Here is a 57333-nt window from a genome sequence, read left to right as displayed (position 1 = left end):
GCTCCCGCTCCGACGATGACGACCGGCTCGGTGGGGCCGGTCGAGTTGGTTGATTCAGACGCTTCAGTCGGTTCGATGGACATGGCTCAGAGCGTCTTCCACGTGATGGCCCGCTTGTTGGCCCGCGGGGTCGTGCCCGGGCGGGTACCGGCGCCGGGCTTGAGCAGGTCCGCAGGGGACGCACCGCTCCTGAGCCGTTCGAGCAGGTAGCCGGGGTCGATGTCGGTGCCGATGGAATTGTCGGCGAAGGCGGTGCTGCCGAAGTGGTCCGCGGTCTCCTGGGCCGTGGGGAAGTTCTCGGTCTGGAACTCCAGGCGGATGCCGTCGGGGTCCTCGTAGTAGAGGGAGGTCGTGGGGCCGTGGTTGATCGCCCACACCGGCAGCACTCCGGCCTTCCTGAGGCGGTCGTAGTTCGACAGCAGCCGCTCCAACGACCGGAAGGTGAAGGCGAGGTGGTCGATTCCGTAGAGCTTCCGGCGGAACCGGGCCAAGGGGAAGGCGTATCGAAGGAGGCGCGGGACCTTGACGAGGGCCAGGCGGTGGCTCTCCTCGTCCCAGGTGAGGAAGGCGATCTGCTTGTCCTCGTGGACGATGTGCGCTCCGAAGACGGTCCCGTACCAGGCGATCATCTCCTTGCTGCGGGCGGTCTTGACGACCCAGTGGGCCAGGAAGTCGGGAGCGAGGGCGTCCGCGGACGGTGATCCCTGGCCGGCCGCGGTGTCGGGGTTCGTGTGCTGCATGTGCTGTCCTTCCACGGGGCCTCTCAGGGCGTGGTGATGGTGGTGCGCTGGGTGCCCAGGTCGATGGACCGGTCGGCGTTGTGGATGGCCGCGGTGATGACGTCACCCGGCGCGAGGTAGGGCTTCTTCAGGTTCAGTCGGATGAACAGGGCCCACAGCTTGTCCTCGGGCAGCAGGGCGGTGGCGAGCCGGCGCAGCAGGGCGGGAGGTGTCGTCGCCGTGCAGCCGTGGGGGGTGCCGGTGAGGAGGAGGTCACCGGGGCTGAGGTCGCAGAAGGTGGTCAGTTCCGTGAGGGTCTCGGCGGGGCGGTGGAGCAGGTTGGCGGTGCTGTCCTGCTGGCGGAGCTGTCCGTTGACTTCGAGGCGCAGGCCGAGTTCGTCGAGGAGGGGGAACTCGTGGGGTTCCGGTACGGCGAGAAGGGGACCCACGGGGCAGAACCCGCGGTAGCTCTTGCCCTTGAAGTACTGGCCCTGGGGCAGTTGGACGTCGCGGGCGGAGAGATCGTTGGCGATCGTCACGCCGAACACGTACTCGTGGAGGTTCTTGTCCGTGACCTCCTCCGGCTCGGTGACCTCCTTGCGCATGACCAGGGCGAGTTCGATCTCGTGGTCGAGGAGGCGTACGTGACTCGGCCGTACGACAGACGCGTGCGGGCCGGTGAGGGAGGCGTCGGTCTTGTCGAAGAAGAGGTTGAACACGCGGGCGTCGGGGTCCATCCCGGAGTCGATCGCGTGCTGACGGTAGTTGGTCCCCTGGCAGATCACCCGGCAGGGCCTCGTCACCGGGGACAGCAGTTCCACGTCGTCCAGGGGGAGGGCTGCGGGTCGGCGGCTCGCGGCTCGCCAGTCGTCGGTGCCGTGCCGGATGAGGTCCGCGGTGGTGCGGTAGGTGTCGCTCAGAGGCGAGAGCCCACCGTCGACGACGACCCCCCACCTGTTGTCGCCGCCGTCGGAGCGGTAGTGGGCCAGATGGGTGACCATGGACGAGCCTCCGGGGTGGTGGTGGAATTGCCTTGCGGAAATGGGGGGTTGGGGCCGGGCCGGTTCGGTCGGCTTCAGTCGACGAGGTCCAGGGCGGCGCACACGATCGCCGGCTCGTCGATGCCGTGGTGGCGGTACACGCTCGCCAGGTCGCCCGACTGCCCGAACCGGCTGACACCGAGGTGCGCAGCGGGAACGCCCTGCACTCCGGCGAGGAAGGCCAGGGTGTGCGGATGCCCGTCGAGCACCGTCACCATGGGCTTGGCCGTCGAGGCGGGCAGCAGGGTGTCGAGGATCCAGGCCGGTGCGTCACCCATGCCACGGCGTGCCTGTACGGCCTCGAAGAGGAGACCGGGGCTGGTGACGCACAGGACGTCCGCCGGCTGACCCAGGGCGGTGAGGCGGTCCGCGGCCGCGACGGCCTCCGGCATGAGCGCCCCCATCGCGGCGATGGTCACGACGGCGCCCTCGGCCCGGCGCAGCACGTACCCGCCCGCGACGGTGTGCCTGCGGCGCCGTTCGCGTGCCACGGGGTCGGCCGGCACGTCGGCGAGCGTCTGGTCGACCGGCCTGGTCGACAGGCGCAGATAGGCCGAGCAACCGTCCTTCTTGCCCAGACGGGCCAGGGCGGCGAGGAGGACCCATTCGGTGTCCTGGGCGAATGCAGGTTCGTAGGTGGTGCAGCCGGGCTGCTCCAGGCCGATGGAGGGCGTCTTGACCGACTGGTGTGCGCCGCCCTCGGCGGCGAGGGTCACGCCGGAGGGGGTTCCGACGAGGATCGACTGTCCGCCGGAGTAGACGCCGAAGGACCACGGTTCCAGGGCCCGCTCCACGAACGGGTCGTACAGGACACCGATGGGCAGTAGCGGCTGGCCCCAGCGACTCCAGGTGGAGCCGAGCTCGCCCAGAGCGCACACGAGGTTGGTCTCGGCGATGCCCAGCTCGATGTGCTGGCCCTGGGGGCTTTCCCGCCAGTGCAGGAGAGTGTCGGGGTCGTCGGCGAACCAGTTGTGGCGTTCGGCGGCGGACCAGGCACCGACCTTGTTGACCCAGCCGCCGAGGTTCGTGGTGGAGCTGACGTCGGGGCTCAGCGTGACCACGCGCGCCCCGGTCTCGGGCGCCGACCTGAGGAGGTCGAGCAGGGTTCGGCCCAGGGCCGCCTGACTCGACTGAGTGCCGGAGACGGTCCGGCCGAAGTCGGTCGGTACGGGCGGAGGTTCGGCCTCGGAGACCGGGGTGCGGGCAAGGCGTGCTGAGACCTCGGCGCAGGTGACGGCCTCGGGGCTGCCTGCGGGAAACCGGGCCCACTTGTCCGCGAGGTCCACGCCGAGCCGGGCCGCGAGATCGGCGACCTGGGGCGCGGTCAGCAGCGAGGAGTGGTTCTGGGGGTGGCCCTCCATAGGCAGGCCGTATCCCTTGACGGTGTAGGCGAAGATCACCGTGGGGCGGCTGTCATCGATGGTGTCGAAGGCGTCCGCGAGGGCCTCGTGGTCGTGGCCGCCCAGGTTGCGCAGAGCACGCAGCAGATCCTCGTCGGGGAGTTCGGCGAGGAGGGAGCGGATCCGGTCGGTGTCGGTGCCGGTGCCGGGAAGGCGCTCGCGCAGGTCGGAGGCCGGGAGCCGGAGCAGCCGCTGGTACTCGGGGTTGCTCATCGTGTCGAGTCGCTCGCGCAGGGCGCCGCCACCGGGGCGGGTGAACAGGTCCTGCAGGAGCCTGCCGTACTTGACGGTGACGACCTGCCAGCCGATGGCGGCGAACATCTTCTCCAAGCGGTGGGCGGCGATGTCCGGCACCACCCGGTCCAGGGACTGGCGGTTCACGTCCACGATCCAGACGACCTCACCCAGATCCGCGACCATCGGGTCGAGGACGGCCTCCCAGCATGCGCCTTCGTCCAGTTCGGCGTCGCCCATGAGGGAGTACTGACGACCTCGGCCGGCTCCCCCGAAGCGGGCGTCGACATAGCGCCGTGCCAGCGCGCCCCAGACCGGTGCCGTCGCACCGATACCGACCGAGCCGGTCGAGTAGTCGGCCGGATCGGGGTCCTTGGTACGGCTGGGGTAGCTCTGCAGGCCGCCGAACTCACGCAGCGACGTGAGGTACCTGGCGTCGAGACCGCCGAGAAGGTAGTTGATCGCGTGCAGCACCGGTGACGCGTGGGGCTTGACCGAGACGCGGTCCTGCGGCCGGAGGTGCTGGAACCACAGCGCGGTCATGACCGAGACCATCGACGCGCTCGATGCCTGGTGGCCTCCTACCTTCAGCCCCGAGGAGTTCTCGCGCACGTTGTTGGCATGGTCGACCATGGCGGCCGAGAGCCACAGGACACGCCGTTCGACGGATGCGAGTACCCCGGCCGGAAGGCGGGTCGGGTCGTTCGTGGCAGCCGGCATCACGGGCTCCTGGGCTCATGGCAAGGCCGACGTACCCCGTCAGCGGTGTCGGGGGGTCGGAACGGACCCCACCATGAAGCCCCGCGACACCGTGCCGTCGCTTGGACTGCGATGCAAACGCACGCGCCCGGCTTGTACTCCAGTCACCTTGCGGGCCGGGAAGTCCGGTCCTGACTGTCCGGGGAAGGCGTCGATTCCGGGGAAAGGACCGCCTCGCCGAGCTCCTCGACCAATGTCAACGCCGCCTGGAGCTGCATGCGCCGCACGCCGATCTCTCTTCCGCGCAGCTGTTCCGCCCGCTGTACCCGGTAGGCGACCGTGTTGCGTGCGACGTGCAGGCGCTCGGCCGCGCCGTTGAGGCTGCGCTCCTCGTCCAGGTAGCACTTGAGCGTGGTCCGCACCGTGGCGGTGGACTCTCCGGGACCCGCCAGCGCGCCGAGCTCGCGCCGCACGAACTCGCGGGCCATGTCGACGCGGTAGCTGAGCATGGCCACCAGGTCGAGTTCGCCGTAGTCGAAAAGCCAACGGGCACCGGACGGCCGACCGTGGGACATCATCCCGACCCGGGCGGCTTCCAGCGCCTGAAAATGGCTGTCCCGGAAACCGTCCAGCGACGGGGCCGGTAGCCCCGCGGCGATCCGGACTCCTGGGCGGGGCTGGGGCGTGTCGTGCGTGGGAAGGCCAGGTGGCCTACGGACACCGGAGCCCCAGGCCCAGACTCTCCGGTCGCCGACCGGTACCACCAGGGTCGACGTGCAGCCGGCCGCGCGCAGCAGGTCGAGCGCGGCCTCCTCCAGCCGGCCCGACCACACGGGGGCCGGATCGTCGGCCCAGGCGACGACAGCCAGATGCTGTCTGGTGAGGTCGTACCCGAGAACACGCGCGGCACGGTCCGGCGGCACCCGGTCGCCGTGCAGGATGCTCTGTACGACCTCCATCCGGGCGGCGGCGGCACTGGCCTGCCACGCCTGCTGCACTTGACCGAACTCACGGGCCATGTCGGCTGTCAGCTCGTCGACGACTTTGAGCATCAGCTCACAGACGCGCCGCATCGCCGTGAACCGCTCGTCGCCCGACAGTAGCTGTTCACAGGAGTCCAGCACCTCGTGGACGGCGAAGGAGTGGCCCACGTTGATCGCGCGCAGCATGTGCTCGATCCCGACGCCACGGCTCACCACCTCGGCCGTGCCCAGGAAGACCTCGGGCACGTCGGCAACAGTGAAGTCCCGCTGGTCGGAGAGAGCGGCGACCAGACCGAGGGCGACCGCTTCACACCCCCTCCGAAGCTCCTGCACGATCCCGTCGAGAGCCAGTTCCGGGATCTCCTCGGTGATGTGTACCGCCATGGCCCGGCCCAGTTCGACCGCCCAGCCGGAGGGGCCTGCTCCGACTCGGGTCACGAACTCCGCCAGCCTGGGTGGCGGCAGAACCGAGCGGGTCACCGCGTCTTCGTCACGTGGGCCGAGCTCGCGGAGCCATGTACCGATCACGTTCAGTGCCTCCTCGTCGTGTCGTACTGTGTCCAGCCCAGGATGAGGGCAAGGACGGTTCCGCCTGGGCATTGTCGAGCCGCGCAGTGAGCCGCCGAGAGTAGATGACGGCCCACCGAACCCCGATCCACCAAACTCCGTCAGGGCAGCCCAAGGGCCCTTCATGTCCCCGGCACGATGCTCAGCGACCGCGGCGCCGAGGGGAAGGGCATCGGCCCGCCGTCTGTGCCGACGACGGGCCGATGCACGATCAGGTGCGTTCGCGGTGGTGGGTCAGGTCAGTCCTTGCCCAAGAGCCTCCAGATCTGGTTCTTCTTGGTGGTCAGGGCGCTTGCCGCGTCGCATGTCCATTGGTGGACGAGGGCGCCGGGTGCGGTGGAGATGTTGCTGACGTCGACGCACTTGTTGCTGTGCACGGCGACGAGTTGGTAGTCGTGGCTGTTGCCGAGCGCGGTTACCGCACTCAGCTTGAACCGCTGGTTGGTGCCGCCGGTGCACGTCCACTGCTGGACGGCGGCGCCGTTGGCCGTGGAGAAGGCGGAGATGTCCAGGCACTTGCCGCTGGAGTGGTTGACGACGGTGTACGTGTCGGTGGTGCCGGTGACGGGGTGGAAGTCGAAGGTCTGCTCCTGGCCGTTTCCGCAGGTGTTCTGCTGGTACTGGGTGCCGTCGGCGGTGGACTTGGCGGGGTCTTCGAGGCAGAGCCCGCTGTGCTGGGCGACGGCTGTGGAGGAGAAGCCGGACGGCGCGCCGATGTGCAGGCTCGCGGGGGCGAAGGAGACCTGGTCGAGGTGGGGCGCGGAGCTGGAGCGCATGGGCTGTCCGATGTCGGTGCCGCCGCCGGAGTAGACCAGTCCGATGGTGGTGCCGTCGTAGTTGTAGAGCTGGGAGGCGGTGAACTTGACGGTGTTGGTGCCCTTGGTGAGGGTGACGGGGACGGTGTAGTTCTGGAACTGGTTCCAGTGCAGGGTGCTGGCGAAGTTGACGCGGGTGGAGGTGCCGCCGTTGACGCTGACGTCGGCGTGCTCGGCGTACAGGTCGGGGTTGTAGTGGTTGGAGGGCAGTTCCTCGGCGTTGGCGTAGCGCATGGTCATGGCGTAGGTGCCGGCCGAGGGGGCGTTGACGTCGAGGGTGAGGGAGTTGGCGGTTCCGTTGCCGATGCCGGTGACGACGCCGCCGTTGGCCTGGCTGTAGGTGGTGTCGGCGGCGGCGGTGCCGGTGAGGGTGCCGTTCTCGGCCTGGTAGGTGACGACGTTGCCGGTGGTGACGGCGTCGGTGGCGCTGAACGGGGTGACGGCCAGGTCGTCCAGGGCGAGGGTGCCACTGGTGTCGGTCACCTTGACCTTGTTGATGCCGCCGTTGAGGTACACCCGGTTGGTCGAGGTGGACCAGGCTCCGGTCGTCGCGCCGGAGAGGGTCTGGTCGTCGGCGGTCTTGCCGTTGACGGTGAGGTCGGCCTGGCCGGTGTTGCGGTAGCGGGCCGTCAGGTCGGCGTAGCCGTCCCGTGCGGAGTAGACCCAGAACGTCGTTGACTTGCCGGAGGTGAGGTTGACCGCGCCGGCGCCGGACTGGCCCTGGGAGGTGTAGGAGGCGGTGCCGCTGTCCGACAGGTTGGCCTGCTCGGCCTCGTAGACAGTGGTGCCCTGGACGGAAGCGTCCTTGTACTGGAGGTCGATCTTGTCGACGATGGCGTCGCCGACGGTCGCCGCGCCGTTGTCGCCGGTGGTGGCCAACGTGATGGTGTGGCTGCCGGCGGTGAGGTGCACGGTGGTGTCGCTGTGCCCCCAGATCACCCACTGGAAGGCCACGGGGACGTCGATTCTGGTCGAGGCGCCTCCGTCGACCCGCATGTACACGTTGGTCGGGCCCTTGACGTCGGCGTCCTTGGCGTAGGTGTTGCCGAACACCGACAGGTTGTAGTCGCCGGTGTTGGGGACGGTGACGGGGAAGGAGATCACCGTGGTCGAATCGGTGCGCAGGCCTCCGACGTCCTTGTTGCCCGAGGTGGCGTGCTTGCCGACGTTGCCCGTCGTGCCTTCGGTGTTGATGTTGTAGCCGCTGCCGCTGAGCGTGGCGTTCTCGGCCTCGTACGTGGCCCGCCAGGTGCTGTCGGAGGCGGTGCTGCTGCCGGTGCCGCCCGGGGAGACGATCACCTCGTACGCGGACATCGCGTCGAGGGTGATGGGCAGGGAGATCGAGCCGTCGGAGCCCACGGCGACGTCGGCGTCGGAGAGCCGTGTCGGGGTGGCCGCCGCGCCGATGTAGCCGCTGTAGCGGTCCTGGAGGACGCTGACGTGCACGGTGCTGCCGAAGACCGCGGGGTCGATGTTCTTGATGACCGTGTTCGAGTCACCGCTGGTGCCGCCCCCGGCGAGGATGACGCGGGCCTGCTTCTTGGCCGTGTCCAGGCTCGCCAGGCCCTGAAGGGTGTACGCGGCGTTGGACGAGGCGCCGTCGACCTTGACGGTGTTGCCGCTCATGGAGCTGTACCAGTTGTACAGCCACCACTGGGCGTTGGGGGTGTTCTGGGCCGCGGCGGAGTCGCCGAGGTTGCCGTTGATGTTCCAGTACGGCAGGTTGCCGTCGATCTTCTCGTCCTCCATGGCCGCGATCCACTGCACCATCTGGCCGGGGTCGGTCAGGTGGTAGTTGTGGGCGTACTCGTTGAGGTTGATCGGCAGGTGCGAGGTGAGTCCTACCGAGGTCTCCGCCGCTCGGTAGTTGTCGACGGTGCTGCGCACGTCCGCCGGGCTGCCCAGGGTGTGCCAGGTCACGACGTCCGGCAGACAGTTGTTGGCCTTGCAGTAGGTGAGGAAGCCCTTGTAGGCGAACTCCGTGTAGCTGGAGAGGTTGGGGCCTGCCAGCCGCGCCTCGGGCCAGATGTTCTTGATGAAGTTGTACGTCTGGAGCCACTCGGCGTTGAAGTTGGCCAGCGGCGACGACTGGGTGCGCATGCCCTGGTACCACATACCGTCGGGCTCGTTGTAGGGGACGAAGACGATGTGGTCCTTGTAGGGACTGGCCATCGCCTGCTCGACCTGGGTCTTCATGGCTGCCTGGTAGGCGGCGTAACTGGCCCGTTCATAACTGAACGTGCGGTACACGTCCGTCATGTAGATCATGACGTCCCCGCCGCCGCTGTCCACGAAGGGCTTGGCGACCTCCAGGGCGTCCGAGCCGGGGTGCTGCTGCCCGTCCTGGTACTTGGTGTTGGTGGTCTGCAGCCCCATCCCCTCGATGAGGTTGTTGGTCGGCACGTCCGGGCCGTACAGGCCGTACAGCGCGCCGTCGGCGCCGCCGTGGAAGGCTCCGGTGGTGGTGCCGAGGTCGACGGTGAGGGTGGGGGTGGCCGCGGAGGCCGGTGTCGCCATCACGCTGGTGAGACCGGCTATGACCGTCAGCGGGAGCAGTGTCCTGGTGATGCCGTGGAGAAGGCGTCTTGAGGTCGAGCGTCTTTGCCCGAGTCTTGGCATGTGCTTACGTCCCTTCAGGGATGCGGCTGGTTGGTGCTGCGCCGGCCCCCGTGCCGGACGTGTGGGTGGGTCGTCGCTCGCGGGTCAGGGGACGCGGGTGTCAGCCCCGGGTGTCCGCGTGGCGGTGGTGGTGGTCGCGGGCGAGCAGCAGGTAGCTGCTGGCGGTCCACGTGTAGGCGCGGTCGCGTAGTCCCCGACCGGTCAGGGCGTCGAAGTTCTCGGCGAACCCGGAGGTTTCGCACAGGGCGCGGAAGCGGGCACTGATCTCGTCCGCGAGCCGGTCGTGCCCGGCGCGGCGCAGGCCGTCCTCGACGAGAACGGTGGCGGGGGCCCAGATCGGGCCGCGCCAGTAGCCGTCGGACTCGTAGTGGGGCGACGCGGGGTGTTCGGTCGCCAGGCCGAACGCGGTGAGGTGTGTTTCGATCCGTTCGGCCAGTCGGTCGCGGACCTTGGCGGGCAGGCGGTCGCCGAGCACGATCGGCATCAGGTCGAGCAGGCTGGCGCTCGGGACGGGGGCGCCGCAGTGGGCCGGGCGGCTCAGGAACCGTTCGCCGTCCCACAGTTCGTCCAGCAGGGCCACCTGGAGGCCGTCGGCCGTCTCGGTGCGGCGCCGGGCGTCGTCGGCGAAGCCGAGTTCGCCGGCCAGCCGGGCCAGTTCGTCGAGCTGGAGGATCAGCGTCGCGGTGAGGTCGGCGGTGACGGCGAGGCGTCCGGGGTCGAAGGTGGTGGCGTTGTCCCAGCCGCTGTCGTTGCCGTGCTGGTAGTGAGGCAGGGCGGTGCCGGGGGCGCGCCGTGCGGTGAGCCAGAAGTCCGTCCAGCGGGTCAACCTGTCGTACGCCTGGGCCAGTTGGGCCGGGTCGAGAGGTTCGGTGAGCCGCGTGCGCAGATGGCCGAACGCCCAGCCGTGGATGGGGGGTTTGACGAAGTTGTAGAGGACCTCGGAGTGGGCGACGGAGTCGGGCAGCGCGCCGCTCTCGTCCTGGTGGTCGAAGGGCAGTTGGAACTGGTCCCAGGCGAGGGCGGGGGATCCGGGGGCCAGCGCGAGGGCGTTGAAGCAGTGGTCCCAGCTCCACACCTTGTCCATCCAGTGCTTGGACATCAGCACACCGGGTCGGGTGACCAGGCCGGCCGGGCGCACGGTCGCCGACCACACCACGTAGGCGGCGAGTTCGGCGGCCGGGGTGTCGTCCGAGCGCCAGGGGGCGACCGTGTCGGCGAACTCGGTGAACGATCGCCGCGCGGCCTCCACGACCTCGCCGAACACCGTCGACGCGCGGTAGGGCTGTCGGGCACTGTCGAGTTCCTCGACCGCGACCCCCCACGTTCCGTCGGCGTTGGCGGCGATAGTGAGTCCGCGGTCCCCGACGCCCAGCGCCTCGGAACCTGACAGCTCGGCGACCGTGCCGGACAGCACGGTGATCCGGTAGCGGCACCCAGTCTCGTAGGAGGTGAACACGTACGCGCCGTCCACCGGGTCACGGTAGAAGTAGGTTCCGCTGAACGGGGTGAGGGCGGGTGCCACCGCGTTGATACCGAACCGGAGACCGGTGCCGTGTATGCGTACGGTGTCCGGCGACTCGTAGGCGAGGTCGATGCGCCCGTCCGTGGCGGTCCAGCTGAGCAGGCCCGGTGTCGCCTCGACGCGTGTCTCGGCCCGCTCGCCCGTCGCAGGGTCGAGGGGGACCAGGCGCAGGACGGCGTGCATGCCGTTCTGGTGGGAGACGAGGTGGAGGTCCTCGGCGTAGGTCTTCTCCGCCAGCACGGGGGAGATGCCGAACCAGGATCCGTGGGTGCTGAAGGGGATGTCGTGGACGGAGAAGGCCGGGCCGGATCGGGCGGCGGTCATGGAGGCGGTACTCGTTTCTCGAGCAGGGATCGTCAGAGGGGGGAAAGGTGGGGCGGGCCGGCGGTGTCAGTCCTTGACGGCGCCGGCGGTCACGCCGGCGGCGACGTAGCGCTGGGCGAGGACGAGAATGACCGTGGCGGGCAGGGAGGCCACGACGGCGGTGGCCATGATGGCGTTCCACTGCTGGTTGTTGTTGCCGATGTAGTGGTAGATGCCGAGCGTGATCGGCTCGTGGGCGCCGCCGCCCGCGAGGGTGCTGGCGAAGACGAAGTCGGACCAGGACCACAGGAACGCGAACAGGGACACCGTGACGATCGCGTTGCGGCTCATCGGCAGGACGATCGACCAGAAGGTACGCAGCGGCCGTGCCCCGTCCATCTGCGCGGCCTGGATCAGCTCGCCGGGGATGCCCGACATGAACGCGGTGAAGATCAGGACGGCGAACGGGACGGCCAGGGTGGAGTCGGCGACGATCAGGCCGGGCACCGACTGGAGCAGGCCGAGTTGGAGGTAGATGGCGTAGAAGCCCATCGCCATGATGATGCCGGGGATCATCTGGGCGACCAGCAGGAGGAAGCTGAGAGCGCCGCCGCCGCGCGGGCGCAGTTTCGCCAGCGCGTAACCGGCGGGAGCGGCCAGCGCCACGGTGAGCAGGACGGTGCCCAGGCCGATGACCAGGCTGGTGCCGAGGTAGGGCAACTGCTGGTCCAGGACGGCCCGGTAGCCCTCCAGGGTGCCGTGGGCGGGGAACAGGTCCGGCGGGGACTTGCGCATGTCCTGGTCGCGGGTGAAGGACACGTTGAGCATCCAGTAGACCGGGAAGAGCATGACCGCGGTGAGCAGGACACCGAGGGTGGTCTTCCACCACGTACAGCTGGTGCCTGGGTTCATGACAGCGCCTGCTTTCGCTGGACCCGGACGTACACCAGACCGAAGACCAGGGCGGCGACCACGAGCAGGTTGCCGACGGCCGCGCCGGGGCCGAAGGCGGGCAGCAGGTTGCCGAACCCGAGCTGATAGGACCAGGTGGCGAAGGTGGTGGACGAGTCCGCCGGGCCGCCCTTGGTCATGATCCAGATGATGTCGAAGACCTTGAGGGTGTAGACCAGGCCCAGCAGCAGAGTGATCGCGGAGACCGGGCGCAGCAGCGGGAAGGTGATGCTCCAGAACCGCTGCCAGGCGTTCGCCCCGTCCAGGGCGGCGGCCTCGTACAAGCTGGCGGGAATTGACTGCAGGCCGCTGTACAGGACGACCAGGTTGAAGGGGACGCCGATCCAGATGTTCGCGATGATCACCGAGGCCAGCGACCAGGACGGCGAGGTCAGCCAGTTCACCGGGCCGATCCCGACCGTGTGCAGCACGGCGTTGACGACACCGGACTCGCTGTTGAGCATCCACGACCAGGTGGACGCCGACACGATCAGCGGCAGCAGCCACGGCACCAGGAACAGGGCGCGCAAGGTGGCGGAGAGCCGGAAGTTCTGGTTGAAGAACACCGCCAGCGCCAGGCCGATGGCGTACTGGAAGACCAGGCACACGACGGTGAAGACGGCGGTATGGAGCAGGGCCGGGGCGAACGTCGGGTCGTCGAAGACCTTTCGGTAGTTGTCCAGGCCGGTGAACGGCGCGTCGCCCTGGACGAAGGAGCGCACCGTGTAGTTGCGCAGGCTCAGATCGAGGTTGCGGTAGAGGGGATAGGCGTAGAAGAGAGCGAGGTAGGCGGTGACCGGGGCGAGGAAGGCCCAGGCGGCCCACTGCGGGGAGCGGGGGCGGGGGCGGCGCCGGGTCGTGGTGCGGGCCGGGGAAGGGGCGGCGGTGGCCGCCCCGTTCCCGCCACGGACCCGCAGTGCATCCGGCACCGGCGGTTGTGTCGTGCGGTTCATCAACGGGCCTCTGGCACTGGTTACTTGGCGGCGGACTGGGCGGCCGTGAGCGCGTCCTTCGGCGACGCCGACCCGCTCAGCGCGGACTGGACCGCCTTCCACAACTGCTCGGAGATCTTGGGGTACTTGGTGCCCAGGTCGTCACTGGTGCGTCCCTTGGCCGCCTTCACCGCGTCGACCCACGGCTTCAGTTCTGCGTTGGAGTTCACCTGCCTGGCCTGAACAGCGCCGGTGGGGGCCACATACGACAGCGTGCCGTCGGTGAACTTGAGGTTTTCGTCGCTGGTCAGGCAGGACACCAGCTTCTGCGAGGTGGCGTACCGGCCGGTGTCGTCCTGCACAGGGACGGTGACGAACTCGCCGCCGGTCGGGGCCGAGGCGCTGCCTCCGGCAGCGCCCGGAATGGGCAGGACGCCGTAGTCGAGGCCGCCCTTGTCTGCGGCGGCGAGCTGCCAGGTGCCGTTCTCGGCGAACGCGTAGTCGCCGCTCGCGAACTCCTGCCAGCTGGTCGTCTGGGTGTTGTTGATCACCGAGTTGGGGGCGTAGCCCTTGTCCAGCCAGCCCTTCCACAGCGACAGCGCGGACACCGCCTCGGACGAGCCGACATCGGTGAGCTGCGCGCCCGATCCCCAGAACCACGGCAGGAACTGGAAGCTGCCCTCCTCGGTCCCGATCGCCGAGAACGTGATGCCCTTCTTCCCCGACTTCTTGACCTTCTCCAGCGCCGCCGTCAGCGAGTCCCAGTCCTTCACCGACGCGAGGTCCACACCCGCAGCCTTGAGGACCTTCTTGTTGTAGTAGAGGGCGAGGGTGTTGGCGCCGATCGGCGTGCCGTACGTCTTGCCGCCCGACTGGCCGGCCGCGAGCAGGTTGGCGTCCACCTTCGAGGTGTCGATCTTGTTCTCGTCGGTCGACGTGAGGACCCCGGCCTCCGCCAGGGTCGACACCACGGGGTTGTCGACGATGAGGACGTCCGCGGAGTTGCCCTGCTGCGCCGCCAGCAGCGCCTTGTTCGTCAGGTCACTGGTGTCGAACGCCGTCCGCTTGATCTTCACCCCGGCGCTCTTGCCACAGGTGTCCAGCAGCTTCGCCCACTGCGAGCTCTTGTCGAACTGCGGGTACGGGTCCCAGATCGTGTACGTACCGCCGTCCGCGGCCTTCGTCGAGGTCCCGCTCGAATCGGAGGAGCACGCGGTGGCGCTGGTGGTGACGGCGACGACGGTCAGGACTGCGGCGGTGAGACGCCGTCTGGCAGATCTGTTCATTGCGTATTCCTCGTGGTTCGGCACAGGTGTGCCTTCGGTTCGGCACAGGTGTGCCTTGAGAGGGGATAGCGGGTTGTCGGCTCGCCGAGCCCGGACGGTGAGTGGCTCAGCCGTCCGGTGCGGGAGCGGAGAGTGCGCGGAAGAGAGAGCGGAGGAGGATCAGGGGTTCGTACGGGCCTCGAAGTCCGTGGCAGTGTCGGTCGGCGTGATGTCCGCGGGTGCGGTGCTCGCTCGCAACGAGATCGGCGGCACGAGCAGGTGGTGGTGGCCCGGTGTGTCGGGGTGGTCGAGCCGCTCGACGAGCAGTTCGACGGCGCGGCGGCCCATCTCCTCCGCCGGCACGTCAGCGGCGGTGAGCTGCGGGGTCACCGTCTCCGCCCACCGGCCGGCCACCACCCCGGTGACCGAGAAATCGCGTGGCACATGGCGGCCGGCCTGGGCCAGCCCGCGGTAGAGACCGCCCAGCGCGGCCTCGTTCAGCGTGACCAGCGCCGTGGTGGCGGGGTCGTCGTGCAGGATCCGCTCCAGGCAGGCCAGGCCGGAGGCGGCGTCGTCGCCGCAGCAGTACGTACGCGCGGTCACTCCGCGTTCCGCCGCCGCCTTGGTGAACCCGTCCACACCCCGGTGGGCGGACTCGTACCCGGCCCGCAGGAGCTGCTCGGGCCGGTTGACGAAGGCGATCCTGCGGTGGCCCAGGTCGGCGAGGTGGTGCACACAGGCCGCCGCCAGTGCCCTGTGGTCCAGTCCGACCCACCAGCCGCCCTCCGGGCGCGCGGTGCGGCCGATGGCGACGGAGGGGAAGCCGAGCGCGGCCAGGTGATCGACCCGGTCGTCCTCCAGTCGGATTTCCATGAGGATCGCGCCGTCGACCCGCCGCTCACCCAGCAGCCGCTGGAACGAACGGTCGCTGTCCACACCACTGGGAGAGAGCAGCACGTCGTAGTCGTGGGCCGCGGCGGCCTCGGTGACGCTGCCGATGAAGTCCAGCTGCATGCCGGTGTAGTGGTTCCCGGCCGGCGGGAAGACCAGACCGATGGTGTTGGTCCGGCCGTTGGCGAGGGCACGCGCACTCGCGTTGGGCTGGTAGCCCAGTTCGTCGATGACCCGCTGGATCTTCTGGCGGGTGTCCTCGGACACGGGACGTTTGCCGCTGAGCGCGTACGAGACGGTGCTCCGCGAGACACCAGCCCGCTTGGCAATCTCACCGATGTTCACGCAAACTCCTTGCTGTACACAGTCGAATCGGTTCGAACTTGGCTGGATGTCAGCCAGCTAACGACCGTCGAACCGGTTCGCGTGAAGTGAAGGTAGGAACAACCCGGACGCGTGTCAACGCTTCGCGCAGAATTTCTCGTAACGGCCGGAAAAGCGTCGGTGCGGGGCGTGTGGCACGGCCCCCGGGGGTTCGCGCGCGCTCACCAGCAGGCCAGGTGCGGGAACCGGCGCGATCCTGACGGTGAACGAGGACCGTTCGTCGTTGATCTCGCCGGCGACACCAGCGTGCCCTGTATGCGACGATCGCGCGGTGAGGGCTGAGCAGCGCGGCCGCCGCCGCGTCTGCACGCCCGCTCTCTCACCGGCGCCCTGCAGTTCGCCTTCGACGAGGGGGAGAGACGCCGGCGACTGCTCCGAAGGCCGCGGCTTCCCGTGCTCCGCGCTACGAGGTGATGCTGGGCGGACTGAACCCTGTGGGCTATCCGCGGCCACCCCGACGATCGGCGCCGGCGGGCCCCTCCTTCGATCAGCACCGTGACGGGGCGCAGCGACGCCACCTTCCGTCCGACGAGCTGACGCGACGGGATGCCGGCGCCTCCACCGCCATCTCTCGCCCGCTCCGGGGAGGAAGGCGCCGGCACAGCCGCGACGTCGCCGGACAATCGATCTCCGCTCACACGCGGTCAAGATCGCCCGTGGTGGAGATCATGCCGCCCTCGCCCGGGTGGACGACTCGTACGCGGTGATGTCCCTCAGGCGCCGCCGTTGGCCATCGCGCACGCTGTTCTCGCTGGCCGTCGCTCGCCATACGGCGAGTCGGCCCGTTGCCGATGACTTGCCGGCGCCCGCTTCCCCGCGTCCGGCTCCCCTTACGGCACGGGGTTCCAGCCGTCATTGCCGGCCAGGTACTTCTGGGCGGTGTAGCTCGCGGCCGTCGAGGCGCTCATCTGCGGCCGGTCGCTGGTGCCCTGGGTGGCACCGGAGCCGGAGTTGTTGTACTCCGAGAACCGGCAGGTCTTCCAGGAGAAGCCGCTCATGTCCTGCCAGGCGCCGGCCTGCCGGATATGACCGCCGATGGTGGAGTCCCGGACGAGCACCTGGCCTATCGCGTCAGTGGCGCCGCCGGCGTGCCAGCAGCGACCGAGCGCCACGGTCTGTGAGGCGGCGGTGCTCAGCAGGGTCGACCGGGTGATGAGGATGCCGTACTTGTTGCTGCTGTGGGTGGCGGCGGCGGTGATGTAGCCGTTGTTGGTACTGGCGCGGTCGAGCGAGCGGATGGTGGAGCTGTCGATGACCAGCGCCCCGTTGCCGTAGATGAAGTCGACGGCGCCCTCGATGTAGCTCTTGTAGACGTACTGGCGGACCTGGGAGCTGCCGGTGCCGCCCCAGGACAGGAAGGTGTCCTGGTAGCCGAGCATCCGGACGTTGCGGTAGAACTGCCGGTCGCCGCCCGCGTACAGGGCCAGGGCCTGACTGTCGTGGGCGGCGTAGGTGTTGGCGATCGTGAGGCCCTTGATCGTGGTGTTCGCGGCCATGTTCAGCACGGTGGCGCTGCCGGCCGTCCCGGCGGTGGAGGCCGGGGCGTTGCCGGTGATCACGACGTCGGTCGAGGTGCCCGTGGAACCCTGCAGGGTGATGCCGGACTTGCTCGACGGAATGGACACCTGACCCTGGTAGGTGCCGGCCTTGATGGTGATGACGGTTCCCGTGGAGGCGGCCGCGACGGCTGCCTGGATGGTGGTGTAGTTGCCCGACCCGTCGGCGGCGACCGTGATCGCGGTGGCGGCGGAGGCGTTGTCGGTGCCGACGGTGACCGCTGCAGACCCGATGGCTAACGCGGCAACGGTGGCGCGGACGCCGGTGAATCGGCGTTTCGTGACAAGAGGCATGTGCGGCTGCTTTCTCGTGGCCGCGCCGGGGCACGGCGGACGGATCGCCTGGAGGGGCGAAGGGTGCTCAGTAGGGTGCGGTGGTGGGCCAGACGATCGCGCTGGTGGGGATCGTGTCGCCGAGTTTCTGGAAGTCGGCCGCGGGGATGACGCCTTGGCTGCTCAGCGAGCGAGCGATCAGGCGGGCTACCTGGATCGCGCCGTAGGCCTGGAAGTGGGTGTTGTCCGCGATCCCGTCCGGGTAGTTGGGGTACGCCCCAGCCGGCAGGTTCATGAAGTAGTTCTTGGTGCCCTCGACTCCTTGCGCGTTCCACAGCCGCGTGCTGGAGGCGGTCAGGTCTATCAGCGGTACACCCTTGGCCGTGGCGAGTTCGGTCATCGCGGCCGGGTAAGCACCGTGACTGGGCGAGATGACGCCGGCGCTGTTGAAGTGGCGCCGCTCGACCGGCGTGATGAGGACCGGGTTCGCTCCCTTGGCCCTCGCCTTGTCGATGTACTGCGCCAGGTAGGACTTGTACGTCGTCGCCGGGATCGTGTACCGCGTGGGGTCGTCGGATTTCTCGTCGTTGTGCCCGAAGGAGATGAGCAAATAGTCTCCTTTCGTGATGAGGCCGAGGATGTGGTCGAGCCGGCCGAGGTCGATGAAACTCTTGGAGCTGGCGCCTGACTTGGCGACGTTCACGACCACCGCGTTGGAGTTGAAGAAGACCGGGAGGGCCTGCCCCCAGCCGGTCCGAGGGGCCTGGCCGGCGGTGTAGGTCGACGCGGTCGAGTCGCCGGCGACGTACACGTGTACCGGGGTGGCGGCATACGCGTTGGTCGTGCCGTGGCTTAAGACGATGAGTGGTAGTGCACACAAGCACACGGCCAGGGCGAGCAGCGCGCGCCAGGCGCGTGGGACAGCATGCCGAAGAGGTCGACGGCTCACGGTTGTGCTCCTCTCGATGGATCGTTGCGCGGCGGGAGCAATGACGATTCGCACCGGCAATCGGAATTCGTCGAGTGGTATTTGTCTATACGCGTGGCGAACATTTGAGGCGGCTGTGCGTGAGGTGTGCCCGTCGGAGCGTTCGACGCGCGCGCCGGCCGGGAAGCGGGCGGCGCACGCGTCGACGAGTTCGGGCGCGCGTTTAGGGCGCCGGCGGGCTTCCGCTGAACCGAGCGGTTTGGACGTCATGGTGAGCCTGGCCAGGATCGGTTCATCGGCGCCCAGTGTCGTGCTCGCTCCGAGGTCGAGCGCGTGAGCCTGGCCCCTTGAACTCGGTGCTGGTCAGGACGAGTAGGGCCCGGGCCACGTCGAAACGATCAAGCAGGTCGGCCTCGAGTTCCTGCGTCCGGGACCGCGATGTCCGCCGCCGCGAGGGCAGGGTCAAGTCGTCCCCGATGCCGGCAGTTCGGTGTCGACGTCCTTCCACCGCCCGTCCGGCTTCCCCCGGGTCGGGCCCGCGCACGACTCCGTCGAGAATGTCCGGTCCGATTCCGCGTACGTCGTCTGTGTCGTTGCTCTGCGCTGTGTCCACAGCCGCCCCGGCCGCTCTCGCTCCGACTTGCACGAGTGGCAATCCGGCCACGGTCGGAGTCGGCCACGCTCGACGGCTGCGGCGATGGTGGGCGCAGTGCCTCGACGAGCTGGGTCCGGCCGTGTAATCGATCACGCGTGGTGCATTGACATGCCGAGACTGGAAACTGATGATGTAATCAGTTATGCGGGAATGATCGGCGAGTGCGTATCGCTGAGCCTGGCGCAATGCCGAGCCGTCCTATTTGTGATGGTCTGATGTAAATCGATGATTGCATCGGCATGGCTCGATCAAGCCCCCGCACCCAGCGCCGATCAAGACGGTCGGCCCCGACGTCAAGGAGAGGCGCCATGAGTGAGAGAGACCTGCACGACCGGTTCCAGAAGCTGCCTGAGGCCCTCCGTGAGAAGGTCGACGCGACGCTGTCGGACGCGAAGATCGCGCTATAGGTCCGTGTCGGTGAGCTGTTGGCCGACAAGGAAGAGGCGGCCGAACACGCGGTCACGAGGGCCGGACGGATCGGCGCGAAGAGCGGCGAGGTGTCCGAGCTGACGACGATCCTGCCGCTGAAGCCCAATGGTGCCGAGCGGCTGCGGAAGTTTTTCAAGCTGGTGGGCGGGAACCTGGTGGGCGCCGGTCAGGTCGGCACACTGCACAACATGCGCTTCGTGTTCCTCGACAACGGCACCAAGCTGCTGTTCGCGACCGCCTTCGACGGCGAGTGGGACCCCTACATCGACGACTTCGCCACCAAGATCCCCGAGTTCATGGACTACCTGTTCAGCAACGTCGAGGGCTGGCCCGGCATCACCTCGCCGGACGTGAAGGACTTCATCGTCAAGTACCAGCTCCCGGCCGAGGCGTGGTTCGTCGCCCACCCCAACCTCACCGTCGCGGAGGCAAACCGGCTCAAGAGGCAGGACGCCACCGTGCAGAACTTCCTCACCGAGCTCAACTGAGGCAGCACACCATGCCCTCCCCTTTCCGGCGCCTGCGCCGAACCCCCACCCTGGATCTCGACGACATCCAGGCGACGTTGCTGCGGGCGCGGCCCGAGCCCTACTTCGGCACCCACGCGATCCTGGAGATCACCGAGCCGTCCGCCGGCCGGGAGCTGCTGCGCCGACTGGCCCCGCGCGTGACCTCCGCGGCCCGCTGGGACGAACCCCAGCCGTCCTGGTTCGCCCTCGCCCTCAGCTACCAGGGACTGCTGGCGCTGGGCGTGCCGGACGAGTCGCTGGCCTCCTTCCCGGCCAACTTCCGTGCCGGGATGGCCGCCCGTGCGGAGCGGTTGCGCGACACCGGCCCGAACGACCCGCGCAACGGGGAGTTCCCGTTCGGTACCCCCCGCGTGCACGTCGCAGTCAGTATCTATGCCGCGAGCGAGGACGACTGGCGCAGCGAAGTCGCCGCGTACGAAAAGGAGTTGGGCGGTGTTCCCGGCGTGCGGCTGGTGTCGCACCAGGGCTTCGCGGCCGACGGGTTCAACGTGTTCGGCTACCGGGACGGGTTCAGCCAGCCGGTGGTCGAGGGCAGCGGCGCCGAGCCGCTGCCGGGTGACGGCAAGACGATCAAGGCCGGCGAGTTCGTCCTCGGCCACCCGAGCGAGACCGGACTTCCCCTGCCCGTACCGGCCCCCGATGTCCTGGGCCGCAACGGAACCTACGTCGTCTTCCGCAAGTACCACTCCCACGTCGCCGCCTTCAACAAGTTCCTGCACGACAACGCCCGCACCGAGCAGGAACGCGAACTGCTGGCGGCCAAGCTCGTCGGCCGCTGGCGCAGCGGCGCACCGCTGGCCCTCACACCGGAGCGCGACACTCCCGCCATCGGCGAGGACCCGAAGCGGATCAACGACTTCGACTACTCCGCCGACCCGCGTGGACTACGGACCCCACTGGGCTCCCACATCCGTCGGATGAACCCGCGCGACACCAAGCTGACGGTTCTCAGCGACGTCAACATCCGCCGGATCATCCGGCGCGGCACGTCCTACGGAGAGCCCCTGCCCACGGAACGGCTCAAGGACGACGGCCGACCGCGTGGCCTGGACTTCATCGCCCTGGGTGCCCGTGCGATCGACAACGTCGAGTTCCTGCAGAGCGAGTGGGTCGGCTCCGGCAACTTCATGGGCCTGGGCAAGGAGAAGGACCCGATGATCTCGCTCCAGGACAAGGGCGCCTACTTCACCGTGCCCGGCACTCCGCCCCGCCGGGTGCAGGGCATCCAGTCCTTCAACACCCTGCTCGGCGGCGAGTACTTCTTCATGCCGAGCCTCTCCGCCATCCGCTGGCTCAGCAGCACCTGACCTGATCTCCCACCCCCGCGCGGAGGCTCCCCCGTGACCGCACCCACCTCGTACGTCCGCTACCGCCCCGACCTCGAACAGCCCTTTCCCGACGAGGACGAACTCGTCCGCCAGGTCGTCGCGGCCATGGGCAAGGCCAACCAGCAGGTCGCCGCCAAACACCGCCACGGGCTGCGCGACGCCCACGCCAAGAGCCACGGCGTCCTCGCAGGCGAACTGCGCATCCAGCAGAACCTGCCTCCCCACCTCGCCCAGGGCCTCTTCGCCGAACCGGCCGTCTACCCCGTGATCGTCCGTTACTCCTCCGCGCCCGGGGACCTGCGCTCCGACCAGGTGCCCGTGCAGCGTGGCATCGCCATCAAGGTGATCGGCGCACCCGGGCCGCGCGCCCTGGACGACGGGCACACCACCCAGGACTTCCTCCTCGTCAACCACCCCACCCTGCCCTTCGGAAACATCGGCGAGTACGCCAAGCTCCAAGGCCTGCTCGAAAAGCAGCCCGGCCAGAGCGACCAACGGCTCCAGCTCACCGGCCTGGCCGCCCGCGCCGCCGCCAAGGCCCTGACCCGGGTGGGGCGCCCGCTGCCACCGGCGGTCGAGACCCTCGCCGCCGCCAACCATCACGTCCTCGGCGAGACCTTCCACTCCATGGCCGCCCTGCGCTACGGCGACCACGTCGCCAAGATCTCGGCGACCCCCCGCTCGGCCGACGTCAAGGCGCTCACCAGTAGCCCCGTCGACAAGAAGGCCGGCGAGTCGGCCCTGCGCGACCTCGTCGTCGACTTCTTCGCGGACCACAGCGCCGAGTACGACCTGCGGGCCCAACTGTGCGTCGACGTCGACCGGATGCCGGTGGAGGACGCCTCCGTGCCGTGGCCGGAGGAACTCTCGCCCCACGAGGTCGTTGCCGTGCTGCATCTGCCCGCGCAGGACGCCTCCAGCGACTTCCGCCACCGCTTCAACGGGGTCGAACGGCAGGAGCCGACGGACATCAAGGAGCTTCCCTCCTGAACCCGGAGCAGTGAACACCCCAAGGCCACCCCGTCACGGATCCGGCGGGGTGGCCTTGAGCATGGGAAGGGACCGAGTGCGACGGTCCCATGGTCAAACGGTCGCCGACAAAGCGACGTAGACCGCGGCCGCCAGGGCCAGCACGGCGGCCGGCAGAGCCCGTACCGGCGGGTCGCCATGGCGCAGGTGGACGACGGCGGCTCCGGCCATCAACAACGCAAGCCCCGTCGCGGCGACGACACCGAGGGTGGTCACGGTCAGCCCCAGCAACAGCCCGGCCACGCCGGCCACCTCCAGGACGCCGACGATGCGGTAGAAGCCCGGCGACATGTCGAAGTGGGCCGCCGCCTGGCGCATGACCGGCAGGGCGGCGATCTTCGCCACGCCCAGCGGAAGGAGGATCAGGGCCAGGACGACGGCGGTGGTGATCTGTGCCGCTCTCACGCCGGGGCCTTTCGGCTGCGGCGTTCGGCGCCGAGGCGGGCGTAGTAGGCGATGAGTTCCGGAGCGTCCAGGGCGGCGGGGTTGACGACCTGCTCGACGGCGGCGCCCTGGAGCAGGCGTTTGACCGGGACCTCGAGTTTCTTGCCGGTACGGGTGTGCGGGATGGCCGGGACCTCGATGATCTCGTCCGGGACGTGGCGGGGTGAGGCGCCGGTGCGGATGGCCTCCCGGATGCGGTCGCGCAGTGCTTCGTCGAGGGTCACGCCGGCCGCGGGGACCACGAACAAGGGCATCCAGTAGCCGCCGTCCGGTTCCTCCGCGCCGATGACCAGCGCCTCGGTGATCTCCGGGAGGCGCTCCACGACGTCGTGGATGTCGGCGCTGCCGAGCCGTACGCCGTTGCGGTTCAGTGTGCTGTCTGAGCGGCCGTGGACGATCACCGAGCCGTGGGGGGTGTGGGTGATCCAGTCGCCGTGCCGCCACACACCGGGGTACGCGGAGAAGTAGGCGTCGTGGTAGCGGGCGCCGTCGGGGTCGTTCCAGAAGTACAGGGGCATCGACGGCATGGGACGGGTGACGACCAGCTCGCCGACCTGGTCGACCACCGGCCGGCCTTCCGCGTCGTAGGCGGCGAGTGCCACACCCAGGTGCGGGGCCGACAACTCACCTGCCCAGACAGGGGCGTTGGGCGCACTGCCGGCGAAGCCGGAGACGATGTCCGTGCCGCCGCTGATGGAGGCGAGCAGGACATGACCGCCGACGTGGTCGCGGACCCAGGGGTAGGCGGAGGCGGGCAGCGCGGAGCCGGTGCAGCCGACGACGCGGATCGACGACAGGTCGTGCACGGACGGGTCGATGCCGAACTTGGCCATGCCCAGCAGGTACTGGGGGCTGGTGCCGAAGACGGTGACGCGGTGGCGGGAGGCGAGTTCCCACAAGACGTCGGGGCGGGTGAGCGGGGCGGGGCTGCCGTCGTAGGTGCAGGTGGTCGCGCCGGTCAAAAGGGTGGAGGCGACCAGGTTCCACATCATCCAGTGGGTGGTCGTGTACCAGAGCAGTCGGTCGCCGGGGCCCAGGTCGGACTGCAGGCCGAGGGTCTTGAGGTGCTCGATGAGGACGCCACCATGGCCGTGCACGATGCCCTTGGGCAGGCCGGTGGTGCCGGAGGAGAAGACGACCCACAGGGGGTGGTCGAACGGCACGGGTGTGCACGCCAGTTGCTCGGTGCGGGTGGCGGCGTCCTCCCAAGGCATGACCAGTGAGGGGTAGTTCCGCGAGGGCCAGGGCAGGCCGACGTGGTCGACCAGCACGGTGGCCTTCAACGTCGGCAGTGCGGTGACCAGTTCGAGGGTGGCGTCGCGGCGGTCATGGGCGGTGCCGTTGAACAGGTAGCCGTCCGCGGCGATCAGGACGGTGGGTTCGAGCTGCGCGAAGCGGTCGGCGGCGGCCTTGGGAGCGTAGTCCTGGCCGCACACCGACCACACGGCTCCGAGGCCGGCCGCGGCGAGGAACGCCACGATCGCGTGCGGGGTGTTGGGCAGGTAGCCGACGACCCGGTCGCCCATGCCGACGCCGAGGTCGCGCAGGGTCGCGGAGACGGAGGCGACCTGGGCGCGCAGTCGCTCCCCGGTGATCTCGTATGCCGAGCCGGTCTCGTCGAGGGCGACGATCGCCACCTCGTCGTCCGCGAGGTTGCGCAGGGCGTGGTGGGCGTAGTTGAGGGTGGCGCCCTCGAACCACCGGGCGCCGGGCATGGCCTCCTCGCCCAGCACCCGTTCGTACGAGGTGTTCGCCTCGATGTCGAAGTACTCCCACACCGCGCCCCAGAAGCCCTCGAGGTCGGTGACCGACCAGCGATGCAGTGCGGCATAGTCGGTGAGGTCGGCGTCGACCCCCCAGTGCTGGGAGGCCCAGCGGCCGAAGTCGACGATGCGGCTGGCGGTCGCGGCCTGTGGATCGGGGGTGAAGAAGGGGGGCGGATACGGCGTGGTCATCGCGTCATGCTCCTCAACAGGCTTTTCTCAACGATGTGTTGGGACGGAAGGGGGCTTCGGGTGGTGTGCAGCAGGGATGCCCAGCCGGCCGTGTCCGTGAAGTCGTGGCCGCCGGGCGGGACGACGTCCATCACGATCCGGTCCGGTCGCAGCAGTACGGCGTCCGCCCGCCCCTCGCGCAGCCAGGCGGCGAGGCGGCCGTCGTCGCCGAGGCCGGCCACGGAGACGGTCCGGGCGCCGAGGCCGTCGGCGACCGCCCGCAGCGAGGGCGAGGGCACGGCGGTCAGCACGGTGAAGGAGTCGCCGAGCAGGTCGTCTAGGCGGGAGCGCCGTCCGTCGACAGTCACCCACGGCTGAGGGCAGAAGGTGCCCGCGAGACCGCGGCCGCCCCGACGGGGCCGACGGCGGACGAGTGGGCCCGCGGCCAGGGTGGGACTGAGGTCGCGTGCGGCCGCCGTACTCAGACCCGGGACGCGGCACGCGGCGCTCAGGAGGCCACGGCGGATGGCGGCGGCGCCGTCCTGGCCGCCGGTCATGGCCCAGCCCATGGCGACCGCGAGCCGTATCACATGGCGGGCGTGCGGCTTGCGTTCGCTTTCGTACGTCTCCAACAGCCGTTCAGCGGCGCCCTGTCGGAGGACGCGGGCCAGCTTCCAGGAGAGGTTGTAGGCGTCGCGCAGGCCGGCGCACAGTCCCTGCCCGATGAAGGGCGGGGTCTGGTGCGCGGCGTCGCCGAGGAGGAAGACCCGGCCGTGGCTCCAGCGGTCCGCGATACGGGCCCGGAAGGTGTACTGCGCCTGCCGCACCAGTTCGAAGTCGGCGCCGGGCGCGAGGTCCACCCAGGGGGCGGTCAGCTCCCGCAACCGCTCGTGGTCCAGTTCCGAGTCGTCCGGCAGCCGGAACTCCCAGCGGTAGCGGTCCTCACTGACGCGCATGAAGGTGGCCGGCCGGTGCGGGTCGCAGATCTGCTCGACACCCTCCCAGCAGCGGACCGGGAGGCTGGTGCGCACGTCGATGACCGTCCAGCGTTCCTCGAAGCGCAGGTCCTCCCATGTGGCACCGATGGCGTCGCGGGTGAGGCTGTTCGCACCGTCGCAGCCCAGGACGGCGTCCGCCCGCACGATGTGTTCGCCCTCGTCGTCGCGGTAGGTCACCCGGGCCGGACCGTCGCCGTCCTGTTCCACGCCGGTGACTTCCACGCCGCCGCGCAGTTCGCACTCCGGGGTGCGGGTGAGGGCGTCGCGGAGCACCCGTTCCAGCTCGGGCTGGTCGAACATGCTGGTCTGCGGGAAGCCGTGGGCCCCCTGTGCGGCGCGTGGGAACTCGGCCATCACCCGGTGCCGGGCATCCAGCAGCCGCAGCCCCCGCGCGGGGCGGGCGATGGCGGTGAACTCCTCCTGCACCCCCGCGGCCTGGAGGATGCGGCGCACCTCGTCGTCGGTGGCGACGGCGCGGGGCAGGGGGTAGACGTCGTGGTGGCGTTCGAGGACGACGGTCCTCACGCCACGCCGGGCCAGCAGGAGGGCGGCGGTCACGCCCACGGGTCCGGCTCCGACGATCACCACGGGCACGTGTCCGGGCCGGGGCGCGGTGTCCCGTGGTCCGGTGGCCTGGTCGGCGGTCATGTGCGGCTCACTTCGGGGATCGGTTCGCGTCGGTCATGTCGCGTCGGTGACGGGGGTGCGCTGCTCACCCAGGTCGATCCGCCCGTCCGGCGTGGCGATCGTCGCGGTGATCAGGTCGCCCTGGTGCAGGTAGCGCGGGTTCTTGGCCTGGTTCTTGAAGAACACCTTCCACTTCAGCGCGGGCGGCAGGAGCGCGCCGAGCTTCTCCACGGCCTTCGGCGGAGCCTTCAGAGCCGTGCCGCCGGGAGTGCCGGTCAGCAGCAGGTCGCCGGGGGCCAGGGTCTGGAAGCGGGCGAGCAGGGTCAGCGCCTGTGCCGGGCGGACGATCATGTCGGCGAGGGTGCGGTCCTGGCGCAGGTCACCGTTGACGGACAGCTTCAGCCGCAGGTCGAGGAGGTGGGTGAAGTCCTCGGGCTCCAGCAAAGTCAGGTAGGGGCCGGTGGGTGTGAAGGTCGGGTACGACTTGCTCTCGTAGAACTGCGTCTTGGTCAGCTGGACCTCACGGGCGCTGACGTCGTTGGTGAGCACGAGACCGGCGACGTAGGCGGGAAGGTCCCGGTCCTCAATGACGGTGCCGACCGGAAGGGGCGCGCCCATGACCAGGCCGAGCTCGATCTCGTAGTCGAGGAACTTCACGTGCTTCGGCCGGACGATGCTCTCGTGGGGGCCGCTGACCGAGCCGGACGCCTTGCGGAAGAAGGCGGGCGGGATGTCGCCGGTGAAGCCCGAGTCGCGGGCGTGGCTGCGGTAGTTGACCATCTGGGCGACCACCCGGCAGGGGGTGGTGACGGGGGACAGGGCGACCAGATCGGCCACGGGCGTACCCGCCTCGCCCGAGTCGGCGGCCTCCGCTACGGCGGTCCGGTCGGCCAGTAGCTCGGCGGTGGTGACGGCCTTGGTGTCGATGCGGACGGCGCGCGCGTCGCGCACCACCCACCAGCCGTCGGCGGTGCGCAGGACGTTGGTGCTCATGAGTTCATCGCTTTCAGCAGGCCCAGCAGCCGCGCCGGGTCGAGTTCGTTGTCGCCGCGCAGGGCGTGCATGACCTCGCGGAGCTTGGCGGGGGACGGATTCGTACCGAGGAAGTCGCGGGAGGCGGGCGGCCCCCACTGGGCGAGTCCGCTGGCCGACATGGGCGACCAGCCGGGCTCGACGTCGCAGGAGAACAGGTCGCCGTCGGCGAAGTGCTCCAGCAGGAAGCGGTCCGGGTCACGCCAGTAGTCGAACAACTGGCTGCCCTTGACGTGCCGGCCGATCCCCCAGCTGCGCTCGTAGCCACGCTCGCCGAGGTACTCCCCGCCCGCGGCGATCGCGTCGAGGTCGGTGACCTGGTAGGCGGAGTGGACGTAGCCGTTGCCGGGGCCGAGATGCAGGGCCAGCGTGTGGTGATCGGCCGGCTCGCTTCCCAGGTCGCAGCGGATGAACGCCATCACCGGACCTCGGTCGCGCTGACCGTCCAGGAAGTGGAAGTCGCTGACGATCATGCCGAGCGTGTCCAGGTACCAGTCCAGAGCCCTTCGGAAAACGCGGGTCTCGAGCACCATGTGCCCGAGCCGCTGGACGCGCGACGGCTCCCGCGGTGGACGCTGCGTCGCGTTGACGCGGCGGTGATCAGTGCCGAAGTTGAGGAGCTGCGGCTGCTGTTCGGGCAGGGCGTGTAGTTCCTCGCCGCAGTGCACGACCCGTACGGGCAGACCGGACGGGTCGAGCAGGTCGACCGTCCGGCCGCCGCCCGGGACATCGGCCTCCCGCACCGCGTTGCCGGTGACGCGCGCCAGCCGGTTCAGGTCGGCGCGCTCGGCCGCGCGGAACGCCGGACCGATGAAGCGGCTGGCACGTCCCTTGCGGATCACCATGCACGGTGAGCCGGCGAAGGTGCCACGCAGCCACAGGTCCCGCTCCGTGCGGGCGGCGACCTGGAAGCCGAAGTCATGGGCGAACACCTCGGCCCGGTCCAGGTCGGGCTTCTCGAACTCCAGCCAGGCCAGGTCGGCGACCTTGATCACCGGGTTGCGGGACCGTCCGGAGTGCTCGCCGCGCAGGGCGCCTTCCTCACTGTGGAGGTCCTGATGGGCCGTCCTGACGTCGTGGTCGCCGACTGCGTTGACGCGAGTTTCGGACATGGTGTCCTCCAAGCAACATTGCTGTAATGAGGAAATCATCAACCTTGACTCTTGGATCGTCAATAGCGAGGACGGGTATCGGTGATAATTGCATCAGATATGCACTGATTGCTTCATCAGATCTGTGGTGCAAGGGTTCTCGCAGGTAGACTCGCGCGTATGCCGACATCAGCTCCGCCCCGTAACCGCTTCGAACGGCGCCGCGCAGAGACCCGTCAGGCGCTCGTCCGCGCGGCCCGGCAGATACTTGCCGAGACCGGCGACACCAGCGCCAGCATCCAGGCGATCGCCGAACGCGCCGACGTGGGCTTCGGCTCCTTCTACAACCACTTCGAATCGAAGACGGAGCTGTTCGACGCGGCCGTCGTGGACGCTCTCGAAGAGCTCGGCCAGACCTTCGACGAGCACCTGCGGGACGTGGACGACCCGGCGGAACTCGTCGCGGCGGGCCTCCGCCTCAGTGCGCGCCTGGCCGACTCCCGACCGGAACTCATGCAGGTCCTGCGCCACCGCGGCCTCGGCCACATCCACTCCCACTCGGGCCTGGCCCCGCGCGCCGTACGGGACCTGGAGGCCGGCATCGCCTCCGGCCGTTTCACCACGGGGGACCCGACCGTCGCCCTGACCGCTCTGGGCGGCTCCCTCCTGGCGCTGGTGGAACTGCGGTTCGCCCGCCCGGATCTCGACGGCGACGAGGCTGCCTCGAACCTGGCCGAGATGCTGCTGCGTATGCTCGGCGTCCCGCCGGAGGACGCCCATGACGTGTCCCGGCGCCCACTGCCCGACCTCGACTGACAAGGGACCGACCGCTGTGCCGAAACCTGTCGTCCGCGAACCGCTGCGAAGCAACTCGCGTTCCAACCGGGCCCGTATCCTCGCCACCGCCCGGCAGGAACTGGGCCGGAACCCCGACGTGACCCTGGAGGAGATCGCGAGGGCCGCCGGTGTGGTCCGTCGTACGCTCTTCGGGCATTTCCCGGGGCGGGCGGCTCTCGTGGACGCTCTCGCCGACGAAGCGTCCGAGGCCCTGCGCGGCACCGCTGCCCACGCGCCCGGGACCGAGGAGACGCCCCAACGTGCCCTGGCCCGCTTCGTCCTGTCGATCTGGCCGGTCGGAGATCGCTACCGGCTGCTCCTCGCGCTCGCCCGCCAGGACCTGGGCACGGCACGCGTGTCCGAGATCCTCGCCCCGGCCCGCGACGAGGCGACGGCCATCCTTGAGCGAGGACAGACTGAAGGGGCGTTTCACGACCACCTGCCGGCGCCGGTGCTCAGCGCCGCCCTGGAAGCCCTGACGCTCTCCCTGCTGGAGAGCGTCAACACCGGAACCTGGGAGGACGACGGGACCCGCACCGCTGTCGCCACTCTGGTCGCGGCGGGCGTGACCGAGCAGTCGGCGACCGCGATCGTGGATGCCGTGGCGTCGGAGCTGCGAGCCGAAGCCTCCGACGGCTGACTCCACGGCGCCTCCCGGGGCGTCACACGGACGACGAACTCGGGTGGAAGGTGACCGCTTCACCGGTGAAGCGTGCGTCGACTCCGTTCTCCGTGGCGGCGACCGACCTCAGGTGCAGTCCCTCGGGGACGTTCTGCAGGGGGACGGGTTCTCGCAGTGCCGTGTCGAGCAACGCCTTGGCGGGAGGGGTCAGTTCACCCTGGGTGACTCGGGCGTCGGTGAAGGCGATACGGTTCCTGCTCGCCGCCGATACGGCGGTGCTCACAGTCACCTCGCCGACGAGCGGCAGGCGGACCTTCACGTCGACCCGGCCCGGCTCGTCACCCGGCGAGACGTCCAGGCCCAGCGCGTTCGACACGTCCTCGTACGACAGGAACGCGATCGCCTCGACGCTGCGCGCGTGAGCCTCGTCGGCGCTCCCCGAAGTCCTCAGCCCGTCCAGGCCGACGGTCAGCTTTGTCACCGGTAGCGGCCGGCTCGTTCCACTTGCCGGGATGTCGTGTGCAGCGATGTCGACGTGTCGCAGGCTGCCCTCGGCCAGCTGTGTCAGTACCGGAAAACCACTGACGTGCACCGAAGGCTGCTCCGGGGTCTCCAAGCCCTCCTGGAACGCCTTCGCCGTACGGCTCTCCGCGCGGGCCGCGGCAACACGGTCGACGGCGACGGCGCCCACCAGCAACGTCGTCAGGGACGTCGCGGCGATGATCCTGCGCCGCCTCCAGGGGGCCGGCGAGCACGCGGTTCCATCATCGCCGCGACGAGGCTCACTCATGGGTTCGTCGCCGTACTGGGACCGGTACATGGTCTTCCTCCCGGGAAGTGATCAACGGTTGTGCGAACCAGCCGGTGAGCCGGTTTCGAACGAGGCTTCCCGGTGCTGACGGGCCCGGTGCGGACGAGTTGACGGACCTGTGCGACCGCGAGGTCACCATCCGCCCCCACCGCGATCAGGGCTGCCGTCGCGGAGCGCGTGCCGTCGTCGCGCCAGGTTCCGGCGTTCACGCACTCCAGGAGTGCCAGCAGGTGTCCTTCGACTGCCCGGCTCAGCGGCCCGGGCGGGACGTTGCTGTGGAAGACACCTTGGCGCTGCCCCCGGGCGATGATCGCGGTCGCCATGTCGCGGGCCGGGGCGAGGAGTTCGTTCACGCGCTCCGTCCCCAGGTCCTGGGGCGAGAGCCTCAGCAGAGTGCGGTACCGGTCGCCGACGGGCCACAGGGCCAGGACGAAGCGTGCCATGGCCGCGATCGCGTCGGGATCGGGGACTTTCACGGGAGTCAGTGCGCGTCGCAGCGCCTGCGTGGCGTCCGCGACCAGCCCCTCGATCACCGCGGACCGGCCGGCGAAGTGGCCGTAGACGGTGCGACGTACCACTCCGGCCGCCCCGGCGATGTGGTCGAGGCTGCTGTCGGGATCGCGCCCGAGTTCCTGTCTTGCCGCTTCGAGGATGCGGGCCCGCGTGAGCTGTGCCCGGCGGTCCTCGCCGCCTGCGACGTGCGGTCCGGTCATGTCAGACCTCCGGTCGAGGGTGGGCGGGAATCCGCATACTTGCACATCGGCGGGCAATAAACTAGTCTGCACATCGACGGGCAAGTAAGTGCCCTGCCTCCGATGTCGCGGTCACTCGCACCGCACCTGGCGACCCATCCCCTTGAAGCTGCCGCTTCGCCCCCGAGGAGCTCCCGATGCCGCTCATCGCCAATACGCCCGCCGAGAAGACGGCGGGGCCCTACGCACGACGCTGGTGGGCTTTGCTGGTGCTGTGCCTGAGTCTGCTGATCGTCGTCATGGCGAACACGTCGCTGATCGTCGCGGCGCCGGACATGACGAAGGACCTCGGCCTGTCCAGCAGTGACCTGCAGTGGGTCATCGACGGCTACACCGTCCCGTACGCCGCACTGATGCTGTTGCTGGGCTCGATCGGCGACAAATACAGCCGTCGCGGTGCGCTGATCCTGGGTCTGCTGATCTTCGCCGCCGGCTCGGTGATGGGCGGTCTGGTCGACGAAACCGGACTGGTCATCATCGCTCGCGCGATCATGGGCGTGGGCGCCGCCGTCGTCATGCCGGCCACCCTCTCCCTGCTCGTCGCGATCTTCCCGAGGGCGGAGCGCGCCAAGGCCATCACGGCCTGGAGCGCCACCTCCGGACTCGCCATCGCTGCCGGTCCGCTGTCCGCCGGCTGGCTGCTGGAGAGCCACGCCTGGGGCTCGACCTTCTTGATGAACGTCCCCCTCGCGGCCCTCGGCGTCGTCGGAGCGCTGCTTCTGGTACCGCCGTCGAAGGCCGAGAAGATGGGCGGCATCGACTATGTGGGCGGTCTGCTGTCGATCGTCACCGTCGGCAGTCTGGTCTACGCGACCATCGAAGGCCCGCACTTCGGCTGGGGCACCGGCCCGATCACCGCGGCCGTGGTTGCCGGCGTCGGCCTTCCGGCCTTCGTCGCCTGGGAGCTGCGCCACCCCCACCCCATGCTGAACGTACGCAAGTTCAGGGAGCGCCCCTTCAGCGGCTCCATGCTCGCGGTGCTGTTCTTCTTCTTCGGCACCTTCGGCTCGATCTACTACTCCACCCAGTTCCTCCAGTTCGTCCTCGGCTACAACGCGCTCGACACCGGCATACGACTGGTGCCGCTGGCCGGAGCCGTGTTCCTCGGCGCCGCGGTGACCGGGCGAATCGCCCCGAAGCTGGGCGCGAAGCTGGTGGTGGGGGCCGGCATGGTGCTCGGGACCACGGGCGCCCTTCTGCTCACGCGGATCGAGTCGGGCTCGACCTACGCCGACTTCCTGGCCCCGCTGCTGCTGCTCGGCTTCGCGATCGGTCTGAGCGTGTCCCCGGCCACGGACACCATCATGGGCTCGTTCCCGGAGTCGGAGCTGGGCGTCGGCGGCGGCGCCAACGACACCGCGCTGGAACTCGGTGCTTCCCTGGGCATCGCCATCCTCGGTTCGCTCCTCGCCACGTCCTACAAGGACAAGCTGACCGACCTGGTCGGCGGCCATCTCCCGGCCGCCGCGATGGACACCGCCAAGGACTCGGTGGGCGGCGGCCTCGCCGTCGCCGAACAGGTCGCGAAGGAGCCGGGCGGCGGACCCCAGCAGGCCCAGACCCTGGTCGACGCGGTGCACGAGTCCTTCGCCCACGCCATCGCCCACACCAGCCTCATCGGCGGGATCATCATGGCCGCCGGAACCGTGGTCGTCCTGCTGGTCCTGCCCGGCCGCCAGGCCGCCGGCAAGCACCACCAGGAGCCGGTGGCAGCGGATGCCGACCGCGACGAGGAGCACGCCGACGCCGCCCATTGAGCGGGTCCGAAGCCCAGGGGTAGCGACCTCTGGGCTTCGGCGGCTCCGTGCCGTTGGGGAAGGTATTCGTAGGGTCAACCCATAGGCACAGGACTTGCGTTGGCTCCACATTCGGCCGTACTCGACCTGCTGCACAACACAGGGCCCGCTCCGAATGGGTAAGCGTCACCCCCGCAATCGTCCCGGGTGGGGCGCTCTGATGCTGACTTTTGCTGACTTTATCGGACTCGTAAGCCTCTGGCCTGCAGAAATGTCGCTCGATGCAATAGTTCTGGAACTGGATCGGGCGGTCACAGGAAGAGATCGTGCAGGCCCGTGACGACTGGATGACGGGTTCCCGGTTCGGTGAGGTGAAGGGGTACGACGGTGCTCCGCTGCCCGCGCCGGAGCTGCCGCCGCTGCCGCTGAAGCCGCGGGGGAGAGAGCGCTGACCTGACGCGTGGTTTCGTCACCGCTTTCCTCGTACTGGTCCTCCACCGCCTGCGGGGTGCTCATCTCCGCGGCGTCGGCCTTGCGCGCGGGGACCCTTTCCGTCAGGCACAGGTCCCCGCACAGCGGAAGGTCAGACTCGGTCGGCGGCGATGAGGAGGTACTGGAAGGACCCGTCCTTGTAGGAGTTGATGAACGCGTCCTCAATTCCCGTGACCAGTGAAGACGTTGCCCGCAGTTCCCAGTAGGGCAGAGTGGCGGGCGTGAGGTCGATGACCGCCTGAGGCACCAGGCGATTGTCGGCCATGGCGCGCAGGTACTCCCGCCGCGAGTGGATGTTGCACTCGAAATGCGCGTTGATCTGGGAGACCCATTTCGAGGGCTGGCCGTACCGGGGGTTCCAGCAGCCGGTGATGGTCACGTAGCGACCGCCGACCTCGAGGATGCGGGAGTGTTCCGCGAAGAGGTCCTGCAGGTCGACGTACATGCTCGACTCGTTGTTCCACGAGGCCGCGGCCTGGCCGGTCTCGAAGGGCGTGGAGAGCATGTTGCAGACGCGGGCGCGGACATGGTCCTGGATGCGGAGTTCGTGGGCACGCCGGTTGGCGAAGTCGGCCTGCTTGGCCGACAGCGTGACACCTTCGACCTTGCATCCGAAGCGTTGGTGCGCCATCACCATCGACCCGCCGCGCCCGCAGCCGGCGTCCACAAGGGTGTCGTCCCGCCCGATGTCGCCGAGGTGCTCCAGGAGGACATCGGCCTGCGCCGACTCCAGGCGGTGGAGCTCGGCGATCAGCTTCTTCTCGCTCTCGCTGTCCTCGGCATCGCCGAGTGCGGAGTGGTCGACCTCGCCGATGCCGTAGTGGTGGTGGTAGAGACCGTCGACATCGCCGAGACGAAGGTTCACGGGCCTTGCCTCCCCGTCCCAGTAGCGGGCGATGTCTCCCTGGTAGGGAGACGCCGGGCCGGGGATACGTACAGGAGCGTCGGTGGCGGTGAGTTCGGTGCTGGTCGTGCTGGTCACAGATGAGTCCATTCTTCTTACCGGAAGTCGTTACCAGAAATCGGGCAGGCTGTAGCGATAGGTGTTGGTCTGATGCCAGTGGTGGTTTCCGTCGACCCACGCGGCCACGCCCCGCAGGAAGCGCTGCACGCTCGGGACTGGGCAGTTGAGGGTCAGCTCTCGGGCTTCGGTCTCGAAGTCGCGCATGAGGTCGTTGTGGACCTCGACCGACTTCAGATAGGCGTCCCGGTCGGAGAGGTCCTCACGTTCGGCGATCACGACGGGCAGGTTCAGGTGCCGGCCCGGAGCGTCTAGTTCCTTGGTGTAGGAGTACAGGTCGTTCACGATGGTCGTCGCGTTGCAGGCGAGCGCGATGACCTTCTGCATGGCGGCCTGGGCGTGCAGGTCCATCGGCAGTTCGTAGCCGCCGACGGTGTCGGTGATGGTCGGGCAGGGGCGGAAGTTGTTGAACTGGCGCATCGCCAGGTACTCCCACACCTCGGGCACGTGGTCCATCTGGGCCCAGGCGGCTTCGGCGAGATACCCCAGGTGAAGCCGGGCCATGTCGTGCCGGAACCGGTCGGCCTGCGAGGGGCTGGCCGCCTGGACGAAGTAGTTCATGGCGGAGCGGTAGGCGCGCCGGGGCGCGTCCGCATGGAGCGACTTCGCCCATGGAGCCTGGTACTCCTCCGTCGTGTACAAGGGGTCGAGTGCCGTGTGTGCCAGCAGAAGGCGTTCGCCGAGGCCGACGGGCGAGCCCCCGTGGTCCTCGCAGTAGTAGTCGTCCACCGCGTTCTCGGCCACCATCAGGCGTGTGGCGATCATCAGGTGGTCGACGGTGGGTGCGTCCGGATGGCAGCCGACCATGTAGCGGCCCACGGAGAAGCCGTCGAACTGCTCCTCCAGATCCTTGGGATACAGGGAGACCTCGTCCAACGCCCAGGACTTGATCCTTCGGCTGACCTCTTCGACCCGCACCGGGTCGGGCTCGGCCACCTGATGGTGGTAGAGGCCGGGGATCGGCCTGCCTTTCGCCGTAGCTGCCGACGGCTCCGAAGGCGTCGGCAACTGCTCCCGCAGGATCACGCGCAAGCCCGCCGTGCCTAGGCCGCTGGGGCCGCGCAGGATCCGTTCCAGGCCGAGGATCGGTGTAGGGACCTCGGCTGTCGGGGCATCGGGGGGCAGCGGTGCCGGCACGGAGAGCGCCGGCGTGGCGGGCACGGCCGGCGCAGCAGGTGAGTCGCCGGTGGCAGCCTTGACATCGCAGGCACGGGCTGCGGCTTCGGCGAGGACATGCGCCCCGAAGTGGGCAGTGGCTGCCGGCAGGCTCGACTGTGGGGGTGTCGGCTCAGGCGCGGGCATGGATGACTCCTTGGTGGGGTGGGCGGCTGTCCCGGGACCCGGCAGGCATGAGCCACCGACTCGGAGGGTCCGGGGGTTACCGGGTCATGCAGGCCGGGTCCGTCACCCGGGGCGGCGGGCGATCTGGACGTTCTCCAGCACGCCGACCGCGTCCGGCACGAGGATGGCGGCCGAGTAGTAGGTGCTGACGAGGTAGGAGGTGATCGCCTGCTCGTTGACGCCCATGAACCGGACGGACAGACCCGGTTCGTACTCGTCCGGCAGACCCGTCTGATGAAGACCGATGACGCCCTGGTTGTCCTCGCCGGTACGCATGATGAGGATCGAGCTCGTCATCTCCCTCGTGACGGGGATCTTGTTGCAGGGAAGGATGGGAACCCCGCGCCAGGCCGGCACCTGTTGACCACCGAGGTCGACTTGGTCAGGACAGAGCCCGCGCGCGTTGAACTCACGCCCGATCGCCGCGATGGTCCTGGGGTGCGCCAGGTAGAACTTCGAGCCGCGGCGGCGGCAGAGCAACTCGTCCATGTCGTCCGGGGTCGGCGGGCCGGAGTGCGTCTGGATGCGTTGCTTGAAGTCGGCGTTGTGGAGCAGACCGAACTCCCTGTTGTTGATCAGCTCGTGCTCCTGGCGCTCGCGCAACGCCTCGATGGTGAGCCTGAGTTGCTCCTTGGTCTGGTTCATCGGCTCGTTGTAGAGGTCGGAGACCCTCGTGTGGATCCGCAGAATCGTCTGCGCGACCGAGAGCTCGTACTCGCGCGGTCTCAGTTCGTAGTCGACGAACGTGCCGGGCAGATCATGCTCGCCGGTGTGGCCGGCCGACATCGCGATCTCCGCCTCGCCACGGTGGTTCTGCCGTTGCCGGGGAAGGGAGGTGAACTCCTCGATGTGGTCCCGTAGGCCCGGCGCCGTGGACAGCACGGCCTCGAAGTCGGCGCGCGACAGGGTGAGCAGGGTGCCGGAGGTCTCGGCGGTGGCGGTGTGATCCCACGCGGCGTTCCCGTCGAGCAGGGCGTGGTCCCCGAACCGGTCGCCGTCGGCGAGTACGTCCAGGGCGACCTCGTCGCCGTACCCGCCGACAGAGGTCCGGCTGACGCGGCCGTGGGCGATCAGATGGAGTTTGTCCGCGGGCGCACCGCGCTCCACCAGCGTCTCACCGACCCGGAAGTCGCGTTGGACGCACCGATCGGCGAGGGCGGTCAGTACCTCGACGTCGGCGAAGCCGCGCAGCAGGGCCAGTTCACCGAGCTCATGGGGGATCACCCGGACATCGGCGCCGTCCTGGACGAACTCCACGCTCCCGTCGCCGACGGTGTAGGTCAGGCGACGGTTCACCCGGTAGGCCCCGCCCTTGGCCTCCACCCAGGGGAGCATCCGCAGCAGCCAGCGAGAGGTGATCTCCTGCATCTGCGGGGCGGACTTGGTGGTGGTGGCGAGGTTGCGGGCAGCCGCCGTGCCGAGGCTGGTCTGCCGGGGTGGCTCCAGGTGCGCTTCCGGGCTCGAGTCAACAGTCATCGGGCGAGCTCTCCTTGCTCAGGACGGTGACGGCACCTGCATGGGCTCTTCGGACCAACAGGAGAAAAGGGGTATTCAAAGGGGAATCCGTCCAGATCCAGGTGAACAGTAGTGGCGGCTTCGTCCCGTGGACCAAGGAAAGTCGGCGATGTTAACTCGATACGATGATCCCGCCCGCGTGATGTTTGGCCGGGTACCGACTGGTTTCGGCCCCGTTCCGGGGGCGCGTTCCGGTGAGCGGCGGGTCGGTTGCCATGGTGGAGGCCGGGGGGCGTCGGCCGGCACGTGTCGCTCCGACGGCGGGCGCTTCCTCGTAAAAACGCCACGGTCCTGAACACGACTCCCCTCGCATCTATCAGCTAACATAGAATAATTAGATAGATGAATAGCCGAGTGGTGGCGAGGAGTGGCCGTGGATTTCGGGCTGACCGACGAGCAGGACCTGTTGCGCGCGACGGCACGGCAGTTCGTGGCCGACGTGTGCCCGGCCGAGAAGGCCAAGAAGTGGGACGAGGACGGAGTCGTGCCGCCCGAGCTGTTCCGGGGCATGGCCGAACTGGGCTGGTTCTCGCTGCCGTTCGGGGAGGACGAGGGCGGCGACGGCGGCGGACCGCTCGAACTCATCCTGATCGCGGAGGAACTGGGGCGGGCCAGCTTCGACGTCGCGATGTGCTACATCGGCGTGCTCATCCCCGCGATCACGGTGTTCCGGTGGGGCAGCGAGGCGCAGCGCGACTTCATCCGCCAGGAGGTGATGACGGGGCGCCACCGGCTCGCCGTAGGCCTCAGTGAGCCGGACAGCGGGTCCGACGCCGCCGCGCTGCGCACCACGGCGGAGGACCACGGGGACCACTTCCTCGTGCGCGGTCAGAAGGCCTGGTGCACGGGCGGCGGCCTGCCCGACACGACCATCGCCACGTATGTGCGCACCGGGCCCCGCGAGCCCAAGCACGGCGGCATCAGTCTGCTGCTCGTCGACCCCACCACGGAGGGCGTCGAGGTGCGCCGCACGCCGACGCTGGCCCGGCACATCCTGGGCACCAACGAGGTCTTCTTCAACGATGTCCTGGTCCCGAAGGAGAACCTGGTCGGTCCGCGCGACGAGGGCTGGAAGGTCATGCTCTCCAACATCGAGTTGGAGAAGGTCATCATCAGCGGCGGTTACCTCGGGGCAGCCCAGTCGACCCTGGACGAGATGCTGGAGTACGCCCGCACCCGGCACGCCTTCGGCCGTCCGATCGGCAACTTCCAGGCGCTCGCCCACGCCATGGCCGACCTCCAGACCGAGATCGACTCCGCCCGGCTGCTCGCCCACCGCGCCGCCTGGCTGCTCGCCCAGGGCAAGCCCTGCACGCGGGAGGGGTCGATGGCCAAGCTGAAGGGGTCGGAGACCTATGTGGCGGCCGCCCGGCTCGGGATGCAGGTCCTCGCCGGACACGGCTTCTCCACGGAGAGCGTGATGAGCTTCCGGTACCGGGAGTCGATCGTGGCCACCATCTCCGGGGGCACGAGCCAGATCCAGCGCAACGGCATCGCCCGCAGCATGGGACTTCGCTCCTACTGACCGCGCTCCTACTGACCGTCCGCCCCGGCGCGTTGACCGGCGAGCCACTCCTCGTGCCGAGCGAAGTGGCCCCGGTCGCGGGTCACCCAGATCCCCGACGCCCGGGCGAGCACGGCGCGCGTCGGCAGCAGCACCATCTCGCCCGTGATGTACCAGCGGGACCCCTCGCGCCGCTCGACCCGGGCCCGGACCTCCAGCGGATGTTCCACCGGCACCGGCTTGACGAAGCTGACGGTCAGTTCCGCCGTCACGCTCAACACCCGGTGCAGCAGCGGAAGATGGCCGAGGCAGTCGTCCAGCACGGCCGCAGTCCAGCCGCCGTGCGCCACGTCGGGCCCGCCCTCCTGGTCCCGCGGGCAGGCAAGGGCGAACAACGCCGTGCCGTCGTCCTCGAGCCGCTCGCGCTGCACGCCGAGCCGGCAGGAACCGGCGGCCCGGCACGCGCCGCACAGCGCCACTCCGCCGGGTGTGCGGGGCGGCTCCTGGAAGTCTCCCCCCGCCCATGGCCCGGACCCGGGCGCCGTACTCGACATGCTGGAACTCCTCGTGTCAGACATCGGCAAGCAGCGGACGCAGCTTCCCGGCGATGAGCTGGACCTGGCGGGCGACCGTCTCCTCGGGCATCCCGGCCAGCGACGCCCACAGGAACACGCCCTCCACCGGCAAGCCTGCCACGTACGCCGTGATGGCCTCGGCGACGTCCTGCGGTGTGCCGTACAGGAACTGGCCGACGCCGGCCGTGTTCAGCCCCGTCTGGCGCCACTTCTCGGGATCGATGGGGCGGGGGAGGGGCTGATCGGTGCCCTCGACCATGTAACGGCGGTAGCTGTCCCACTGGTACGCCAGATGCTTGCGCACCACCGGCCAGTCGCCCTCGGGGTCCTCCGTCACGAACGTCGTGAACGAGCCCTGCATCCGGGCCGCCGACACGTCGTACCCGCTCTCGGCGAGCCCGTCCCGGTACGGCGTCAGCAGTGCCGGGTTGAGCGAGAGCAGCCCGGTGCCGAGCCGGCCGGCCCGTCGGGCGCCCTGTGGACCCTGGTAGCCGAGCCAGATCGGCAGCGGGTCCTGGACCGGTCCAGGGGTGACCAGGGACTCGGCCCACAGGCCGCGGATCTCCCGTACCCGCTGATCGGTGGTGGTGTAACGCTTGGCGAGGTCGGCTCCGAAGAGCCGGTACTCGGGCACGCGATAGCCGGTACCGAGGCCGAGGTCGAGGCGGCCGTCGCTGATGATGTCCACGATCGCGGCCTGTTCGGCGATCTCGGGGGCCGCGTGCAGCGGGGCCGCGACGACCGCCGTGCCCAGGCGCACCCGACGGGTGCGGGCCGCCGCCGCGGCCGCCAGGGTGAGCGGCTGGGGAAGGTACCCGTCCTCGAAGCCGTGGTGTTCGGAGAACCAGACCGAGTCGAGGCCCAGCCGGTCCGCCTCCTCGCACATCTCCAGGGCGAAGCCGTACAGCCGCGACCAACTCTGCCGCCAGGGCGGCGGGTTGCGCATGTCGAAGTAGATGCCCACCTTCATGAGACCCCTCCTGCTGTCGTGCCGGCCGTGAGCCGGATCGTCGCGTGCGCGACGGCCACCCCGTCGCCGGGCGGCAGCAGCCGTACCGGCCGCAGTTCCAGCGCCTCGATCTCGGGGAGGTCCTCGACCATCGCCGAGAGCCGCAGGACGGTCTCCTCCAGAGCCGCGAACTCCACACCCCGGCTCTCCAGCAGGGGCGTCGCCCGCAGCGAGCGGACCATCTCGCGCGCGTCGCGGTCGGTGAGCGGGGTGACCCGGTACGCCACGTCCGCCATGAGGTCGGCGTAGTCCCCCGCCAGCCCGAAGGCGACCACGGGCCCGAAGACCGGATCGGCGCTGACGGCGAGGAACGCGTCCGGGCCGGGACCCGGTTCCGTGTCCCGTACGGCGATTCCGTACGCGGCGAGCAACTCCGTGGCGGTCCGCGTGGGAACCGGGCCGGGTGGGTGTCCGGCCAGCAGCGAACGGGCGCGCTCGGCGTCGATTCCCGGGAGATCGGGCACGACACCCGCCGGGGTGCTGCGCCAGGCCTGGTAGGCCGCCGCGTGCCCGAGCGAGCCGGCCGCCGCCTCCGGGAACGTGTACGTCGGCACCACCAGTTCGCCCCGGCGCAGGAGGTCGGCCACACCGGCGTCGCCCAGGAAACTGGCCACCACCGGTTTCTCCGGCCGGGCCGCGGCCGCGTCGAGGATCGCCGACGCCACCTCGTCGGCCTTGTCCGCCAGCGGCGGCATGAACAGGACGACGGCCGCGTCGATGCCGTCGTCGGCCAGGACCGCGTCCAGTGCCTGCCGGTAATGGGCGGCGGTGGCCGTGGGGGTCAGGTCGATCGGGTTGGAGACATCGGCCCGGGGGGCGAGGGCCGGACGGAGTGCCTGGCGGGTGCGCTCGCCGAGTTCCGGTACGCGCAGACCGCCGGCCGCGCAGGCCCCGACCGTCAGCGCCGCGGGGCCGCCCGCGTTGGTGATCACGGCGACCCGGTTGCCGGGTGGCGGGGGCTGGTGTGCGAGCAGCAGGGCCACGTCGAACAGTTCCTGGAGACTGCGGGTGCGGATCACCCCCGACTGGGCGAACAGTGAACTCACCGCCGAGTCGGCGTGCCCCGGGTGGACCGCCACGATCGGTTTGCGCGGCGCGATCCGGCGGGCGACGCGGGCGAACCTGCGCGGATTGCCGAAGGTCTCGACATGCAGCAGGATCACCGAGGTTCCCGGATCCTCCTCCCACCACTGCAGAAGGTCGTTGGTGGACACGTCCACGGCGTGCCCCACGGACACGAACCCGGAGAAGCCGAGCCTGAGGCGCCGGGCGTAGTCGAGCACGGCGAGGCCGAGCGGCCCGGACTGGCTGGACATCGCGACCCGGCCGGGCGTCGGCAGGGCGGGTGAGAAGGTCGCGGCCAGCCGCGCCTGGGGGGTGGTGTTGACGACGCCCATGCAGTTCGGGCCCACCAGCCGCATGCCGGAGGCGCGCGCGAATCGGGCCAGTTCCAGCTCGGTCGCCCGGCCGTCGGCCCCGGTCTCCCCGAAGCCGGTCGAGACCACGACCACCGCCTTGACCCCGGCCTCGGCACACTCGCGTACGGCCTCGGGCACGGACTCGGCCCGCACGGCAACGAGTGCCAGGTCCGGCGGCTCTGGAAGCTCCCGGACGCTTCCGTACGCCGGCAGGCCCGCGATCCGTCCGGCCCGCGGGTTGACCGGGAACACGCTGCCGCCGAAGTCGCCGCGCAGCAGGTTCGCCACGATCTCGTGCCCGATCGTCAACGGGTTGCGGTTGGCGCCGATCACGGCGACCGACCGCGGTTCGAGCAGGGGTCGCAGGGAGCGCCGTACGGCGGTGTGCTCGCGGCGTTCGGCCCGGGCGACGGCCAGGGTCTGCGGATCGATGGCGATCTCGAAGTGGATGATCTGGCCCGGCGGACCGCTCTCGACGCGGAAGCCGGAGCCGAGGAACACGTTGATCATCCGGGTGTTGTCGGCGAGGACGTCGGCCTCCAGCACCCGGATGCCCCGGGCGCGCGCGGCGGCGGCGATGTGTTCGAGCAGCAGCCGGCCGAAGCCCTCGCTCTGGTGGTCGTCCCGGATGGTGAACGTGACCTCGGCGTGCTCCGGTTCGTCCGGGTCGCGGACATAGCGGACCACGCCCGCGATCTCCTCGCCGGCCAGGGCGACGAGCGCCAGCTCGTTGAGGTAGTCGACGTGGGCGCCGCGTCGGATGACGTCGTCGCGCAGCCGGGTCACCGGGCCCAGGGAGCGATAGGCCAGGGTGGCTCGCGACAGGCTGCCCACGAAGGCGACCAGGCGGTCGGCGTCCTCGGGCCGGATGGGCCTGAGGAAGGTCGACCGCCCGGTCCTGACGAGCCCGGGCCGCTCCAGGTCCTCGGGGTAGGGAGGAGTGGTCACGGTGTTCCGCCGCCGCTCAGACGGCCGCCTCCTGGGGAGTCTGCTCGGGCAGCTTGAACAGCTCGTTGAAGGTGCCGCGCGTGACGCGCTCCCGGATGTCGTCCGGCACCCCGTCGAACAGGTCGTGCAGCGTGGACTGGGTGTGGCCGTACGTGCCTTCCAGGTGGGGGTAGTCGTCGCCCCACATCACGTTGCGGTAGCCGGTCGACTCGACGATCTCCACCGAGCTCTTGTCGTGCTGGAAGGACGCGTACACCTGCTGGCGGATGATCTCGCTGGGCAGTCGGCTCAGCTTCGGCCGGACGAACATGCCGTGCTGGCGGTACGCCTCGTCCATGCGGTCGCCGATGGCCGGCACCCAGCCCGCGCCGCCCTCCGCGATCAGGATCTTCAGGTCCGGGTGGCGGTCGAGGGCACCGCCCGCGACCATGTGGGAGACCACACGCATGCCCGGGTAGGTCGTCTCCATGTAGTTGACGACCGCGCCGCCTGGTCCGCGGAATATGACGTTCTCACCGCCTGTGCCGATGTGGAAGCCGAGCACGATGCCCGCCCGCTCGGCGGCGGTCCACAGCGGTTCCCAGCGGTCCAGGGCGTACTCCTCGCCCGGCCGTGTGGAGCACGGCAGGAAGACCGACTGGAAACCCATCTCGGCGACCCGCTCCAGCTCGGCGACCGCGTCGTCGACGTCGGCGGTCGAGACGCAGGCGGTGGTGATGACCCGCTTGTTCTTGCTCAGGATCTCGTCGTACGCCCAGTCGTTCCACGCCCGGACGGTCTCCCGGGCGAGCTCCCGGTCGGTGATCGACACCAGCCAGAACCCCATGGAGGGGAAGGCCAGTTGACCCCACACGCCCTCCTGGTCGAGGTCCTTGAGCCGGACCTTGAGGTCCCAGGCACCCGGCGGGCGCATGGCGTCCATGAAGTCACCGAGCTGGCGGTCGATGCGCTCGCCGTCGATGTAGAGCATCTCGTACTTCTCGCCGCGCTCGCTGCGCGGAGCCCGGGCACCGAGCCGGGCCGACAGCCTCTCGGTCCACACGTCGGCGGGTTCCATCACATGGGAGTCCCCCGAGTTGACCCAGATCTTCGACATGACGCTCCTTCGGGCCAATGGATGTAATCAGTTAGCGATTTTAGTTGTTTCGGCGGCGGAAGGGAAGGCTGCCCGGGTGGAAGGTCGGTCCGGGGAGGGGTTCGGGGTCGGGCTCGGGTCTGAATCCGGCGAATTGGTTGACTGATTGAGCTGATAGCTGGAAGATCTGGGCACCGAGCCGCGAGGAGGCGCCATGGTCGGTGACAGGGACACCGCTGACAGGTACTTCGAGCCCGACGTGGAGACCATGCCCCGCGAGCAACTGCGGGCGGGGCAGGAGAAGCAGGTTCTGGAGCTCGTCGAGTACGCCTACGCCAACTCGGCCTTCTACCGTGAACTCTGGGACGAGCACGGGGTCCATCCGCGCGACATCCGCTCGCTGGAGGACTTCCGGGAGCGCGTGCCGTTCATGACCAAGGACCTGGTGCGCGCCTACCGCGCCCGCACCGGTGACCCCTTCGGCGGTCTGCTGTGCGTCCCGGTCGAGGAGCTGACCTCGGTCTCCTCCAGTTCGGGTACCACCGGCGACCCGGAGTTCTTCCCCGAGATCTGGCAGGACGCCCCGCCCCTGGTGACCGCGCAGGTACGTGACCTCTGGGAGCTGGGTCTGCGGCCGGGCGACCGGGTGCTGAGTCCGCCCGGCACCTTCCGCAACCTGATGGACCCCGGCTACCAGGCGCTGGGCGCCGTGGTGATCGAGGTCGACACCTGGATGGGGAAGATGCACGAGGTCGTCGAGGCGCTGCGCACCTACCGGCCCGCCTATCTGCAGATGATGTATCCGCAGATGGTGGAGCTGGAGCACCTGGCGGAGAAGACGGACCTGAAGGAGGCCTTCTCCTCCCTCAAGGGCGCCTCCTGCGCTGGGCAGCCCCTCAGCCGCAAGATGCGCGAGCGGATCCGTGACGACTGGGGCATCGACGTCTACGAGTACACCAGCGCCGCCGACACCGGCACCGCCTGGGAGTGCCGCGAGCACGACGGCTTCCACCTGTGGGAGGACACCGTCTTCGCGGAGTGCGTGGAGGTCGGCGAGGACGGCTGGCGTGACGTCCCCGAGGGCGACCTCGGCGAACTGGTCGCCACCGATCTGGACAACCGGGCCGCACCGCTGATCCGTTACCGCAGCGAGGACCTGGTCCGTCTGTCCGGACAGACCTGCGGCTGCGGCCGTACCCACGCCCGCATGTGGGTGGCCGGACGGCGCGGCGACGAGACGCTGGTCCAGGGGCGTTCCGTGGTCCTGCGCGACATCTGGCAGGCCGTGGAGGAGCAGCCCGAGACGGTGGCCGGGGTGTTCCAGATCGTCCGGGACCGCCGCGAGGTCGACGAACTGCGGCTGCGCGTCGGCTACGACCCCGCACTCACCGGCGACGTCGGCGCCCTGGCCGGACGGCTGGGGGAGGCCGTGCGCACCCGGACCGGAGTCGATCCGGTGCTCGACCTGCGCACCGAGGAGGACCTGTTGAAGACCATGACCAGCGTCGCCAAGTTCCCCCGGGTGGTGAGGAGCTGATGGCCCGCGCCGACACCCTGGCCAGGGCCAGGACACTCGACCGCCCCGAACTCGCCTACCTCGTGCGCTTCCCCACCCCCTCCGGCACCCGGGACACCGAACTCACCTGGGCCGAACTCGCCCGCGACACCGACTGGTTCACCGCACGCCTGCGCGAGCACGGCCTCAGCGCCGGGCAGCGGGCACTGCTGACCATGTCCGGCTTCGAGGGCTTCTGGGGACACGCGGCGATCGGCGCCCTGCGCGAGCTGAAGGTGACGTACGGCATCGCCGAGGCGATGGGCTGGGACCACCGCCGTACCTCGGTCTTCCACCGCGAACTGCGCCCGCACGCCGTGATCGGCCTGTCCGCCGAGACCCTGGAGGGGCTCGCCGGAGCCGCCGACGTCGGCGAGATGCTCCGGCCGATGTCCGTCGTCCTGGCCCGGCCGGCCGCCGTACCGGTGCTGCGTGCCGTGGGCGTGTCCGCCTGTGTGCTCTCACCCCTGGGACCGGCTCTCGCCGTGGAGTGCCGGGAGCGGAGCGGCGCGCACGTCAACGCCGCCGAGTGGCGGGTCGGGGAGCGGGACGGGCAGCTGTCCGTCGGGGCGGGGGAGGGGCGTGTCTCGCCGCTCCCCGAGACACCCCTCGGTGTCGCGGGGCGCGTCGTCACCGGGCGGTGCGCCTGCGGCAGCGACGACCCGAGGGTCCTGTTCGACGAGGTCGACCAGCGTTCATGAGCGAGGAGTTGAGGATGTCCGAAGGAGTGGTCGACGGCCGTGTCGTGGTCGTCACCGGTGCAGGCAACGGCATCGGCAGGGCCCACGCCCTGGCGTTCGCCGCGCACGGGGCCAAGGTCGTGGTCAACGACCTGGGCGGCGCCCGTGACGGCGGGGGCGGCTCGACCGGGCCCGCCCAGGCCGTGGTGGACGAGATCGTCGCCGCGGGCGGCGAGGCCGTGGCCAACACGGACGACATCTCCACCTGGGAGGGCGCGGGCCGACTCGTCCAGCAGGCCGTGGACACCTACGGCGGCCTCGACGTGCTGGTCAACAACGCGGGCATCCTGCGCGACCGGATGATCGTGTCGATGACCGAGCAGGACTGGGACAGCGTGCTCGGCGTCCACCTCAAGGGCAGCTTCGCCACCCTGCACCACGCGGCCGCGTACTGGCGCGAGTGCGCCAAGGCCGGCCGTGCCCGCGACGCCCGGGTGATCAACACGACCTCCCCGTCAGGCATCTTCGGCAACCCGGGACAGTCCAACTACGGCTCGGCCAAGGCCGGCATCGCGAGCCTCACCGTCATCGCGGCGGCCGAACTCGCCCGCTACGGCGTGACGGTGAACGCGATCGCGCCCACCGCGCTCACCCGGCTGACCGAGGACATCGAGATGATGCGGCGGGCCGCGGAGAGCCAGGACCTGACCCCGGAGGCCATCTCACCCCTCGTGGTGTGGCTGGGCTCGGCGGCCTCGCGCGAGGTCACCGGGCGGGTCTTCGCCGTCGTCGGCAACCGGATCACCGTGCTGGAGGGCTGGGTCAACGGCCCCGGCGTGGGCGCCGAGACCCGGTGGACACCGGAGGAACTGACCTCCGTCATTCCCAACCTGGTGGCCAAGGCAGCCCCGAACGCCGACGCCCTCGGCAACCGGAACGGGGCCTGAGATGACGACGACAGACGTGGCACAGACCCAACAGCCGGTCGCCGAGGGCCTGTTCACCTGGCCGCCCACGGCGGACCGGCCCACCCGGCTCATCGGCTCCGAGTGCGTGGACTGCGGCCTGGTGAGCTTCCCGGCCGCCCCGGACTGCGTACGGTGCGCGAGCGCGAACTCCAAGGAACGGCTCCTCGCGGACCGCGGGACACTGTGGACGTACACGACCCAGGACTTCCGCCCGCCGTCCCCGCCCTACGACGGCCCCGACGCCTTCGAGCCCTACGCCGTCGGGTACGTCGAACTCCCCGGCGAGCTGCTGGTGGAGGCCCGCCTCACCGAACCCGACCCACGCAGGCTGCGCATCGGCCAGGCCATGCGGCTGACGCTTGTGCCCTACACCGTGCGGGACGACGGCACCGAAGTCGTCACGTTCGCGTTCACCCCGGACGAGGAATCCGCCGACCCGGAGGAGGAGACAGCATGACCGAGGCCGTCATCATCGGCGTGGGACTCCACCCCTTCGGGCGGTTCCCCGGGAAGCCGGCACTGGACATGGGCGCGGACGCGGTGCGGCTCGCACTCGCCGACGCGGGCGTGAAGTGGCCGCAGATCCAGGGCGGTTACATCGGCAGCTTCGAGGTCTCCAACCCGGACGCGATCGTGGGCCGGCTGGGCCTGACCGGACTCCCGTTGCGCGGGGTCTTCAACGGCTGCGCCACGGCCGGTACGGCCATCGCGCTCGCCGCCCGTGCCATCGAGACCGGCGAGCACGACCTCACCGTCGCGATCGGCCTGGACAAACACCCGCGCGGAGCCTTCGCCGCCGACCCGTCGGTGGCGGGCATCCCGTCCTGGTACGGGCAGACCGGGCTGTTCCTCACCACCCACTTCTTCGGCATGAAGATCAACCGCTATATGCACGAACACGGCATCTCCCACGAGACGCTCGCCCGCGTGGCCTCGAAGAACTTCGGCAACGCGGCCATGAACGAGAAGGCCTGGCGCCGAACTCCCCTCACCCCGGAGGAAGTTCTCGCTTCCCCGGTCCTCAACTACCCCCTGCGCCAGTACATGTACTGCGGCCCGAACGAGGGTGCCGCCGCCATCGTGCTGTGCCGCGCCGACCAGGCCCACAAGTACACCTCCACGCCCGTGCGCGTCCGCTCCACCGCCCTGCGCAGCCGCAGGCTCGGCGCCTTCGAGGTGCAGAGCCCGTCGTTCCCCGTCGGGGAGGTCGTCGAGAGCCCGACCGTGGACGCCTCCCGGGCCGCCTACGAGCTGGCCGGCATCGGACCCGAGGACGTCGACGTCGCCCAGCTCCAGGACACCGACGCCGGGTCCGAGATCATCCACATGGCCGAGAACGGCCTCTGCAAGGACGGCGAACAGGAACGCCTCATCGCCGAGGGCGCCACCGCGATCGGCGGCCGGCTCCCGGTCAACACCGACGGCGGACTGCTCGGCAACGGCGAACCCATCGGGGCGTCCGGGCTGCGCCAGATCCACGAGATCGTCCTCCAGCTGCGCGGCACGGCCGGGGCCCGGCAGGTCCCCGGCACGCCCCGCGTCGGCTACACCCACCTGTACGGCGCGCCGGGCGCGTCGGCGGTGACGATCCTCTCCACCTGACTGCGGAGCGAACGCGATGCCACCCCACACCACGCAGGACACGCAGGACATGCGGGACTTCGCCGCCGAAGCGCGCCGCTTCCTCGACGCCCATGCGAAGAAGGCCCCCGACCGCGCCGCTGTCACCTGGGGCGAGGGCGACGACTCGATGGCGTACTTCAGCAGCCTCCCGCCCGAGGAGGAGGCCGAGCAGGTGCGGCGGGCGCGCGCATGGCAGCGGACCCGTCACGAGAACGGCTTCGGCTGGATCACCGGCCCGCCCGAGTACGGCGGCCGGGGCCTGACCCCCGTCCACGACCTGCTCTACGACGCCGTCGAGTCCGAGTACGCCGTCCCCGACACCGGAGTGCTCGGCGTGGTCGGCCTCGGCATGATCGGGCCGACGATCCTCACCCACGCCCAACCTCACATCAAGGAACGCTGGTTGCCCGCGATGTACCGCGGGGACGCCATCGCCTGCCAGCTGTTCAGCGAGCCCGGCGCCGGATCCGACCTGGCGAGCGTGGCGACCCGGGCCGTCCGCGAGGGCGAGGACTGGGTGCTCGACGGACAGAAGGTGTGGACGTCGGTCGCCCAGCACAGCGACATCGGTATCGCGCTGACCCGCACGAACCCCGACGTGCCCAAGCACCGCGGGATCACCGCCTTCCTGGTCCCCATGGACGCCCCCGGCGTCGAGGTCCGGCCACTGCGCCAGATGACCGGCGGCGCCGACTTCAACGAGGTCTTCCTCACCGACGTCCGGATCCCCGACGACCACCGCCTCGGCGAGGTCGACGGCGGCTGGACGGTCGCCCTGACCACCCTGATGAACGAGCGCAACACCGTCGGCAGCGAGGGCGCGGGACCGGTGACAGCCGCGCTGTCCCCGGAGCACCTCTCGGCGCTCATGCGCGCCACCTGGACCTGGGACGACCGGGCCCTGCGCGGCCGGCTCGCCGAACTCCTGGTGGACGCCATGGCCACCGGCTACCTCAACGACCGCGCCCAGCGCACCCTGCGGGCGGGTATCGCGCCGGGCCCCGAGAGGTCCGTGTCCAAGCTGATGTACGGCCAGAACCTCACCCGTGCCGCGCACTTCGTGTCCGACTGCCTCGGCCCGCGGATCATCGCCGACACCGGGCAGTGGGGCACTTATGCCTGGTCCGAACTCCTGCTGGCCACACCGGCGCTGCGCATCCTCGGCGGCACCGAGGAGATCATGAAGAACATCCTCGCGGAACGTGTCCTCGGTCTGCCCAAGGAACCGGTGACCGCAGCGGCCAAGGAGGTGCGGTCGTGACCGCCGAAGAGAGCGAGCTGCGGGAACTCCGCGCGTCCGTACGGGAGTTCCTGGAGGCCAAGTCGCCCGAGGAGGCCGTACGCAAGCTCATGGAGAGCGAGCCGCGCTTCGACCTCGACGTGTGGGCGCAGGCCGCCGACCAACTGAGGCTGCCCGGCCTGGTGATCCCCGAGGAGTACGGCGGCGACGGCTTCGGCCCGGTCGAACTCGGCGTCGTCATGGAGGAGATGGGCCGCGCCCTGCTGTGCTCGCCCTTCTTCGCGACGGTCGTGCTCGCGGCCCAGGCCCTGCTGGCCTCCGGGGACAGCGAGGCCTGCGCACGCCATCTGCCCGGCATCGCGTCCGGGCGCACCACGGCCACGCTCGCCGTCGCCGAGGACGGCGGCTCCTGGGACCCCGCCCTGATCTCCGCGCGTGCCGTGCCGGGCGGGGACGGTGGCTGGAGGCTGAGCGGCCGCAAGTCCTTCGTCATCGACGGGACGACGGCCGACCTGATTCTCGTCGTCGCCCGGACCGTCGCCGGTCCGTCGTTCTTCGCGGTGGACCGGACGGCCCCGGGTGTGGCGGCCGTGGCGATGGAGACCCTGGACGCCACCAGGGCGATGGCCCGGCTGACGTTCGACTCGGTGGCCGCGACACCCGTGGGCGCGGAGGGGGCCGGCGGCCGCATCATGGCGAAGGTCCTGGACGTGGCCTCGGTCGGGCTGGCCGCCGAACAGGCGGGCGGCGCCCGAAGGTGCCTGGAGATGAGCGCCGACTACGCCCGGACCCGGTACCAGTTCGGGCGGCCGATCGGCTCTTTCCAGGCCGTCAAGCACAAGTGCGCCGACATGCTCGTCCAGGTGGAACTCGCGGAGGCGTCCGCCCGGGAGGCGGCACGGCTGGCCGAGGAGGGGGCGGCCGACTTCCCGGTCGCCTCAGCCGTGGCCCACGCGTGCTGCTCGCGGGCGTACATGGTCGCGGCGATGGAGAACATCCAGGTCCATGGCGGCATCGGCTTCACCTGGGAACACCCGGCCCACCTGTACTTCCGGCGGGCCAAGTCCTCGCAACTGCTGTTCGGGGGACCGGCCGTGTATCACGAGCGGCTGCTGGACCGGCTCGGGATCTGAGCGCTGCGCAAGACGAACGAAGAAGGCCCCGGATCCCCGGGGCCTTCTTTCGTGTCCGTGTCCGTCAGCCGCGTGCCGCCTCGCCCAGGAGTGCCTTCGCGATGATGACCTGCTGGACCTGGCTGGTCCCCTCGTAGATGCGGAACAGCCGGGCGTCACGGTAGAAGCGCTCGACGGCGACCCCGCGCATGTAGCCCGCCCCGCCGTGGACCTGCACCGCGCGGTCCGCGACCCGCCAGACCATCTCGCTGGCGAAGTACTTCGTGCAGGACGGCCCGATCTTGGTGTCGGTCCCGGCGTCGAAGGCGCGCGCGGCCTCCAGGACCGTGGCGCGGCCGGCGTAGTAGTCGGTCTGCGAGTCGGCGATGAGGCCCTGCACGAGCTGGAAGGAGCCGATGAGCTTCCCGGACTGCTTGCGGGTGCTCGCGTACGCGACCGACTCGTCGACCAGGCGCTCGGCCATGCCGACCATCAGCGCGGAGATGTGGACGCGTCCGTGCGCGATGCAGCCCATCGCCGTGGAGAACCCCCGGTTCAGGCCGGCCTCGCCGCCGACCAGCGCGGAGGCCGGTACGCGTACGTCGTCGAAGTACACGTCCGCCGTCCAGGCGCCGAACTGGCCCATCTTGTGGTCCTTGGGCGCCACGGTCAGGCCCGGAGTGCCGGCCGGGACCAGGAAGGTGGAGATGCCCCGGGTGCGGGGGGCGTCGGGGTCGGTGCGGGCGAAGACCATGAAGACGTCGGCGAGCGGGGCGTTGGTGATGTACCGCTTGGCGCCGTTGATCACCCATGTGTCACCGTCGAGCCGGGCACGCGTGGTGAGGGTCGACGGGTCGGAACCGGCGTCGGGCTCGGTGAGCGCGAAGGACGCCAGGACGTCACCAGAGGCGATCCTCGGCAGCCACTGAGCCTTTTGCTCCTCGGTGCCGCCGACCATCAGGACATGCCCGGCGATGCCGTTGTTCGTCCCGAACATGGAACGCAACGACGGGGTCGTGTACCCCAGCTCGAACATCAACTGGGCCTCTTCGTACATCGACAGCCCCAGACCGCCGTACTCCTCGGGCAGTGCGAAGCCGAACAGGCCCATCTTCTTCGCCGCCTCGCGGATGTCCGCGGGCATCTCGTCCTTCTCGTCGATCTCCGCCTCGAGCGGTACGACGCGGTCCCGGACGAAACGCCGGACCTCGGACAGCACCGCGCTGAAGTCAGCCGCGTCCATGTCGACTCCCTCTTGCCTTCACTGATCTGTCTGTGTCTGGGGCTTGTCCGGCTGCTGCGCCGGTCTGTAGCACGCGGCAAGCAGTGCCGCCGCGCTCACCGTGCCGAGTCCCGCTGCCAGCAACGCGGGCCGCGCGCCCGCGTGTTGGCGTCGCAGCAGTCCGTCGAGCGAGTAGCGGCCGTGGCCGAGTGCCGCCAGGGCGACGGCGGCTCCGCCCACGACACCGACGTACTCCCAGCCGCCCTTGAAGACGAAGAACCCCTTGCCCCGGTGGTCGGTCCGGGCGGCCACGGCCATGAGGCCGACGGCCGCCGCTGCCGGGAGGGGGCCCGCAGCACCCAGGGCGATGCCCGCACCGGCTGCCATTTCGGTCCCGGCGGCCATACGGGCGTGTACCTCGGCCGGCCTCAGTCCGAGTGCCTCGAACCAGCCCGTGGTGCCCTTGATCCCGCCCGGTCCTGCGACCTTGTTCCAACCGTGGGCGAAGAGCATCGGGCCGAGCGTCGCGCGCAGGACCAGGGAGGCGACGTCCTGCCCCCGCCTCTCATGACCGCGCCCCGTCACTGACCCGCTCCGGTGGCCCGGCCCGCCGGAGCGACCCCGTACAACTGCGGTACGGCGTCGACGAGTTCGTCGTAGATGAGGGCTTTGCCTGACTCGCTGGGGTGGACCGCGGCGACCGTCCAGCCCTGGAGCCGGTTCAGCCGGTTGCCGTCCACGCGCAGCACTTGGCCGGTCAGCCAGGCCGCGGCGTCGGAGGCCAGGTAGACCACCACACCGGAAGCGTTGGCGGGATCGCGCGGGTCGAAACCGTCGGCGACGTCCTGCGGCGTCCCGATCGTCAGTCCTTCGGTCATCCGGGTCGCGGCGATCGGCGAGACGGCGTTCGCGGTGACGCCGTACTTGCGCATCTCCAGCGCGGTCAGGACGGTGAGCCCGGCGATCCCCGCTTTCGCCGCACCATAGTTGGACTGGCCCTGGTTGCCGAACAGCCCGGTCCCGGACGTCGTGTTGATGACGCGGCCGGTGACCCGCTCACCCCGCTTCGACGCCTCGCGCCAGTACGCGCACGCGTGCCGGGTGAGCGCGAAGGTGCCCTTCAGATGCACCGCGATCACGGAGTCGAACTCGGCCTCGGTCATCGAGAACAGCATGCGGTCGCGCACGATGCCGGCGTTGTTGACGATGATGTCGAGCCGGCCGAACTCGGCGACCGTGTCGGCGACCATCGCCTCGGTCGCCGTCCAGTCCGTCACCGACGCGTGGTTGGCGACCGCCCGGCCGCCGAGCTTGGTGATCTCCGTGACCACGTCGTCGGCGGGGGAGTCCCCGGTCCGCTCGCCGTGCACGCCCGCACCGAGGTCGTTCACGACCACGGTCGCGCCGGCCTCGGCCAGGGCCAGGCAGTGTGCCCGGCCGAGCCCCCTGCCGCCGCCGGTCACGATGGCGACCTTGTCGTCGAGGATGCCCACGCCGTACCTCCAAGCAGATGTGTCAGGTCAGTTGAGTTCGCGGAGTACTTCGTCGGTGTGTTCGCCGAGCGTCGGCGCGCCGGTGCGCGGCTTGTCGTCCACGCCCCAGAAGCTCACCGGGGTGGCCACCGTCCGCAGCGGTGGCCCCTCTCCCATACCGGGCTGCTCGACGAACGCGCCCACGGCCTCCGCCTGTGGATCGGCGGACACCTCCGCCAGGGTCTGCACGGGCGCCCACCACACACCCTCGGCGTCGAACCGCGCCGCCCAATCCGCCAGCGGCAGCCGTCCGAACTCCTCGTCGAACACGGCGATCAGCTCGCGTACGTGGCCACGCCGGGCCTTGCCGGTCGCGAACCGTTCGTCCGTCTCCAGGTCCGGGCGGCCCAGCGCCTTGATCACGCCCGGCCAGTGCCGGTTGCCTTCCAGGCCGACCAGCCAGAACCAGCGGTCGTCGGCGGCCCGGTAGGAGTTGTAGAGCGGGGACTCGTGCTCGCTGCGGTGACGGGTACGGCCGCGCTTGCCGAAGAAGTTCTGCAGGGCGAGGTCGTTGCCGTTGGCGTAGGTCCCGGACCGCAGCAGTGACACGTCCACCACGCCGCCCTCTCCGGTGCGTTCACGACGCAGCAGGGCGGCCAGTACACCCGCCACCAGGTTGGAGGCGGCGGTGCGGTCGCCAAGTCCCGGGCGGATACCGGGTGGTGGCTCACCGGCCGGGTTGAGCATGCCCGCGATGCCGGGGCGGGCCCAGAAGGCCGACACGTCGTACCCGGCGCGGTCGCGTTCCTCGCCCGTCCAGCCGTAGCCCGTCAACGTGCCGACGACCAGGCGGGGATGGCGGGCGCGCAGGTCGTCGGGGGCCAGCCCGAGCCGCTCGAGCGCGCCGGGGCGGAGGTTGGTGACGAAGACGTCGGCGCGGGCCAACAGCCGTTCCAATACGTCCTTGCCGTCCGGCGAGCGCAGGTCGAGGACGATCCCGCGCTTGCCGCGGTTGTCCGTCTCGAACGGCGGCTCGCTGTCGATGTCCTGGCCGACGTGCTTGAGCGTGTACCGGTTCGGGTCGCCGGTCGGCGCCTCCACCTTGATCACGTCCGCACCCCAGTCGGCCAGCATGGTGGCCGCGGCGGGAGCCGCCACCCACATGCCCAGCTCCACGACACAAACGCCTTCCAAAGGCCGCACGGGCCACCTCCACATCTGTCGGGGACGGTTCGCTACACGCCGCGGAACTCGCCCGGGCGGCGCTCCCGGAAGGCCTTGAGCCCCTCGGCCCGGTCCTCAGTGGCGAACAACACCGTGACGGTCTCCCGCTCGTAGGCGATCGCCGTCGTGAGGTCCATGCCGAGCCCGTGGTCGATCAGCCGCTTGCCCGCCGCGAGCGCGAGCGGTGCCCCCGCGGCCAGCCCTGCGGCCAGTTTCTCGGCGGTGGCGAGCGCTCCTCCGGTTTCGGCCAGTTCGTTGACGAGGCCGAGCTGCCAGGCGCGTTCCGCGTCGATCGGGTCGCCGGTGAGGATCATCTGCTTGGCGATCGCCGGTGGCAGCAGGCGTGGGAGCCGCTGGGTACCGCCCGCGCCCGGCAGGACGCCCAGCTTCATCTCGGGCAGGCCGAGCCGGGTGCCGCGTTCCGCGACCCGCAGGTCGCAGGCGAGCGCCAGCTCCAGACCGCCACCGAAGGCGAACCCGTGGAGTGCGGCGACCGAGGGCTTCGGGAAGTCCTCCAGCAGTGCGTACGCCTCCGTCAGGCGCCCCACGAACGCCCGGAACTGCCCGGGTGCCGTGCACGACTCGATCTCCCCGATGTCGGCGCCCGCCGAGAAGGCCCGGCCCGCGCCGGCCAGCACCACGGCGCGTACGTCGTCGTTGTCGCGGAGGTCGTTCAGGGCCTGCGTGAGCCGTTCCACCATCCCGGTGCCGACGGCGTTGAGCCGTTCCGGCCGGTCCAGGGTCAACACGGCGATCTGGTCGCGGAGTTCGACACGCAACACGGAACTCACCTCACACCATCGTCAGGCCGCCGCTGACCGAGAGCGTCTGCCCGGTCACGTAGGCGGCGTCGTCGGACGCGAGGAAGGCCACCACACCGGCGATCTCGGCGGGCTGGGCGACGCGGCGCAGCGGGATGGCCCGCACGGTCGCGTCGTACATCTTCTGGCTGTACTCGGCGACCTGCCCGAGCAGCGCGGTGTCGGTCGGCCCGGGGCAGACGCTGTTCACGGTGATGCCGTACCGGGCGACCTCGCGGGCGAGGGCCTTGCCGAAGGCGATGACGCCGCCCTTCGTCGCGGAGTACACGACCTCGCCGGACGAGCCGACCCGCCCCGCGTCGGAGGCGATGTGGACGATCCTGCCGCCGCCGCGCTCGATCATCGGGTCGAGCACCGCCCGCGTCACCGTGATCGTCCCGCGCAGGTTGACGGCGATGATCCGGTCCCAGGTCTCCTCGTCGCTGTCGACGAACCGGCCGATGACGTCGACGGCCGCGTTGTTGACCAGCACGTCCACCGGACCGAGCTCGGCGCCCACCCGCTCGACGGCGGCGCGTACGGCGGCCCCGTCGGAGATGTCCGCGCCGACGCCGATCGCCCGCACCCCGTGCCGTTCGGCGAGCCCGGCCGCGACCTTCCCCGCTGCCTCCGCGTCCACGTCACAGACGGCGACCGAGGCTCCGGCGGCGGCAAGGGCGTCGGCGATCGCCTCGCCGATGCCCCGTCCCGCTCCGGTGACCAGTGCCACCTTGTCCCGTACGCTCACGCGTCCTCCCTCGCCCAGGTCCAGAAACAGCGCTATCGTATAACTACTTCAGCTGAATAAGCGAGATGCAGTCCCTGTGGGATGCAGGAGTGGAGCCGAGGATGCGCCGTACGATCTTCACCGAGGAGCACGACCTGTTCCGTGAGACCGCCCGCGCCTACTACCTGCGGGAATGCGTCCCGCACAGCGAGGAGTGGGAAGGTGAGGGACAGGTCAGCCGCGCCGCGTGGGCGGCCGCGGGCAAGGCCGGGCTCATCGGCTGGGAGTTCCCCGAGGAGTACGGCGGCCAGGGCATCCGGGACTTCCGCTACAACGCGATCATGGCCGAGGAGATGGCGGCCACAGGCGCGGTCGGCATCGGACTCGGCCTGCAGAACGACGTCATCCCGCCGTATCTGATGAAGCTCACCACCCCGGAACAGAAAGCCCGGTGGCTGCCCGGCGTGATCAGCGGCGAGACGATCTGCGCGCTCGCGCTGTCCGAACCGTCCGCCGGATCCGACCTCAAGGGCATCCGCACCACCGCCCGCAGGGACGGCGACGAGTGGGTGATCGACGGCTCCAAGACCTTCATCACCAACGGCATCCTGGCCGACCTGGTCATCGTCGCCTGCAAGACCGACCCGGACGCCGGGCACAAGGGCATCAGCCTGATCGTCGTCGAACGCGGCACCGAGGGCTTCGAGCGCGGCCGCAAGCTCGACAAGGTCGGCATGAAGGCCCAGGACACCGCCGAACTCTTCTTCCGCGAGGTCCGCGTCCCCGCCGACAACCTTCTCGGGCAGGAGGGGCGCGGTTTCTACCACATGATGGGCAACCTCCCCACCGAGCGTCTCGCCATCGCGGTCGCCGCGC

Annotated in this window: 48 protein-coding genes and 1 pseudogene (2 of these 49 only partly in view); 16 read left to right on the top strand and 33 right to left on the bottom strand. The window is 69.8% G+C overall.

Annotated features, from left to right (window positions below):
* The 13 genes from ACFYRX_RS07245 to ACFYRX_RS07185 all read right to left on the bottom strand — a co-directional run.
* Window positions 1-83, bottom strand: the 5' end (the start) of a protein-coding gene (locus ACFYRX_RS07245) for an FAD-dependent monooxygenase (protein ID WP_389097326.1). The gene continues 1714 nt to the left of window position 1, outside the view; the window shows 83 of its 1797 coding nt (coding positions 1-83); its start codon is at window positions 81-83; the stop codon falls past the left edge of the window.
* 3 nt (window positions 84-86) lie between these two features.
* Window positions 87-740 carry a VOC family protein gene (locus tag ACFYRX_RS07240; protein WP_389097325.1) on the bottom strand — a complete coding sequence of 218 codons (654 nt, stop codon included), beginning with the start codon at window positions 738-740 and terminating at the stop codon, window positions 87-89.
* Between the two features lie 23 nt (window positions 741-763).
* Complete coding sequence (locus tag ACFYRX_RS07235; RefSeq protein WP_389097324.1) at window positions 764-1720, bottom strand: fumarylacetoacetate hydrolase family protein; 957 nt, start codon at window positions 1718-1720, stop codon at window positions 764-766.
* A 74-nt stretch (window positions 1721-1794) separates the two neighbouring features.
* The gene (locus ACFYRX_RS07230) at window positions 1795-4113 is read right to left on the bottom strand and encodes a pyruvate dehydrogenase (RefSeq protein ID WP_389097323.1); all 2319 of its coding nucleotides are present in this window, start codon (window positions 4111-4113) and stop codon (window positions 1795-1797) included.
* Between the two features lie 143 nt (window positions 4114-4256).
* Window positions 4257-5603, bottom strand: coding sequence for a PucR family transcriptional regulator (locus ACFYRX_RS07225; RefSeq protein ID WP_389097322.1), 1347 nt, complete (start codon window positions 5601-5603; stop codon window positions 4257-4259).
* A gap of 278 nt (window positions 5604-5881) precedes the next feature.
* Window positions 5882-9076 carry an RICIN domain-containing protein gene (locus ACFYRX_RS07220; RefSeq protein WP_389097321.1) on the bottom strand — a complete coding sequence of 1065 codons (3195 nt, stop codon included), beginning with the start codon at window positions 9074-9076 and terminating at the stop codon, window positions 5882-5884.
* 100 nt (window positions 9077-9176) lie between these two features.
* Window positions 9177-10922, bottom strand: coding sequence for an amylo-alpha-1,6-glucosidase (locus ACFYRX_RS07215; protein ID WP_389097320.1), 1746 nt, complete (start codon window positions 10920-10922; stop codon window positions 9177-9179).
* A gap of 66 nt (window positions 10923-10988) precedes the next feature.
* On the bottom strand, window positions 10989-11813 hold the full coding sequence (locus ACFYRX_RS07210) for a carbohydrate ABC transporter permease (RefSeq protein ID WP_389097319.1): 825 nt from the start codon (window positions 11811-11813) through the stop codon (window positions 10989-10991).
* A complete protein-coding gene (locus ACFYRX_RS07205; protein ID WP_389097318.1) occupies window positions 11810-12805 on the bottom strand; it encodes a carbohydrate ABC transporter permease in 996 nt (331 codons plus the stop codon). Before ACFYRX_RS07205 ends, ACFYRX_RS07210 begins: the two co-directional genes overlap by 4 nt.
* Window positions 12806-12825: 20 nt before the next feature.
* A complete protein-coding gene (locus ACFYRX_RS07200; protein ID WP_389097317.1) occupies window positions 12826-14070 on the bottom strand; it encodes an extracellular solute-binding protein in 1245 nt (414 codons plus the stop codon).
* A gap of 159 nt (window positions 14071-14229) precedes the next feature.
* A complete protein-coding gene (locus ACFYRX_RS07195; RefSeq protein WP_389097316.1) occupies window positions 14230-15285 on the bottom strand; it encodes a LacI family DNA-binding transcriptional regulator in 1056 nt (351 codons plus the stop codon).
* Between the two features lie 869 nt (window positions 15286-16154).
* Window positions 16155-17174, bottom strand: coding sequence for a pectinesterase family protein (locus ACFYRX_RS07190; protein WP_389097315.1), 1020 nt, complete (start codon window positions 17172-17174; stop codon window positions 16155-16157).
* 67 nt (window positions 17175-17241) lie between these two features.
* Complete coding sequence (locus tag ACFYRX_RS07185; protein ID WP_389097314.1) at window positions 17242-17964, bottom strand: rhamnogalacturonan acetylesterase; 723 nt, start codon at window positions 17962-17964, stop codon at window positions 17242-17244.
* Between the two features lie 1197 nt (window positions 17965-19161).
* Here ACFYRX_RS07185 and ACFYRX_RS07180 point away from each other — a divergent pair.
* Genes ACFYRX_RS07180 through ACFYRX_RS07170 form a run of 3 tightly spaced genes read left to right on the top strand, consistent with a single transcriptional unit; the run spans window position 19162 to window position 22013 of the window.
* Window positions 19162-19653: a hypothetical protein gene (locus ACFYRX_RS07180; protein WP_389097313.1), complete on the top strand. Its 492-nt coding sequence runs from the start codon at window positions 19162-19164 to the stop codon at window positions 19651-19653.
* 11 nt (window positions 19654-19664) lie between these two features.
* Window positions 19665-21002 carry a Dyp-type peroxidase gene (locus tag ACFYRX_RS07175; protein ID WP_389097312.1) on the top strand — a complete coding sequence of 446 codons (1338 nt, stop codon included), beginning with the start codon at window positions 19665-19667 and terminating at the stop codon, window positions 21000-21002.
* Window positions 21003-21035: 33 nt separating this feature from the next.
* Window positions 21036-22013, top strand: coding sequence for a catalase family protein (locus ACFYRX_RS07170; RefSeq protein WP_389097311.1), 978 nt, complete (start codon window positions 21036-21038; stop codon window positions 22011-22013).
* Between the two features lie 93 nt (window positions 22014-22106).
* On the opposite strand, the gene ACFYRX_RS07165 is transcribed toward ACFYRX_RS07170, so the two are convergent.
* Genes ACFYRX_RS07165 through ACFYRX_RS07145 form a run of 5 tightly spaced genes read right to left on the bottom strand, consistent with a single transcriptional unit; the run spans window position 22107 to window position 28199 of the window.
* Window positions 22107-22457, bottom strand: a complete 351-nt coding sequence (locus tag ACFYRX_RS07165; RefSeq protein ID WP_389097310.1) for a DoxX family protein — start codon at window positions 22455-22457, stop codon at window positions 22107-22109.
* On the bottom strand, window positions 22454-24451 hold the full coding sequence (locus ACFYRX_RS07160; RefSeq protein ID WP_389097309.1) for an acetoacetate--CoA ligase: 1998 nt from the start codon (window positions 24449-24451) through the stop codon (window positions 22454-22456). Before ACFYRX_RS07160 ends, ACFYRX_RS07165 begins: the two co-directional genes overlap by 4 nt.
* Window positions 24448-26076 (bottom strand): bifunctional 3-(3-hydroxy-phenyl)propionate/3-hydroxycinnamic acid hydroxylase, encoded by a 1629-nt coding sequence (locus ACFYRX_RS07155; protein ID WP_389097308.1) that lies wholly within the window; start codon window positions 26074-26076, stop codon window positions 24448-24450. The genes ACFYRX_RS07160 and ACFYRX_RS07155 overlap by 4 nt, the downstream gene beginning before the upstream one ends.
* Before the next feature lie 33 nt (window positions 26077-26109).
* Window positions 26110-27048: a fumarylacetoacetate hydrolase family protein gene (locus ACFYRX_RS07150; RefSeq protein WP_389097307.1), complete on the bottom strand. Its 939-nt coding sequence runs from the start codon at window positions 27046-27048 to the stop codon at window positions 26110-26112.
* Window positions 27045-28199, bottom strand: coding sequence for a VOC family protein (locus ACFYRX_RS07145; RefSeq protein ID WP_389097306.1), 1155 nt, complete (start codon window positions 28197-28199; stop codon window positions 27045-27047). Before ACFYRX_RS07145 ends, ACFYRX_RS07150 begins: the two co-directional genes overlap by 4 nt.
* A 159-nt stretch (window positions 28200-28358) precedes the next feature.
* Here ACFYRX_RS07145 and ACFYRX_RS07140 point away from each other — a divergent pair, with 159 nt between their 5' ends.
* A complete protein-coding gene (locus ACFYRX_RS07140; RefSeq protein WP_389097305.1) occupies window positions 28359-28994 on the top strand; it encodes a TetR/AcrR family transcriptional regulator in 636 nt (211 codons plus the stop codon).
* Between the two features lie 16 nt (window positions 28995-29010).
* On the top strand, window positions 29011-29655 hold the full coding sequence (locus tag ACFYRX_RS07135) for a TetR/AcrR family transcriptional regulator (protein ID WP_389097304.1): 645 nt from the start codon (window positions 29011-29013) through the stop codon (window positions 29653-29655).
* Window positions 29656-29677: 22 nt separating this feature from the next.
* Here ACFYRX_RS07135 and ACFYRX_RS07130 read toward each other — a convergent pair whose 3' ends face one another.
* Window positions 29678-30427 (bottom strand): DUF2993 domain-containing protein, encoded by a 750-nt coding sequence (locus ACFYRX_RS07130; protein WP_389097303.1) that lies wholly within the window; start codon window positions 30425-30427, stop codon window positions 29678-29680.
* Window positions 30424-31161 carry a TetR/AcrR family transcriptional regulator gene (locus ACFYRX_RS07125; RefSeq protein ID WP_389097302.1) on the bottom strand — a complete coding sequence of 246 codons (738 nt, stop codon included), beginning with the start codon at window positions 31159-31161 and terminating at the stop codon, window positions 30424-30426. Before ACFYRX_RS07125 ends, ACFYRX_RS07130 begins: the two co-directional genes overlap by 4 nt.
* Before the next feature lie 176 nt (window positions 31162-31337).
* Between ACFYRX_RS07125 and ACFYRX_RS07120 the strand changes: the two genes are divergently transcribed.
* Window positions 31338-32957 carry an MFS transporter gene (locus tag ACFYRX_RS07120; RefSeq protein WP_389097301.1) on the top strand — a complete coding sequence of 540 codons (1620 nt, stop codon included), beginning with the start codon at window positions 31338-31340 and terminating at the stop codon, window positions 32955-32957.
* 269 nt (window positions 32958-33226) lie between these two features.
* Window positions 33227-33388: pseudogene (locus tag ACFYRX_RS07115) on the top strand (pirin family protein); the annotation flags it as partial.
* A 131-nt stretch (window positions 33389-33519) separates the two neighbouring features.
* On the opposite strand, the gene ACFYRX_RS07110 reads toward ACFYRX_RS07115, so the two are convergent.
* From ACFYRX_RS07110 to ACFYRX_RS07100, 3 genes are all read right to left on the bottom strand, one after another.
* Entirely contained in the window at window positions 33520-34422 is a 903-nt protein-coding gene (locus ACFYRX_RS07110; RefSeq protein ID WP_389097300.1) for a geranyl diphosphate 2-C-methyltransferase, read from the bottom strand.
* Window positions 34423-34440: 18 nt separating this feature from the next.
* Window positions 34441-35751: a family 2 encapsulin nanocompartment cargo protein terpene cyclase gene (locus ACFYRX_RS07105; protein ID WP_389097299.1), complete on the bottom strand. Its 1311-nt coding sequence runs from the start codon at window positions 35749-35751 to the stop codon at window positions 34441-34443.
* 102 nt (window positions 35752-35853) lie between these two features.
* A complete protein-coding gene (locus ACFYRX_RS07100; RefSeq protein ID WP_389097298.1) occupies window positions 35854-37266 on the bottom strand; it encodes a family 2B encapsulin nanocompartment shell protein in 1413 nt (470 codons plus the stop codon).
* A gap of 412 nt (window positions 37267-37678) precedes the next feature.
* Between ACFYRX_RS07100 and ACFYRX_RS07095 the strand changes: the two genes are divergently transcribed.
* Window positions 37679-38830, top strand: a complete 1152-nt coding sequence (locus tag ACFYRX_RS07095) for an acyl-CoA dehydrogenase family protein (protein ID WP_389097297.1) — start codon at window positions 37679-37681, stop codon at window positions 38828-38830.
* Window positions 38831-38838: 8 nt separating this feature from the next.
* On the opposite strand, the gene ACFYRX_RS07090 is transcribed toward ACFYRX_RS07095, so the two are convergent.
* Genes ACFYRX_RS07090 through ACFYRX_RS07075 form a run of 4 tightly spaced genes read right to left on the bottom strand, consistent with a single transcriptional unit; the run spans window position 38839 to window position 43855 of the window.
* Window positions 38839-39363 carry a PaaI family thioesterase gene (locus ACFYRX_RS07090; protein WP_389097296.1) on the bottom strand — a complete coding sequence of 175 codons (525 nt, stop codon included), beginning with the start codon at window positions 39361-39363 and terminating at the stop codon, window positions 38839-38841.
* A 16-nt stretch (window positions 39364-39379) separates the two neighbouring features.
* On the bottom strand, window positions 39380-40354 hold the full coding sequence (locus tag ACFYRX_RS07085) for an LLM class flavin-dependent oxidoreductase (RefSeq protein ID WP_389097295.1): 975 nt from the start codon (window positions 40352-40354) through the stop codon (window positions 39380-39382).
* The gene (locus ACFYRX_RS07080; RefSeq protein ID WP_389097294.1) at window positions 40351-42759 is read right to left on the bottom strand and encodes a GNAT family N-acetyltransferase; all 2409 of its coding nucleotides are present in this window, start codon (window positions 42757-42759) and stop codon (window positions 40351-40353) included. The genes ACFYRX_RS07085 and ACFYRX_RS07080 overlap by 4 nt, the downstream gene beginning before the upstream one ends.
* A gap of 16 nt (window positions 42760-42775) precedes the next feature.
* Window positions 42776-43855, bottom strand: coding sequence for an amidohydrolase family protein (locus ACFYRX_RS07075; protein ID WP_389097293.1), 1080 nt, complete (start codon window positions 43853-43855; stop codon window positions 42776-42778).
* Window positions 43856-44048: 193 nt separating this feature from the next.
* Between ACFYRX_RS07075 and ACFYRX_RS07070 the strand changes: the two genes are divergently transcribed.
* The 7 genes from ACFYRX_RS07070 to ACFYRX_RS07040 are packed head-to-tail and all read left to right on the top strand — an operon-like array spanning window position 44049 to window position 51033.
* Complete coding sequence (locus ACFYRX_RS07070; protein ID WP_389097292.1) at window positions 44049-45371, top strand: phenylacetate--CoA ligase family protein; 1323 nt, start codon at window positions 44049-44051, stop codon at window positions 45369-45371.
* A complete protein-coding gene (locus tag ACFYRX_RS07065; protein ID WP_389097291.1) occupies window positions 45371-46090 on the top strand; it encodes a hypothetical protein in 720 nt (239 codons plus the stop codon). The genes ACFYRX_RS07070 and ACFYRX_RS07065 overlap by 1 nt, the downstream gene beginning before the upstream one ends.
* 14 nt (window positions 46091-46104) lie before the next feature.
* Window positions 46105-47016, top strand: coding sequence for an SDR family oxidoreductase (locus ACFYRX_RS07060; RefSeq protein WP_389097290.1), 912 nt, complete (start codon window positions 46105-46107; stop codon window positions 47014-47016).
* 1 nt (window position 47017) lies between these two features.
* A complete protein-coding gene (locus tag ACFYRX_RS07055) occupies window positions 47018-47494 on the top strand; it encodes a Zn-ribbon domain-containing OB-fold protein (RefSeq protein WP_389097289.1) in 477 nt (158 codons plus the stop codon).
* Entirely contained in the window at window positions 47491-48639 is a 1149-nt protein-coding gene (locus tag ACFYRX_RS07050) for a thiolase family protein (RefSeq protein ID WP_389097288.1), read from the top strand. The genes ACFYRX_RS07055 and ACFYRX_RS07050 overlap by 4 nt, the downstream gene beginning before the upstream one ends.
* Before the next feature lie 16 nt (window positions 48640-48655).
* A complete protein-coding gene (locus ACFYRX_RS07045; protein ID WP_389097287.1) occupies window positions 48656-49921 on the top strand; it encodes an acyl-CoA dehydrogenase family protein in 1266 nt (421 codons plus the stop codon).
* On the top strand, window positions 49918-51033 hold the full coding sequence (locus ACFYRX_RS07040; protein WP_389097286.1) for an acyl-CoA dehydrogenase family protein: 1116 nt from the start codon (window positions 49918-49920) through the stop codon (window positions 51031-51033). Before ACFYRX_RS07045 ends, ACFYRX_RS07040 begins: the two co-directional genes overlap by 4 nt.
* Before the next feature lie 64 nt (window positions 51034-51097).
* Here the strand turns inward: ACFYRX_RS07040 and ACFYRX_RS07035 are convergent, their stop codons facing one another.
* From ACFYRX_RS07035 to ACFYRX_RS07010, 6 genes are read right to left on the bottom strand one after another with little or no spacing between them, the layout of a single operon-like run.
* Window positions 51098-52255, bottom strand: coding sequence for an acyl-CoA dehydrogenase family protein (locus ACFYRX_RS07035; RefSeq protein ID WP_389097285.1), 1158 nt, complete (start codon window positions 52253-52255; stop codon window positions 51098-51100).
* Window positions 52256-52273: 18 nt separating this feature from the next.
* Window positions 52274-52819, bottom strand: a complete 546-nt coding sequence (locus ACFYRX_RS07030) for a DoxX family protein (protein ID WP_389097284.1) — start codon at window positions 52817-52819, stop codon at window positions 52274-52276.
* Window positions 52816-53727, bottom strand: coding sequence for an SDR family NAD(P)-dependent oxidoreductase (locus ACFYRX_RS07025; protein ID WP_389097283.1), 912 nt, complete (start codon window positions 53725-53727; stop codon window positions 52816-52818). The genes ACFYRX_RS07030 and ACFYRX_RS07025 overlap by 4 nt, the downstream gene beginning before the upstream one ends.
* A 27-nt stretch (window positions 53728-53754) precedes the next feature.
* On the bottom strand, window positions 53755-54924 hold the full coding sequence (locus ACFYRX_RS07020) for a CaiB/BaiF CoA transferase family protein (protein ID WP_389097282.1): 1170 nt from the start codon (window positions 54922-54924) through the stop codon (window positions 53755-53757).
* Window positions 54925-54941: 17 nt separating this feature from the next.
* Entirely contained in the window at window positions 54942-55712 is a 771-nt protein-coding gene (locus ACFYRX_RS07015) for an enoyl-CoA hydratase/isomerase family protein (RefSeq protein WP_389097281.1), read from the bottom strand.
* Window positions 55713-55722: 10 nt separating this feature from the next.
* Window positions 55723-56478 carry an SDR family NAD(P)-dependent oxidoreductase gene (locus tag ACFYRX_RS07010; RefSeq protein WP_389097280.1) on the bottom strand — a complete coding sequence of 252 codons (756 nt, stop codon included), beginning with the start codon at window positions 56476-56478 and terminating at the stop codon, window positions 55723-55725.
* 101 nt (window positions 56479-56579) lie between these two features.
* Between ACFYRX_RS07010 and ACFYRX_RS07005 the strand changes: the two genes are divergently transcribed.
* Window positions 56580-57333, top strand: partial view of an acyl-CoA dehydrogenase family protein gene (locus ACFYRX_RS07005; RefSeq protein WP_389097279.1) — the 5' portion only. It continues 389 nt past the right edge of the window; the window shows 754 of its 1143 coding nt (coding positions 1-754); it begins with the start codon at window positions 56580-56582; its stop codon lies off the right edge, out of view.

Source organism: Streptomyces sp. NPDC005374, from assembly GCF_042872225.1.
In the GTDB taxonomy this organism is placed as follows: Bacteria; Actinomycetota; Actinomycetes; order Streptomycetales; family Streptomycetaceae; genus Streptomyces.
Note: the sequence above shows the minus strand (reverse complement) of the source record. Positions and strands in the feature narration are given on the sequence as shown.

What these genes read in the sequence shown, in the direction of transcription:
- ACFYRX_RS07120 (WP_389097301.1), top strand. Translation starts at nt 31,338, where the DNA reads ATGCCGCTCATCGCCAATACGCCCGCCGAGAAGACGGCGGGGCCCTAC.
- ACFYRX_RS07160 (WP_389097309.1), bottom strand. Translation starts at nt 24,451, where the DNA reads ATGACCACGCCGTATCCGCCCCCCTTCTTCACCCCCGATCCACAGGCC.
- ACFYRX_RS07190 (WP_389097315.1), bottom strand. Translation starts at nt 17,174, where the DNA reads ATGCCTCTTGTCACGAAACGCCGATTCACCGGCGTCCGCGCCACCGTT.
- ACFYRX_RS07110 (WP_389097300.1), bottom strand. Translation starts at nt 34,422, where the DNA reads ATGGACTCATCTGTGACCAGCACGACCAGCACCGAACTCACCGCCACC.
- ACFYRX_RS07200 (WP_389097317.1), bottom strand. Translation starts at nt 14,070, where the DNA reads ATGAACAGATCTGCCAGACGGCGTCTCACCGCCGCAGTCCTGACCGTC.
- ACFYRX_RS07215 (WP_389097320.1), bottom strand. Translation starts at nt 10,922, where the DNA reads ATGACCGCCGCCCGATCCGGCCCGGCCTTCTCCGTCCACGACATCCCC.
- ACFYRX_RS07230 (WP_389097323.1), bottom strand. Translation starts at nt 4,113, where the DNA reads ATGCCGGCTGCCACGAACGACCCGACCCGCCTTCCGGCCGGGGTACTC.
- ACFYRX_RS07070 (WP_389097292.1), top strand. Translation starts at nt 44,049, where the DNA reads ATGGTCGGTGACAGGGACACCGCTGACAGGTACTTCGAGCCCGACGTG.
- ACFYRX_RS07065 (WP_389097291.1), top strand. Translation starts at nt 45,371, where the DNA reads ATGGCCCGCGCCGACACCCTGGCCAGGGCCAGGACACTCGACCGCCCC.
- ACFYRX_RS07125 (WP_389097302.1), bottom strand. Translation starts at nt 31,161, where the DNA reads ATGACCGGACCGCACGTCGCAGGCGGCGAGGACCGCCGGGCACAGCTC.
- ACFYRX_RS07060 (WP_389097290.1), top strand. Translation starts at nt 46,105, where the DNA reads ATGTCCGAAGGAGTGGTCGACGGCCGTGTCGTGGTCGTCACCGGTGCA.
- ACFYRX_RS07085 (WP_389097295.1), bottom strand. Translation starts at nt 40,354, where the DNA reads ATGAAGGTGGGCATCTACTTCGACATGCGCAACCCGCCGCCCTGGCGG.
- ACFYRX_RS07150 (WP_389097307.1), bottom strand. Translation starts at nt 27,048, where the DNA reads ATGAGCACCAACGTCCTGCGCACCGCCGACGGCTGGTGGGTGGTGCGC.
- ACFYRX_RS07035 (WP_389097285.1), bottom strand. Translation starts at nt 52,255, where the DNA reads ATGGACGCGGCTGACTTCAGCGCGGTGCTGTCCGAGGTCCGGCGTTTC.
- ACFYRX_RS07240 (WP_389097325.1), bottom strand. Translation starts at nt 740, where the DNA reads ATGCAGCACACGAACCCCGACACCGCGGCCGGCCAGGGATCACCGTCC.
- ACFYRX_RS07210 (WP_389097319.1), bottom strand. Translation starts at nt 11,813, where the DNA reads ATGAACCCAGGCACCAGCTGTACGTGGTGGAAGACCACCCTCGGTGTC.
- ACFYRX_RS07140 (WP_389097305.1), top strand. Translation starts at nt 28,359, where the DNA reads ATGCCGACATCAGCTCCGCCCCGTAACCGCTTCGAACGGCGCCGCGCA.
- ACFYRX_RS07020 (WP_389097282.1), bottom strand. Translation starts at nt 54,924, where the DNA reads ATGTGGAGGTGGCCCGTGCGGCCTTTGGAAGGCGTTTGTGTCGTGGAG.
- ACFYRX_RS07075 (WP_389097293.1), bottom strand. Translation starts at nt 43,855, where the DNA reads ATGTCGAAGATCTGGGTCAACTCGGGGGACTCCCATGTGATGGAACCC.
- ACFYRX_RS07090 (WP_389097296.1), bottom strand. Translation starts at nt 39,363, where the DNA reads ATGTCGAGTACGGCGCCCGGGTCCGGGCCATGGGCGGGGGGAGACTTC.
- ACFYRX_RS07175 (WP_389097312.1), top strand. Translation starts at nt 19,665, where the DNA reads ATGCCCTCCCCTTTCCGGCGCCTGCGCCGAACCCCCACCCTGGATCTC.
- ACFYRX_RS07105 (WP_389097299.1), bottom strand. Translation starts at nt 35,751, where the DNA reads ATGCCCGCGCCTGAGCCGACACCCCCACAGTCGAGCCTGCCGGCAGCC.
- ACFYRX_RS07205 (WP_389097318.1), bottom strand. Translation starts at nt 12,805, where the DNA reads ATGAACCGCACGACACAACCGCCGGTGCCGGATGCACTGCGGGTCCGT.
- ACFYRX_RS07050 (WP_389097288.1), top strand. Translation starts at nt 47,491, where the DNA reads ATGACCGAGGCCGTCATCATCGGCGTGGGACTCCACCCCTTCGGGCGG.
- ACFYRX_RS07235 (WP_389097324.1), bottom strand. Translation starts at nt 1,720, where the DNA reads ATGGTCACCCATCTGGCCCACTACCGCTCCGACGGCGGCGACAACAGG.
- ACFYRX_RS07155 (WP_389097308.1), bottom strand. Translation starts at nt 26,076, where the DNA reads ATGACCGCCGACCAGGCCACCGGACCACGGGACACCGCGCCCCGGCCC.
- ACFYRX_RS07055 (WP_389097289.1), top strand. Translation starts at nt 47,018, where the DNA reads ATGACGACGACAGACGTGGCACAGACCCAACAGCCGGTCGCCGAGGGC.
- ACFYRX_RS07145 (WP_389097306.1), bottom strand. Translation starts at nt 28,199, where the DNA reads ATGTCCGAAACTCGCGTCAACGCAGTCGGCGACCACGACGTCAGGACG.
- ACFYRX_RS07130 (WP_389097303.1), bottom strand. Translation starts at nt 30,427, where the DNA reads ATGAGTGAGCCTCGTCGCGGCGATGATGGAACCGCGTGCTCGCCGGCC.
- ACFYRX_RS07220 (WP_389097321.1), bottom strand. Translation starts at nt 9,076, where the DNA reads ATGCCAAGACTCGGGCAAAGACGCTCGACCTCAAGACGCCTTCTCCAC.
- ACFYRX_RS07045 (WP_389097287.1), top strand. Translation starts at nt 48,656, where the DNA reads ATGCCACCCCACACCACGCAGGACACGCAGGACATGCGGGACTTCGCC.
- ACFYRX_RS07100 (WP_389097298.1), bottom strand. Translation starts at nt 37,266, where the DNA reads ATGACTGTTGACTCGAGCCCGGAAGCGCACCTGGAGCCACCCCGGCAG.